This is a genomic window from Herbiconiux sp. 320_LB (assembly GCF_059691755.1).
In genome coordinates this window covers 335,903-392,019 of sequence record NZ_JCAWAD010000005.1, presented here as the reverse complement: position 1 = coordinate 392,019, position 56,117 = coordinate 335,903, and the positions used below count along the sequence as shown (strand labels likewise).

53 protein-coding genes and 1 tRNA gene (2 of these 54 running past the window's edge) are annotated in these 56,117 nt (G+C 71.5%); 36 read left to right on the top strand and 18 right to left on the bottom strand.

Going from position 1 to position 56,117, the window contains the following annotated elements:
* The 7 genes from AC59HU_RS15365 to AC59HU_RS15335 all read left to right on the top strand — a co-directional run.
* Window positions 1-981: the 3' portion of a substrate-binding domain-containing protein gene (locus AC59HU_RS15365; RefSeq protein ID WP_497224290.1), read on the top strand. It extends 69 nt beyond the left edge of the window; the window shows 981 of its 1,050 coding nt (coding positions 70-1,050); its start codon lies beyond the left edge, outside the window; it ends in the stop codon at window positions 979-981.
* A 174-nt stretch (window positions 982-1,155) separates the two neighbouring features.
* Window positions 1,156-2,295 (top strand): Gfo/Idh/MocA family protein, encoded by a 1,140-nt coding sequence (locus AC59HU_RS15360; protein WP_497224304.1) that lies wholly within the window; start codon window positions 1,156-1,158, stop codon window positions 2,293-2,295.
* Window positions 2,296-2,352: 57 nt separating this feature from the next.
* Window positions 2,353-3,354, top strand: coding sequence for a sugar phosphate isomerase/epimerase family protein (locus AC59HU_RS15355; RefSeq protein ID WP_497224289.1), 1,002 nt, complete (start codon window positions 2,353-2,355; stop codon window positions 3,352-3,354).
* A 7-nt stretch (window positions 3,355-3,361) separates the two neighbouring features.
* Window positions 3,362-4,573: an ROK family protein gene (locus AC59HU_RS15350; protein ID WP_497224288.1), complete on the top strand. Its 1,212-nt coding sequence runs from the start codon at window positions 3,362-3,364 to the stop codon at window positions 4,571-4,573.
* 98 nt (window positions 4,574-4,671) lie between these two features.
* The gene (locus AC59HU_RS15345) at window positions 4,672-5,907 is read left to right on the top strand and encodes an ROK family protein (protein ID WP_497224287.1); all 1,236 of its coding nucleotides are present in this window, start codon (window positions 4,672-4,674) and stop codon (window positions 5,905-5,907) included.
* Window positions 5,908-6,108: 201 nt separating this feature from the next.
* Complete coding sequence (locus AC59HU_RS15340) at window positions 6,109-12,423, top strand: ThuA domain-containing protein (protein ID WP_497224286.1); 6,315 nt, start codon at window positions 6,109-6,111, stop codon at window positions 12,421-12,423.
* 86 nt (window positions 12,424-12,509) lie between these two features.
* A complete protein-coding gene (locus AC59HU_RS15335; protein ID WP_497224285.1) occupies window positions 12,510-13,151 on the top strand; it encodes a hypothetical protein in 642 nt (213 codons plus the stop codon).
* Window positions 13,152-13,209: 58 nt separating this feature from the next.
* On the opposite strand, the gene AC59HU_RS15330 is transcribed toward AC59HU_RS15335, so the two are convergent.
* From AC59HU_RS15330 to AC59HU_RS15320, 3 genes are all read right to left on the bottom strand, one after another.
* The gene (locus AC59HU_RS15330) at window positions 13,210-13,662 is read right to left on the bottom strand and encodes a hypothetical protein (protein ID WP_497224284.1); all 453 of its coding nucleotides are present in this window, start codon (window positions 13,660-13,662) and stop codon (window positions 13,210-13,212) included.
* A gap of 96 nt (window positions 13,663-13,758) precedes the next feature.
* Window positions 13,759-14,799: an L-glyceraldehyde 3-phosphate reductase gene (mgrA, locus tag AC59HU_RS15325; protein WP_497224283.1), complete on the bottom strand. Its 1,041-nt coding sequence runs from the start codon at window positions 14,797-14,799 to the stop codon at window positions 13,759-13,761.
* A gap of 65 nt (window positions 14,800-14,864) precedes the next feature.
* The gene (locus AC59HU_RS15320) at window positions 14,865-15,269 is read right to left on the bottom strand and encodes a hypothetical protein (RefSeq protein ID WP_497224282.1); all 405 of its coding nucleotides are present in this window, start codon (window positions 15,267-15,269) and stop codon (window positions 14,865-14,867) included.
* A 181-nt stretch (window positions 15,270-15,450) separates the two neighbouring features.
* Between AC59HU_RS15320 and AC59HU_RS15315 the strand changes: the two genes are divergently transcribed.
* The gene (locus AC59HU_RS15315; protein WP_497224281.1) at window positions 15,451-15,609 is read left to right on the top strand and encodes a hypothetical protein; all 159 of its coding nucleotides are present in this window, start codon (window positions 15,451-15,453) and stop codon (window positions 15,607-15,609) included.
* 103 nt (window positions 15,610-15,712) lie between these two features.
* A complete protein-coding gene (locus tag AC59HU_RS15310) occupies window positions 15,713-16,003 on the top strand; it encodes a hypothetical protein (RefSeq protein WP_497224280.1) in 291 nt (96 codons plus the stop codon).
* Between the two features lie 7 nt (window positions 16,004-16,010).
* Here AC59HU_RS15310 and AC59HU_RS15305 read toward each other — a convergent pair whose 3' ends face one another.
* Window positions 16,011-16,346 (bottom strand): tryptophan synthase subunit alpha, encoded by a 336-nt coding sequence (locus AC59HU_RS15305; RefSeq protein ID WP_497224279.1) that lies wholly within the window; start codon window positions 16,344-16,346, stop codon window positions 16,011-16,013.
* A 145-nt stretch (window positions 16,347-16,491) separates the two neighbouring features.
* On the opposite strand from AC59HU_RS15305, the gene AC59HU_RS15300 reads away from it, so the two are divergent.
* The 5 genes from AC59HU_RS15300 (at window position 16,492) to AC59HU_RS15280 (ending at window position 22,129) form a co-directional block, all read left to right on the top strand.
* Entirely contained in the window at window positions 16,492-17,163 is a 672-nt protein-coding gene (locus AC59HU_RS15300; RefSeq protein WP_497224303.1) for a GntR family transcriptional regulator, read from the top strand.
* A gap of 134 nt (window positions 17,164-17,297) precedes the next feature.
* Window positions 17,298-18,806 carry an MmgE/PrpD family protein gene (locus tag AC59HU_RS15295; RefSeq protein ID WP_497224278.1) on the top strand — a complete coding sequence of 503 codons (1,509 nt, stop codon included), beginning with the start codon at window positions 17,298-17,300 and terminating at the stop codon, window positions 18,804-18,806.
* Window positions 18,806-19,711: a methylisocitrate lyase gene (gene prpB, locus AC59HU_RS15290; RefSeq protein WP_497224277.1), complete on the top strand. Its 906-nt coding sequence runs from the start codon at window positions 18,806-18,808 to the stop codon at window positions 19,709-19,711. Before AC59HU_RS15295 ends, prpB begins: the two co-directional genes overlap by 1 nt.
* Window positions 19,712-19,724: 13 nt before the next feature.
* Window positions 19,725-20,843: a bifunctional 2-methylcitrate synthase/citrate synthase gene (locus AC59HU_RS15285; RefSeq protein WP_497224276.1), complete on the top strand. Its 1,119-nt coding sequence runs from the start codon at window positions 19,725-19,727 to the stop codon at window positions 20,841-20,843.
* A 62-nt stretch (window positions 20,844-20,905) separates the two neighbouring features.
* A complete protein-coding gene (locus AC59HU_RS15280; RefSeq protein ID WP_497224275.1) occupies window positions 20,906-22,129 on the top strand; it encodes a cation:proton antiporter in 1,224 nt (407 codons plus the stop codon).
* A gap of 6 nt (window positions 22,130-22,135) precedes the next feature.
* Here AC59HU_RS15280 and AC59HU_RS15275 read toward each other — a convergent pair whose 3' ends face one another.
* Window positions 22,136-22,525, bottom strand: coding sequence for a RidA family protein (locus tag AC59HU_RS15275; protein ID WP_497224274.1), 390 nt, complete (start codon window positions 22,523-22,525; stop codon window positions 22,136-22,138).
* Window positions 22,526-22,668: 143 nt separating this feature from the next.
* On the opposite strand from AC59HU_RS15275, the gene AC59HU_RS15270 reads away from it, so the two are divergent.
* Window positions 22,669-23,169 (top strand): nucleoside deaminase, encoded by a 501-nt coding sequence (locus AC59HU_RS15270; RefSeq protein WP_497224273.1) that lies wholly within the window; start codon window positions 22,669-22,671, stop codon window positions 23,167-23,169.
* A gap of 16 nt (window positions 23,170-23,185) precedes the next feature.
* On the opposite strand, the gene AC59HU_RS15265 is transcribed toward AC59HU_RS15270, so the two are convergent.
* Entirely contained in the window at window positions 23,186-23,707 is a 522-nt protein-coding gene (locus AC59HU_RS15265) for an Lrp/AsnC family transcriptional regulator (RefSeq protein ID WP_497224272.1), read from the bottom strand.
* Window positions 23,708-23,855: 148 nt separating this feature from the next.
* Here AC59HU_RS15265 and ald point away from each other — a divergent pair, with 148 nt between their 5' ends.
* Window positions 23,856-24,989, top strand: a complete 1,134-nt coding sequence (gene ald, locus AC59HU_RS15260) for an alanine dehydrogenase (RefSeq protein WP_497224271.1) — start codon at window positions 23,856-23,858, stop codon at window positions 24,987-24,989.
* On the opposite strand, the gene AC59HU_RS15255 is transcribed toward ald, so the two are convergent.
* Window positions 24,982-28,197: an SNF2-related protein gene (locus AC59HU_RS15255; RefSeq protein ID WP_497224270.1), complete on the bottom strand. Its 3,216-nt coding sequence runs from the start codon at window positions 28,195-28,197 to the stop codon at window positions 24,982-24,984. The genes ald and AC59HU_RS15255 overlap by 8 nt on opposite strands.
* Before the next feature lie 98 nt (window positions 28,198-28,295).
* Between AC59HU_RS15255 and AC59HU_RS15250 the strand changes: the two genes are divergently transcribed.
* Window positions 28,296-28,369: transfer RNA gene (locus AC59HU_RS15250), tRNA-Arg, on the top strand.
* Between the two features lie 39 nt (window positions 28,370-28,408).
* On the opposite strand, the gene AC59HU_RS15245 is transcribed toward AC59HU_RS15250, so the two are convergent.
* Together AC59HU_RS15245 and AC59HU_RS15240 are read right to left on the bottom strand one after the other, a co-directional pair.
* Window positions 28,409-28,831: a VOC family protein gene (locus AC59HU_RS15245; protein WP_497224269.1), complete on the bottom strand. Its 423-nt coding sequence runs from the start codon at window positions 28,829-28,831 to the stop codon at window positions 28,409-28,411.
* Window positions 28,831-29,202: a hypothetical protein gene (locus tag AC59HU_RS15240; protein ID WP_497224268.1), complete on the bottom strand. Its 372-nt coding sequence runs from the start codon at window positions 29,200-29,202 to the stop codon at window positions 28,831-28,833. The genes AC59HU_RS15245 and AC59HU_RS15240 overlap by 1 nt, the downstream gene beginning before the upstream one ends.
* Window positions 29,203-29,473: 271 nt before the next feature.
* On the opposite strand from AC59HU_RS15240, the gene AC59HU_RS15235 reads away from it, so the two are divergent.
* The 4 genes from AC59HU_RS15235 (at window position 29,474) to AC59HU_RS15220 (ending at window position 32,662) form a co-directional block, all read left to right on the top strand.
* On the top strand, window positions 29,474-30,340 hold the full coding sequence (locus AC59HU_RS15235) for a DUF4397 domain-containing protein (protein WP_497224267.1): 867 nt from the start codon (window positions 29,474-29,476) through the stop codon (window positions 30,338-30,340).
* Window positions 30,341-30,384: 44 nt separating this feature from the next.
* Window positions 30,385-31,125, top strand: a complete 741-nt coding sequence (locus AC59HU_RS15230) for a class F sortase (protein WP_497224266.1) — start codon at window positions 30,385-30,387, stop codon at window positions 31,123-31,125.
* A gap of 120 nt (window positions 31,126-31,245) precedes the next feature.
* Complete coding sequence (locus AC59HU_RS15225) at window positions 31,246-31,785, top strand: RNA polymerase sigma factor (RefSeq protein WP_497224265.1); 540 nt, start codon at window positions 31,246-31,248, stop codon at window positions 31,783-31,785.
* Complete coding sequence (locus AC59HU_RS15220; RefSeq protein WP_497224264.1) at window positions 31,772-32,662, top strand: anti-sigma factor; 891 nt, start codon at window positions 31,772-31,774, stop codon at window positions 32,660-32,662. The genes AC59HU_RS15225 and AC59HU_RS15220 overlap by 14 nt, the downstream gene beginning before the upstream one ends.
* 59 nt (window positions 32,663-32,721) lie before the next feature.
* Here AC59HU_RS15220 and AC59HU_RS15215 read toward each other — a convergent pair whose 3' ends face one another.
* Window positions 32,722-33,075, bottom strand: a complete 354-nt coding sequence (locus AC59HU_RS15215; protein WP_497224263.1) for a hypothetical protein — start codon at window positions 33,073-33,075, stop codon at window positions 32,722-32,724.
* 57 nt (window positions 33,076-33,132) lie between these two features.
* Window positions 33,133-33,531, bottom strand: a complete 399-nt coding sequence (locus tag AC59HU_RS15210; protein ID WP_497224262.1) for a YchJ family protein — start codon at window positions 33,529-33,531, stop codon at window positions 33,133-33,135.
* A gap of 114 nt (window positions 33,532-33,645) precedes the next feature.
* Between AC59HU_RS15210 and AC59HU_RS15205 the strand changes: the two genes are divergently transcribed.
* Window positions 33,646-34,698, top strand: coding sequence for an alpha/beta fold hydrolase (locus AC59HU_RS15205; protein WP_497224302.1), 1,053 nt, complete (start codon window positions 33,646-33,648; stop codon window positions 34,696-34,698).
* 43 nt (window positions 34,699-34,741) lie between these two features.
* Here AC59HU_RS15205 and AC59HU_RS15200 read toward each other — a convergent pair whose 3' ends face one another.
* Window positions 34,742-35,539, bottom strand: coding sequence for a GntR family transcriptional regulator (locus tag AC59HU_RS15200; protein WP_497224261.1), 798 nt, complete (start codon window positions 35,537-35,539; stop codon window positions 34,742-34,744).
* Window positions 35,540-35,658: 119 nt separating this feature from the next.
* On the opposite strand from AC59HU_RS15200, the gene AC59HU_RS15195 reads away from it, so the two are divergent.
* Window positions 35,659-36,984 carry an MFS transporter gene (locus AC59HU_RS15195; RefSeq protein ID WP_497224260.1) on the top strand — a complete coding sequence of 442 codons (1,326 nt, stop codon included), beginning with the start codon at window positions 35,659-35,661 and terminating at the stop codon, window positions 36,982-36,984.
* Here the strand turns inward: AC59HU_RS15195 and AC59HU_RS15190 are convergent.
* The gene (locus tag AC59HU_RS15190) at window positions 36,947-37,570 is read right to left on the bottom strand and encodes a TMEM175 family protein (protein WP_497224259.1); all 624 of its coding nucleotides are present in this window, start codon (window positions 37,568-37,570) and stop codon (window positions 36,947-36,949) included. The genes AC59HU_RS15195 and AC59HU_RS15190 overlap by 38 nt on opposite strands.
* Window positions 37,571-37,722: 152 nt before the next feature.
* Between AC59HU_RS15190 and AC59HU_RS15185 the strand changes: the two genes are divergently transcribed.
* The 6 genes from AC59HU_RS15185 to AC59HU_RS15160 all read left to right on the top strand — a co-directional run bounded on the left by AC59HU_RS15185 (window position 37,723) and on the right by AC59HU_RS15160 (window position 42,309).
* Window positions 37,723-39,171: an MFS transporter gene (locus AC59HU_RS15185; RefSeq protein WP_497224258.1), complete on the top strand. Its 1,449-nt coding sequence runs from the start codon at window positions 37,723-37,725 to the stop codon at window positions 39,169-39,171.
* A 115-nt stretch (window positions 39,172-39,286) separates the two neighbouring features.
* On the top strand, window positions 39,287-39,676 hold the full coding sequence (locus tag AC59HU_RS15180; protein WP_497224257.1) for a DUF4190 domain-containing protein: 390 nt from the start codon (window positions 39,287-39,289) through the stop codon (window positions 39,674-39,676).
* 176 nt (window positions 39,677-39,852) lie between these two features.
* A complete protein-coding gene (gene cysK / locus AC59HU_RS15175; RefSeq protein WP_497224256.1) occupies window positions 39,853-40,791 on the top strand; it encodes a cysteine synthase A in 939 nt (312 codons plus the stop codon).
* A 13-nt stretch (window positions 40,792-40,804) separates the two neighbouring features.
* Window positions 40,805-41,401 (top strand): serine O-acetyltransferase EpsC, encoded by a 597-nt coding sequence (gene epsC / locus AC59HU_RS15170; protein WP_497224255.1) that lies wholly within the window; start codon window positions 40,805-40,807, stop codon window positions 41,399-41,401.
* Window positions 41,402-41,476: 75 nt separating this feature from the next.
* A complete protein-coding gene (locus tag AC59HU_RS15165) occupies window positions 41,477-41,824 on the top strand; it encodes a hypothetical protein (RefSeq protein WP_497224254.1) in 348 nt (115 codons plus the stop codon).
* 32 nt (window positions 41,825-41,856) lie between these two features.
* Window positions 41,857-42,309 (top strand): hypothetical protein, encoded by a 453-nt coding sequence (locus AC59HU_RS15160; protein WP_497224253.1) that lies wholly within the window; start codon window positions 41,857-41,859, stop codon window positions 42,307-42,309.
* Between the two features lie 30 nt (window positions 42,310-42,339).
* Here the strand turns inward: AC59HU_RS15160 and AC59HU_RS15155 are convergent, their stop codons facing one another.
* On the bottom strand, window positions 42,340-42,540 hold the full coding sequence (locus AC59HU_RS15155; protein ID WP_497224252.1) for a hypothetical protein: 201 nt from the start codon (window positions 42,538-42,540) through the stop codon (window positions 42,340-42,342).
* A 143-nt stretch (window positions 42,541-42,683) separates the two neighbouring features.
* On the opposite strand from AC59HU_RS15155, the gene AC59HU_RS15150 reads away from it, so the two are divergent.
* The 6 genes from AC59HU_RS15150 (at window position 42,684) to AC59HU_RS15125 (ending at window position 49,839) form a co-directional block, all read left to right on the top strand.
* Entirely contained in the window at window positions 42,684-44,291 is a 1,608-nt protein-coding gene (locus AC59HU_RS15150) for an FAD-dependent oxidoreductase (RefSeq protein ID WP_497224251.1), read from the top strand.
* A 34-nt stretch (window positions 44,292-44,325) separates the two neighbouring features.
* The gene (locus AC59HU_RS15145) at window positions 44,326-45,942 is read left to right on the top strand and encodes a carboxylesterase/lipase family protein (protein ID WP_497224250.1); all 1,617 of its coding nucleotides are present in this window, start codon (window positions 44,326-44,328) and stop codon (window positions 45,940-45,942) included.
* A 77-nt stretch (window positions 45,943-46,019) separates the two neighbouring features.
* On the top strand, window positions 46,020-46,709 hold the full coding sequence (locus tag AC59HU_RS15140) for a trimeric intracellular cation channel family protein (RefSeq protein WP_497224249.1): 690 nt from the start codon (window positions 46,020-46,022) through the stop codon (window positions 46,707-46,709).
* Between the two features lie 186 nt (window positions 46,710-46,895).
* A complete protein-coding gene (locus AC59HU_RS15135; protein ID WP_497224248.1) occupies window positions 46,896-47,399 on the top strand; it encodes a hypothetical protein in 504 nt (167 codons plus the stop codon).
* Window positions 47,396-48,346 (top strand): FAD:protein FMN transferase, encoded by a 951-nt coding sequence (locus AC59HU_RS15130; protein WP_497224247.1) that lies wholly within the window; start codon window positions 47,396-47,398, stop codon window positions 48,344-48,346. The genes AC59HU_RS15135 and AC59HU_RS15130 overlap by 4 nt, the downstream gene beginning before the upstream one ends.
* Window positions 48,343-49,839, top strand: coding sequence for a ferredoxin--NADP reductase (locus AC59HU_RS15125; protein ID WP_497224246.1), 1,497 nt, complete (start codon window positions 48,343-48,345; stop codon window positions 49,837-49,839). Before AC59HU_RS15130 ends, AC59HU_RS15125 begins: the two co-directional genes overlap by 4 nt.
* 50 nt (window positions 49,840-49,889) lie before the next feature.
* Here the strand turns inward: AC59HU_RS15125 and AC59HU_RS15120 are convergent, their stop codons facing one another.
* The 4 genes from AC59HU_RS15120 to AC59HU_RS15105 all read right to left on the bottom strand — a co-directional run bounded on the left by AC59HU_RS15120 (window position 49,890) and on the right by AC59HU_RS15105 (window position 54,670).
* Window positions 49,890-51,263 (bottom strand): cryptochrome/photolyase family protein, encoded by a 1,374-nt coding sequence (locus AC59HU_RS15120; RefSeq protein ID WP_497224245.1) that lies wholly within the window; start codon window positions 51,261-51,263, stop codon window positions 49,890-49,892.
* A gap of 30 nt (window positions 51,264-51,293) precedes the next feature.
* The gene (locus AC59HU_RS15115) at window positions 51,294-51,737 is read right to left on the bottom strand and encodes a MarR family winged helix-turn-helix transcriptional regulator (protein ID WP_497224244.1); all 444 of its coding nucleotides are present in this window, start codon (window positions 51,735-51,737) and stop codon (window positions 51,294-51,296) included.
* 110 nt (window positions 51,738-51,847) lie between these two features.
* Window positions 51,848-53,476 carry an amidohydrolase gene (locus AC59HU_RS15110; protein ID WP_497224243.1) on the bottom strand — a complete coding sequence of 543 codons (1,629 nt, stop codon included), beginning with the start codon at window positions 53,474-53,476 and terminating at the stop codon, window positions 51,848-51,850.
* Between the two features lie 465 nt (window positions 53,477-53,941).
* Window positions 53,942-54,670: a winged helix-turn-helix domain-containing protein gene (locus AC59HU_RS15105; protein WP_497224242.1), complete on the bottom strand. Its 729-nt coding sequence runs from the start codon at window positions 54,668-54,670 to the stop codon at window positions 53,942-53,944.
* Between the two features lie 387 nt (window positions 54,671-55,057).
* Here AC59HU_RS15105 and AC59HU_RS15100 point away from each other — a divergent pair, with 387 nt between their 5' ends.
* A protein-coding gene (locus tag AC59HU_RS15100; protein WP_497224241.1) for an MFS transporter crosses the window boundary here: on the top strand, window positions 55,058-56,117 show its 5' portion. Its footprint extends 548 nt past the window's final position; the window shows 1,060 of its 1,608 coding nt (coding positions 1-1,060); its start codon is at window positions 55,058-55,060; its stop codon lies beyond the right edge, outside the window.

Sequence of the window (56,117 nt, the reverse complement as noted above, 5' to 3'; positions counted from 1 at the left end):
CTGATGACCGGATGCACCTCGGGCGGTTCGGGATCGACCACCGCCGCCGTTCAGGAGAACACCGTCGAGGACAACGCCGCGACCGGCGAGACCATGACGATCGGCTTCTCCGGCCCCGCCGCCGACCACGGCTGGCTCGGCGCCATCAACTCCGCCGCCATCGCCGAGGCCGGCAAGTACCCCGACGTCAACCTCGTCGTGGCGGAGGGCACCAACGACGCCAACCTGCAGATCAGCCAGGTCGAGACCTTCATCAACGACAAGGTCGACGCGATCGTGCTGCTGCCGACCGACGGCGCCGCTCTCACCGACGTCGCCATCAAGGCGATGAACGCCGGAATCCCCGTGATCAATGTCGACCGCGAGTTCTCCAGCACCTTCGCCGCGCGCACCACGATCCTCGGCGACAACTACGGCATGGGCGTGAGCGCCGGTACCTACATCTGCGAGCAGCTGGACGGGAAGTCGAACCCGGTCGTCGCGGAGATCGCCGGCATCGACAGCCTGCCGCTCACCCAGGAGCGCAGCAAGGGCTTCGCGGATGCGCTGGACGACTGCGGCCTCAAGGTGAACAACCGCGTCGCCGCGGACTTCACGGTGCAGGGCGGTGAGGCGGCCGCATCGCAGCTGCTGGCCGCCGCGCCCAAGATCGACGCGATCTGGAACCACGACGACGACCAGGGCGTCGGCGTCCTCGCCGCCATCGGCGCCGCGGGCCGCGACGAGTTCTTCATGGTCGGCGGCGCCGGCTCGGCGAACGTCATGCGCGACATCCAGGCCGACAACACCGTGCTGAAGGCGACGGTCATCTACCCGTCGACGCAGGCCGCGGACGGCATCAGCCTGGCTCGCCTGATCGTGCAGAACAAGGGCATGAGCGACCTCGTCGAGGGCGCCGTCCCGCGCAAGATCCAGCTCTACGCTCCGGTCGTGACGAAGGACAACGTCGACCTGTACCTGCCGAGCGCGTTCGAGTCCTAGGAACCGCTCCCGCCGGGCCCGTGGGCAGAGCGCTCACGGGCCCGGCTCCGTCACCACCGCTCACCGCGGCCGACCACCGACCATCGCGGCCGACTACCGCTCACAGCAGCCGACCGCCGCTACCTCCGGAAGGACCTTCAGACAGTGACCGAGAACAGACCGCTCCGGGTGGCGATGATCGGCATCGGCTTCATGGGCGCCGCCCACTCGCAGGGCTGGCGCGTCGCGCCCCGCTTCTTCGATCTGCCCCGCCGGCCCGAGATGGCCGTCGTGGTGGGGCGCGACCTCGCACGGACGGAGGAGGCGGCGGCCCGGTGGGGCTGGGCCGAGGCCTCCGCCGACTGGCGCGAGGTCGTCGCCCGGCCCGACATCGACGTGATCGACATCGTCACCCCCGGCGACAGCCACGCGGAGATCGCGATCGAGGCGCTCGCAGCCGGGAAGCACGTGCTCTGCGAGAAGCCCCTCGCCAACACGGTGGAGGAGGCCGAGGAGATGGCGGCCGTGGCCGAGGCCGCCGCCGCGCGCGGGGTGTTCGCCATGGTCGGCTTCACCTACCGGCGGGTGCCGGCGGTCACCTTCGCGCGCGACCTCGTCGCCGCCGGCCGGATCGGGACCGTGCGCCAGGTGCGCGCGGCCTACCTGCAGGACTGGTTGGCCGACGAGGAGGCGCCGATGACCTGGCGACTCGACAAGGAGAAGGCCGGTTCGGGGGCGCTCGGTGACATCGGCGCCCACGCCATCGACCTCGCGCAGTTCATCACCGGGCGATCCATCGCCGGGGTCTCCGGGATCGTTGAGACGCTGGTGGGCGAGCGGCCGCTGCTGGCGGACTCCGTCGGGCTCTCGGGCACCGCCTCCACCGAGCGCGGAACCGTCACGGTGGACGACCTCGCCCTGTTCACCGCCCGCTTCGACGACGGCGTGCTCGGTTCGTTCGAGGCCAGCCGGTTCAGCACGGGGCGGAAGAACGCGCTCCGGATCGAGGTCTCGGGCTCGGCCGGCGCGATCGCGTTCGACCTCGAAGACCTGAACGCCCTCGAGTTCTACGACGCGACGGCCGACCCGGCCACCCGCGGGTTCACGAAGATCCTGGTGACCGAGCCCGAGCATCCGTATGTCGGCGCCTGGTGGCCGGCCGGTCACATGCTCGGCTACGAGCACGGCTTCTCGCACCAGACCAAGGACTTCGTCGAGGCGATCGCCTCGGGGGTGCAGCCCACCCCCTCGTTCGCGGACGGCCTCGGGGTGCAGCGGGTGCTCGCCGCCGTCGAGGCGAGTTCGGACGCCGGCAGCGCCTGGACGACCGTCTGACCCGGGCCACCTCGGCATCCCCATCCACCGGCATCCCCATATATAAGGAGTACGACGATGTCTCGACCGATCACCCTCTTCACCGGCCAGTGGGCCGACCTGCCCCTCGAGGAGGTCGCGCGGCTCGCCGCCGGCTGGGGCTACGAGGGTCTGGAGATCGCCTGCTGGGGCGACCACCTCGATCCCTGGCGCTGGGACGACGAGGAGTACGTGCAGGGAAAGCTCGACCTGCTCGAGCGGCACGGCCTCAAGGTCTGGGCGATCTCGAACCATCTCAAGGGCCAGGCGGTCTGCGACGACCCGATCGACCAGCGGCACCGCGACATCCTGCCCGACGTGGTCTGGGGCGACGGCGATCCCGAGGGCGTGCGCCAACGGGCCGCCGAGGAGATGAAGAACACCGCCCGCCTCGCCGCCAAGCTCGGCGTGAAGACGGTCGTGGGCTTCACCGGTTCGAGCATCTGGAAGTACGTCGCGATGTTCCCGCCCGTCTCGCAAGAGCTGATCGACGCCGGCTACCAGGACTTCGCCGACCGCTGGAACCCGATCCTCGACGTCTTCGACGAGGTCGGTGTGCGGTACGCCCACGAGGTGCACCCGAGCGAGATCGCCTACGACTACTGGACGACCGTGCGCACGCTGGACGCCATCGGGCACCGGAAGGCCTTCGGCCTGAACTGGGACCCGAGCCACTTCGTCTGGCAGGAGCTCGACCCGGTCGGCTTCATCCTCGAGTTCGCGGACCTGATCTACCACGTGGACTGCAAGGACGTGAAGATGAACACCGGCAACGGCCGCAACGGCCGGCTCGGCTCGCACCTGGCCTGGGCCGATCTTCGGCGCGGCTGGGACTTCGTCTCGACCGGCCACGGCGACGTGCCCTGGGAGAAGAGCTTCCGCGCCCTGAACGCGATCGGCTACGACGGCCCGATCTCGGTCGAGTGGGAGGACGCCGGGATGGACCGGCTCGTCGGGGCGCCCGAAGCGCTCGAGTTCGTGAAGAAGCTCGCCTTCGACGCGCCCGCTGCGGCGTTCGACGCGGCCTTCAGCGCTCGCTGAGCAGCCCATGTCACTGACCGAACCGCCCGTCTTCGGGGCGGCGAGTTCTGCGACGAGCAACGACCAGACCCGGCGGACGAACCTCTCGCTGGTGCTCTCGCTCGTGCATCACCGCGGAAGCCTCACGCGCGCGGAGCTCGCCAGGGTCACCGGGTTGAACCGGTCGACCGTGGCGAACCTCACGAGCCAGCTCAGTGATCTCGCACTGCTCTACGAGACCTCGCCGACCGCGAGCACCAACGTCGGCCGGCCCAGCCCCGAGGTGCACGCGAACGCGTCGACCGCCGCGCTCGCCATCAACCCGGAGATCGACGCGATCACCATCGGGCTCGTTGGACTGGGCGGCCGGGTCATCCGCCGCATCCGCTACGAGACCGACCGGGTACCCACGGCGGGGGAGGTCGCTCGCGTGTCGGCGGCGGTCATCGACGGGATGCGCGCCGAGCTCGAGCACTCCTACCGGATCGTGGGCATCGGGATGGCGGTGCCCGGCCTGGTGAGGGCCGAGGACGGCGAGGTGAAGTACGCGCCGCACCTCGGCTGGGTCGACGAGCCGATCGCGCAGATGGTGGCGCTGGCGACCGGCTATCCGACCTGGGCGGCCAACGACGCCTCGCTGGGCGCAGGCTCGGAGATCATCTTCGGAGCCGGTCAGGGCTCGCTCGACCTGCTGTACCTGAACGGCGGCTCGAGCGGGATCGGCGGGGGAGTGGTCGCGGGCGGGACGCTGCTCACCGGCACCGACGGGTACGCCGGCGAGCTCGGGCACACCCTCGTCAACTCCGACGGGGAGCGCTGTCACTGCGGGGCGATCGGCTGCCTCGAGGTCGAGGTCGCGAAGAAGCGGCTGCTCGCCGTGGTCGGGCTCGAGAGCGCCGACAACGACGAACTCGGCGAGGCGCTCGCCGCCTCGCCGGATCCGGCGGCGATGGCGGAGGTGCGACGGCAGCTCGACTTCCTGGCCGTCGCCCTCCGCAACGCGGTGAACGTGCTGAACCCGGAGCGGATCGTGCTCGGCGGGTTCCTCGCCACGGTCTACGCGCTCGATCCCGAGCGACTGAACGACCGGGTGAGCGGGGAATCGCTCGACGGATCGGCCCAGGTGGCGCAGATCATCACCGCCCGGCTGGGAGCCGATCTGCTGCTGATCGGCGCGGCGGAACTCGCCTTCTCGGGGGTGCTCGCCGACCCGGCCGGCGTCATCCTCGGCCGTGGATAATTTGTTGCACGGACCCTGCTAATATCGAGTCCTTGTTCAATGAGGCGACGAGGGACCTCGATCTTCGCCGCCCCCCGGCGGAGAGGATGGCGGGTCAGATGGCGCACGACACGACGGCGATCTCCGCCAAGGCAGGGCCCCGGGGCAACAACCTCGACGACGTGCGGCGGAACAACCTCTCCACGGTGCTGAAGCTGGTGAACGCGGCCGGATCGCTGACCCGCGCCGAGCTCACCCGGGCCACGGGCCTGAACCGCAGCACGATCGGCGCCCTCGTCGCCGAGCTGGTCAGCCTCGGCCTCGTGACCGAGTCCGAGCCGGACACCAAGCGCCAGGTCGGGCGCCCCAGCCTCGTGATCGCCCCCGGGCGCCACACGGTCGCGCTGGCGGTCAACCCGGAGCTGGACGCGGTGTCGATCGCGCTCGTCGCCCTCGGCGGCCAGGTGGTCAAGCGCATCCGCTACTCCACGGTGCGGATCCCCGAGGTCGACGAGGTGGTCAACATCGTCTCGGCCGTCGTCGCGGGCATGCGCGGCGAGCTCGATTCGGCGTACTCCACCGTCGGCGTGGGACTCGCGGTGCCCGGTCTCGTGCGCGCCGGCGACGGCCTGGTGAACCTCGCCCCCCACCTCGGCTGGCACGACGAGCCGCTGTCGCAGAAGCTCTCCGCCGCACTCGGCCTCCCCGTCTACGCCGCCAACGACGCCGCGGTCGGCGCCCTCGGCGAGAGCATGTTCGGTGCGGGCCGGGGCGTGCGCAACCTGGTCTACCTCAACGGCGGGGCCAGCGGCATCGGCGGGGGAGTGGTGAGCAACGGCTCGCTGCTCACCGGCCAGAACGGCTATGCCGGCGAGCTCGGCCACACCCTCGTGAACAGCAACGGCATCCTCTGCCACTGCGGTGCGCGCGGCTGCCTCGAGACCGAGGTGACCCGGGCGGCGCTGCTGGATGCACTGGGCCTGCCCGGCGACCGCGCGGTCGAGCTCGACGAGGTGCTGCGACAGCGCTTCGCGGACCCTGACGGGGTGGACCCGGCGCTCGCCGAACTGGTGAGCCGGCAGGCGGAGTACCTCTCCGTGACCATGCGGAACATCGTGAACCTCTTCAACCCGGAGCTGATCGTGCTGGGCGGGTTCCTCGGGTCGCTGTTCGAGGTCGCACCGGAGCAGATCACGGACGCCGTGCAACGCTCGGCGATGATGGGCTCGCGCGAATCGGTGCGGATCACGCGCTCCTCGCTCGGCCCGGATCTGCTGGCCATCGGCGCGGCCCAGTTGGCCTTCGCGCCCGTGCTGGCCGACCCGGCGGGAGCCACCCTCTCGATCGGTGCTTGACAAACCAGTTAATCTGGCCTATCAACAAACCGCCTTTTTGCGACCCTGCTGCTGCGCTCTGCGTCGCTCTTTGACGCCTTTGCGCGCACAATCGCCGTATTCTCTCTATTTGGCTTGACGGACAACAAAAGCCTCCGTACCATCGGCACCAGTGTCGAGCGCGCATCGCAGCGCGCACGTGAACCGAGGGGTGGATCCACGTTGAACAGAGTCGTCCAACACAAGCCGTCGTGGCGTTCGAGGCTGGTCGCCTCGTTCGCCGCCTTCGCCATGGTCGCCGGTGGCGCCCTGGCCGCCGGAGGGGCCGCGAACGCGAGCACGGTCGCCGCTCCCGGCGATCCCGTGCTCGCCGCCGAACCGGGCTTCAAGGTCCTGGTCTTCTCCAAGACCGCGGGCTTCCGCCACGGCTCGATCCCGGCGGGTATCGCCGCGATCCAGAAACTGGGCACGGAGAACGACTTCCAGGTCGACACCACCGAGGACGGCGCCTCCTTCACCGAGGCCAACCTCGCGCAGTACGACGCGGTGATCTGGCTCTCCACGACCGGTGACGTGCTCGACGCGACGCAGCAGACGGCCTTCGAGGAGTACATCGAGGCCGGCGGCGGGTACGCGGGCGTGCACGCCGCATCCGACACCGAGTACGACTGGCCCTGGTACGGCAAGCTCGTCGGCGCCTACTTCGCCGGCCACCCCGCCGAGCAGAACGCCACGGTCGAGATCGAGGACCACGCGCATCCCTCGACCGCCGGTCTCGGCGACACCTGGGACCGCTTCGACGAGTGGTACAACTTCCGCTCGAACCCGCGTGACACGGTGCACGTGCTGGCCTCGCTCGACGAGAGCTCGTACACCGGCGGCACGATGGGCATCGACCACCCGACCACCTGGTGCCAGAACTACGACGGCGGTCGCAGCTGGTACACCGGCGGCGGCCACACCGACGCCTCGTTCGCCGACCCGGCCTTCCTCGGACACCTGCTCGGCGGCATCAAGACCGCCGCGGGCGTGCAGTCGGCCGACTGCAGCGCGAGCCAGACGGGCAGCTACGAGCTGGTGCCGCTGGACACCGAGACCGGCAACCCGATGGCGCTGGACGTGGCCTCGGATTCCACCGTGTTCTACGCCGAGCGCAACGGCCGCGTGCAGCGGATCGACCCCGTCTCGCGCGAGACCAGCACGGCGCTGGCGCTCCCGGTGACCCAGGCGAACGAGGACGGGCTGCTCGGCATCGTGCTCGACCCCGACTTCTCGACCAACAACTGGGTCTACGTCTACTGGGCGCCAGCAGACGTCGGAAGCGACGGGCCGCACAACCGCATCTCGCGCTACACCTACAACCCGGCCTCGAAGACCTTCGACCCGGCCTCCGAGAAGGCGCTGCTCAAGGTCACCACGCAGCGGAACACCTGCTGCCACGCCGGCGGCGACATGCTGTTCGACAACGACGGCAACCTGGTGCTCGCGGTCGGTGACAACACCAACCCGTTCGAGTCCGACGGCTACGCGCCCATCGACGAGCGCGGCGGACGCCAGGACTACGACGCCCAGCGCAGCGCGGGCAACACCAACGACCTCCGCGGCAAGATCCTCCGGATCACGCCGACGGACGCCGGCGGCTACACCGTCCCCGAGGGCAACCTCTTCGCCGAGGCGAGCGACTCGACCGGCAAGACCCGCCCCGAGATCTACGCCATGGGCTTCCGGAACCCGTTCCGCATCGGGCTCGACCCGTACACGAACAACCTGATGGTGGCCGACTACGGCCCCGACGCCGGCTCCGCCAGCACGGCCCGCGGGCCCGGTGGCACCGTCGAGTGGAACATCGTGAAGCAGCCCGGCAACTACGGCTGGCCCTTCTGCGTCGGCGTGAAGTGCTACAAGGACTACAACTTCAGCACCGGCACCTCCGGCGCAGAATTCAACCCGGCCGCCATCGTCAACAACAGCCCGAACAACACGGGGCTGACGAACCTGCCCCCGGTGATCGTGCCGGAGTGGTGGACCGAGAACGGCCAGACGGCCATCTACCAGGAGATCGGCAACAGCGGCGCCCCGATGGGCGGCCCGGTGTACCGGTACGACGCCGACAACCCCTCCGAGACCAAATGGCCGGAGTACTGGGACGGCAAGGCGATGTTCGCCGAGTGGAACCAGGGCAAGATGTACTCCTTCCAGCTCAACGAGGACACCGACACCGCAGCGCGTCACACGCAGATCCAGGACATCAACCGGATGCTGCCGGGCATCTTCGACCCGTCGAAGGGCTTCAACAAGCCGATGGACTTCGAGTTCGGTCCCGACGGTGCGCTCTACGTGATCGACTGGGGTTCGGAGTTCGGTGGCAACAACGCCAACTCCGGCGTCTACCGGGTCGACTACGTGCAGGCCAACCCCTCGCCGATCGCCCGCGCCTCCGCGGACGTGACCAACGGACCCGGTCCGTCGCTCGCGGTGCAGTTCTCCTCGGAGGGCACGCGGCATCCGATCTCGAAGCCCTTCACTCTCGAGTGGGACTTCGGAGACGGCTCGGCGACGACCACCGAGGCCGACCCGGCGCACACCTACACGACGAACGGCGACTACACCGCGCGTCTCACGGTGACGGATGAGGACGGCAAGACCGCGATCGCCAACGTGCGCATCGTGGTCGGCAACGCCACGCCCCAGGTCTCGATCGAGTTCCCCGAGAACGGCGGCTTCTTCACTTGGGGTGACGACATCGCATACAAGGTGACGGTCAACGACCCGGATGCGAGTGGTCCCGTCGACTGCGAGAAGGTGACGCTGATCCCGGCCCTGGGCCACGATTCGCACAACCACGACTTCGGTGAGATCCACGGCTGCGAAGGGAGCTTCCCGACCGCCCGCGACGCCGGCCACGGCCTCGAGGCGAACCTGTTCTGGGTCGTCAACGTCAACTACACCGACGACGGCGGAGCGGTCGGTGTGCCGCAGACCGGCTACGCCACCCACGTGCTCAACTCCACCCACATGGAGGCCGAGTACTTCGACCAGACCGGCCGGGTCAACGGAACCGGCGGGCCCGACGACGGAGTGAAGGTCGAGACCACCGGCGACAGCGCCGGCGGCGGCAAGAGCCTCGGCTTCGTCGAGGAGGGCGACTGGTGGTCGTACTCCCCGATCAATCTGAAGGGGATGGACAGCGTCACGATGCGTCTGGCCAAGGGCTTCGACGGCCCCGGCACGATCCAGGTGCGCTGGAACGACCCGGTGAACGGGCAGCTGCTCGCCACCCTGCCGTTCACTCCGACCCTGAAGGCGGGTGTCGCCGACTGGCAGACGTACTCCGACTTCACCGCGAACTTCGACGGCGGACTGCCGGCGGAGACCGGGACGGTGTACTTCGTGCTCACGCAGGGCGGCGTCAACGTCAACTACCTGAATTGGGGCGGTGACGGCGTCGACTCGAACTCGCCGCCGGTCGTGACCCTCGCGGCGACGCCGACGAGCGGCAACGCCCCGCTGGTGGTGGACGCGACGGTGACCGCGACGGATCCCGAGGGGACCGCTGTCAGCTACCGCTGGGACGACGGACTCGGCGGCGGCTTCGTCGCCGGCGAGGCGACCCGACAGGTGCTGTACACCGAGCCGGGGACCTACGAGCTGCGGGTGCGCGTCTACGACGAGCAGAACGGCTACACCGAGAAGAGCCAGACGATCACCGTCTCGGTGCCGGGCGACACCCTGTGCCTGACCGGTCGTTCGGACGGCTTCGACGGAACCACGCTGGACACCTCCCGGTGGACCAGCATCATCCGGCCCACGCAGGACATGCGGGTGGAGGACGGCGCGCTGGTGATCCCGGCGTCGAAGACCGACATCTACGGTGCCGGTGCCGGAACCGTGCCGAACATCACGCTGCAGGATCTGCCCTCGGGCGCCTGGCAGGCCACCACCAAGGTGACCTTCGAGGCCCGTTCGCAGTACCAGCAGGCCGGTCTCATCGTCTACGGCGATGACGACAACTACGCGAAGTTCGTGATGCAGAGCCGCGGCACCACCGGTGATGCCGCACAGCGGGTCTTCCAGTACATCAGGGAGGAGAACGGAACCCCGAACGAGGTGGCGGCCTCGAACTCGGCCAACCTCGGTGCGGCGTTCCCCGACACCTTCTTCGTGCGGATGACCAGTGACGGCACCAACCTGAACGCCTCGTACTCGGCTGACGGGACCACCTGGATCGCCATGGCGGAGACGAAGTCCCTCGCGGGCATCGTGAACCCGAAGATCGGCCTCGCGTCGTTCGCCAACTCGGGATCGACCCCCGCGGTCATCAATGCCGAGTTCGACTGGTTCAGCATCACGCCCGATGACACCGCTGTGGCCGAGACCCCGGACGACGAGTTCGACGGTTCGACGCTGAACGCCTGCCGCTGGACCGTCGTGAACGAGCAGCCGGCCGGCTACCGCGTCTCCGATGGAGCGCTGCGGATCGACACCACGCCGAACGACATCTACGGCGGCGACGCCGGAGTGCCGAACTTCGTGCTGCAGCCCCAGCCGGCCGGCGACGAGTGGACGGTGGAGACCAAGGTCGACGCCGCCGACCTCGACCGCCGCTACCAGCAGGGTGGTCTGATCCTCCACGGTGACGACGACAACTACGTCAAGATCGACATCGTCGCGACGAACGAGGGGGGATCGGCGATCACCCGGAACCTCGAGATGCGCAGCGAGATCGGCGGAGTCGTGCAGAACCCGCAGCCGAACGCCCCGGCGCCGGCGAACGGGACCGTGTGGCTGCGGCTGTCGAAGGCGGCCGACGTCTACACCGGCTGGTACAGCTCGGACGGGGTGACCTGGACGCAGATCGCGGACACGCTCACCAACCCCGGACTGGGCGGGGCCCGCGTCGGGCTCTTCGCACTCGGCAACTCCGCGCAGGGCCAGGTCTCGAACACGGCCGCGTTCGACTACTTCCACGTGGTCGGGGCGGACGTGCCGGAGGAACCGGTGACGGTCTCCGCGACGGTGACCCCGGCGGCGCCGAACGGCCTGAACGACTGGTACACCCAGGCGGTCACGGTCGCGGTGCAGACCGAGGGCGGCGGGACCAGCACGGTCTACCGTGAGTACAACGTCGACGGGGCCGGCTGGCTGGAGTACACCACTCCCGCCATCGTCACCACCGACGGGACCCACACGGTGCAGTACCGCGCCTCGGCCCCCGGGCACACGACGGTGACCGGATCGGTCAGCTTCAAGGTCGACAAGACGGCACCGGATGCGGCGGCCCAGCTCGTCGTGGACGGCACCGCCCGCACCGTCTCGATCACCGCGACGGATGCGACCAGCGGCATCGACAGCATCCAGTACCGGATCGGGGAGGGTGCTTGGCTCACCTACTCCGCGCCGGTCGCGGTCGACGGCACCGCCCAGACGGTGACCTATCGTGCGACGGACAAGGCGGGCAACGCCGGAGCGGAGGGGACCCTCGAGGTCCCGGCCGTGCCGGTCGACCCCGAGGAGCCGGTCGTCACGGTCGGTGCGGTCGTCTCGCCGGAGAACCCGACGGGCCTCGCCGGCTGGTACACCGGAGCCGTGACCGTCACGGCCACCGGCACCAGCACCGACGAGGCCGCCGAGGTCGTCGTCGAGTACTCCACGGACGGCACGGCCTACACGGCCCTGACCGGACCGCTGGTGCTCGACGCCCAGGGTGAGACCACCCTGCGGCTCCGTGCGACGGACGGCGACGGTCACTACTCGCCCATCGCCACCCGGGTGCTGCGGATCGACACCGTGGTGCCGACCGCGACGGGAACGGCCGACGGCCGGACTGTCACCCTCTCGGCCGAGGACGCCACCAGTGGCGTCGACCGGATCGAGTACCGGCTGAGCGGCGACACCGAGGGCGCCTGGCGCACCTACTCGGCGGCCATCGCGGTCGCCGGCACGGCGGCGGAGACGGTCTCGTACCGGGCGGTCGACCTGGCCGGCAACGTGGGGACCACCGGCTCGGTGCAGGTGGCGGCGGGCGAGCAGCCCCAGCCGGTTCCGACGGTCGTGCTGGATGACAGCTCGGTGCGTCAGGGCGAGCTCGTCACGGTGACCGGTACCGGGTTCGCGCCCGGGGCGTCGCTGCAGGTGTGGCTCTACTCCGAGCCGATCCAGGTCGGGGCGGTGACCGCGAACGCGCAGGGTGGCTTCACCTTCACCTTCGCCGTCCCGGCCGGGTTCGAGACCGGTGAGCACCACGTGGTGATCCGCAGCGGCGAGACCGTGCTGGCCACCAGCCAGGCGCTCACCGTGACGGCGGCGGCCGTCGACCCGGGTCAGGGCAACGGCCAGAACCCGGGCACGCCCGGCAACCCGCTGACGCCGGCCAAGCCGGGTGTCGCGGGCCAGCCCGGATCCTCGGTGGGCAGCGGTCTCGCCAACACGGGTGCGGATGGCTGGGTGACCATGCTGCCGCTGGCGCTCATCCTGCTCATCGGCGGGCTCGGCGGGCTGCTGCTCGTCGACATCCGCCGCAAGCGGATGAGCGAGTGACCGGCCGATCAGGGCACGGCGGCGCCGGGACTTCGGTCCCGGCGCCTGCCGGCGTCCGGAACCGTCTCCGCCCTGTGGGCGCCGCCGTGGCGGGGTTCGTCGCCGCGATGGTGCTCCTGGTGCTCTCGCTGGTCTCCGCCGCACCCGCGTCGGCGCACGGCGGGCCGTTCGAGCTCTCGATCGCCCCGGACGGGGCGGGCGGGCTGAGCGTGACGGCCACCTATCTGGAGGACGGGCACGCGGTCTCGGGCATCATCGATCCCGTGGCCACCGCGGTCGCGCCCGACGGCACGACGGCCGGGCCGGTGGCGCTGATCTCCTCGCCCGAGGGCGAAGGGGTCTGGGTCACGCCCGAGCCGTTCCTCGCCGAAGGGCAGTGGGCGGTCTCGGTGAGCACGACGACGCCGGAGTCGGTGACCTCGACGCTGGACGTGACGGTGGCGCCGCTGGCGCCGCCGATCCAGCCGGGGGAGTCGATCGTCTCGGAGGACGGGGATGGGGACGGGGCGTCCACTGCCGAGGACGCGTCCGCGGCCACGTCGGCCGAGGCCGGCGCCGACGCCGAGGCGGGATCCGGGGAGCCCGCGTCATCCGGTGCGGAGGGCTCGTCGACCGGAGGGGTCTCGGGCCTCGCGGTCGCATTGTGGGCCGGGGTGGGCGTCGTGGTGATCGCCGCCCTGGTCGTCGGTGCGTTGCTCTGGCGGAGAAGGGCCGCCGCAGGCCGCTGAGGGGGATCGCAGCCGGTCGGGACGCCAGTGGGTGGGTGTCCCGGCCGGCTGCGGCGCGTCAGCCGATGTCGAAGCGCACGGGCGGGGCCGTGTGCTCGCCGCCGCACTCCGGGGTTCCGCCCACCTGCTTCCAGGTGAGGGCCACCGTCTTCTCCATCAGGACGTGCCCGACGGAGTCGTAGGCGCGGACGGTGACCGTGTCGGGGGTGTCGGTCTTCGTCGTGATCCGCCAGTCGTGGTCGTCGATCCGCGTGGCCGTGTAGGGCGTCTTCGAGGCGTCGGCACCGGGCGAGGGCGTCGGTGTGCCGGTGCCGGCGTCGTAGGCCGAGCAGGAGTCGCCGGCGCACAGCTCGACGTGGTCGACCGAGGTCACGTCGCCGTCGAGGGTCACCGAGGCCTGGTTCGACCAGGTGGTCTCGGGGCAGTCGGCCGAGGTCATGCATCCGGACAGCGTGAGGATCGACCCGAGCGCGATCGCGCCGAGGAGGGCGCCCGCGCCGTGCCTGTTCACCGTTCCATCATGCCCGGCTGAGGCGGTCTGCCCAACCTCGGGCGGTCTGGGCCGGCCGCTGGGGGTCTGCCCGACCTCAGGTGGTCTGGGCCGGCCTCAGGCGGTCTCGGCCGGAACCGCGCTGGAGGGCGCCCAGAGGTTCAGGTCGCGGTCGCCCGCGAACTCGTCGATGCGGGCGAGCTCGTCGTCGGTGAAGTCGAGATGCTCGACCGCCGCGAGGTTGTCGTCGAGCTGCGAGACCGAGGAGGCGCCGATCAGCACCGAGGTCACCCGCTCGTCGCGCAAGGCCCAGGAGAGGGCGAGCTGGGCGAGGGTCTGTCCGCGGCTCCCGGCGATCTCGTTCAGGCTCCGCACCCGCTGGAGCGTCTCGTCCGAGATCATCGAGGTCGACATCGACCCGCCCTTGGCGGCCCGCGAGTCCTCGGGCACACCGTCGAGGTAGCGGCTGGTCAGCAGGCCCTGGGCCAGCGGCGAGAAGGCGATGCAGCCGACGCCGAGCTCGCCCAGGGTGTCGAGCAGGCCGTCCTCGATCCAGCGGTTGAACATCGAGTAGGAGGGCTGGTGGATGAGCAGGGGCGTGCCGAGGTCGGCCAGGATCTCGGCGGCCCGGCGGGTGCGCTCCGGGGAGTAGCTCGAGATGCCGGCGTAGAGGGCTCGACCCGACTGCACGGCGGTGTGCAGCGCGCCCATCGTCTCCTCGAGCGGGGTGTCTGGGTCGGCGCGGTGGGAGTAGAAGATGTCGACGTAGTCCAGGCCCATCCGCTCGAGCGACTGGTCGAGCGAGGAGAGGAGGTACTTACGCGAACCGAAGTTGCCGTAGGGGCCGGGCCACATGTCGTAGCCGGCCTTGGTCGAGATGACGAGCTCGTCGCGGTACGGCCGGAAGTCCTCCGCGAAGACGCGGCCGAAGTTGGTCTCGGCGCTGCCGTAGGGCGGGCCGTAGTTGTTGGCGAGGTCGAAGTGGGTGACGCCGCGGTCGAAGGCGCGGCGGAGGATCGCGCGCTGGGTGTCGAGCGGCGTGACGTCGCCGAAGTTCTGCCAGAGGCCGAGGGAGACGGCCGGCAGGAGGAGGCCGCTCTTGCCGGTGCGGCGGTAGGGGAGGGATTCGTAACGGGTGTCGGCGGCGAGATACGTCATGACCCGAGTCTTCCGCATCCGCGGCTCGGTCGCACGGTCGCGCTCGCACGGCCTCGCTGTCGCGGTCAGCGGGTGAGGGCGATGGTGACCAGCAGGGCCGTGCCCGCGAGCAGGCAGGCGGCCGCGAGGATGCGGAGGATCGCGAGGGCGGGGACGCGCGCGCGGCGGGGGGTGCGGCGGGGCGCGCGCGGCGGGCGGGCGTCGGCGACGGGCGGGGCGGTGTCGGGTGGGGCGGAGACGGGCGGGGCAGCGACGGGAGGCGCGGAGACGGGAGACGAGGGGGCAGGAGGAGTGGCGACGGGAGGGGCCGTATCGGGCGGTGTCGCGACGGTCCAGGAGCGGGTGGAGGGGGAGGCGGTGCGGAGACGGGGATCGGGGCGGTCGGGGTTGGCTCGGGTGACGTCGAGTTCCCAGAGGAACTGCTCGAAGGTCTCGTCGTCGGCGGGGCCGACGGCACCGGATCGGGTCATCGTTGCGCGTCCTTCCGTCCCAGAGGGGAGCCCCCTTCGCGATGAGGAGTTCCCGTGGATATCGAGGCTAGGCGGCGGGGCCGGGGCGGGCGATGGGGAGAAGTCCCCATGGTCGCCGAGGGAACGGTGGGTGCTCGGCGTGGGCGCTTCCAATGTCGGAGGTGCGGCGGACAATGGCCGCATGAACGAATACGACACCTGCGACCGCTGCGACGGGTCCGGCGCCGACCCGGTCCAGTCCTTCGAGATCGACGAGGTCACCCTCTGCACCGAGTGCCGGGGCGACGGGCTCGTGGTCTCTTTCGACATCCGTCGTGACGAGCTTCGACTGACGGCGTAACCCGGGCCCGACCAGGGCCTTGAATGAAACGAACAGGTAACGAAACGCCCTCGGTGCTGCAAATCGAGCCTGTTCAGGGGACGATTCTCCCAGGGAGGAAGCGATGGCGTTCAGACAGTACCGTCGATCGTCTCCTCAGAGCGCCTCTCTGCAGACCGCGGATCCGTCGGATCCCTATACGGCGTACCTCGGCTGGATCGCGAGCGGGCGACCGTCCCTCGCCCCCGAGGCGCCGTTCCGCAGCGAATCCGGTGCGCTGATCGTCGAACCCGTGTTGGTAGATGCGATCCGGGTCGAGCAGCACGTCCAGGTGCAGGAGCGCGGCGGCGAGGCGGATGCGGTGGGTCGGCCGTCGGCCTGGCGCCGCCTGACCGAGGTCTTCCGCCGAGGCTGATCGACCGTCAGGCCGTTCGACGGGAGTCGGCCGAGTGCGCGTCGAGCTCGCCGATCAGGCGCCAGACCGAACGGGTCAGCCCCGGGTGGTCGAGCGCGATCTGTCGCAGCACCCGGTAGTCGCGGGCCGAGGTGGGCCGGGCGCCGCCGTTCTCGGTGATGGAATCCGCGCGCAGCAGATAGACCACGAGCTCGTCGACGGTGGGCAGTTCTTCCATGAACTCCCATGGGTCCTCGCCCGCCAGCAGTCGTTCGTGCACGATCGTCTCGAGCTCGTCGGCGGCCTCGGCACGCAGCACCTCGAGGCTCGCCCGCCCCCGCGGGGGATGCTCGAAGTCGTTCACGTCTCGAGCCTAGGCGTCTGATCTGTGAAGCTCGAACCGGAGGAACTCTCAGGCTCTGTGTATACAGCGCACTGCAAAATCCGCTTGAGGTGGGTCCGAGGCGGGAGTATCCTGACCTCACTGTATACATGAGGATCGGAGCGTGATGGCGCGGGCAAGTGAGACGGCCTACTCGGTGCTGCGATCCGAGATCCTGGCGTGGGATCTCGCGCCGGGCACGATCCTCGCCGAGGTCGAGCTCTCCAGCCGCCTCGGCATCTCGCGCACCCCGGTCAGGGAGGCGCTCGCCCGGCTCGTCGCCGACGGCCTCGCCGAGCCCCAGGGCGGCCGCGGTCTGATCGTCTCGCCGGTCTCCGCCGAGAACGTCACTGAGCTCTTCGAGCTCCGCCAGGCGCTCGAGGCCCAGGCCGCCGCTCTCGCGGCCCGGCGGCGCGAGCTGCCGCCGTTCCTCGAGCTGCAGGACCAGCTGCGCGAGGTGCCGGCGCTCCTGGCCGACCCCGATCCCGGGCGGCACGCCTACTACGACCTCGTCGCGCGCTTCGACGGAGCGGTCGACGTCGCCGTGCAGAACCCCTTCCTGGTGCAGGCGCTCGCCGGGGTGCGGACGCACCTCGTGCGCATCCGGCGGCTGTCTCGTGACAACCCGGCCCGACTGCTCGAGGCGGCCCGGGAGCACCTGCTGATCATCGACGCTATCGTCGACGGCGACGCGGCGCTCGCGGTCGACGCGACGCGGGTGCACCTGCACCGGAGCCTCAGATCGACGCTCGGCTCGCTCGTGCAGCTGCCGGCGACGCCGATGAGCCCGACCCGATGAGCCGCACCGGGCCCGATGAGCCGCTCGCCGAACCGGACTGCCCGACCCCGACCCACTGAGCCCGCCCCCTGACCTGCACCACCGACCACCGCCCCACCCGACGACCGGCCCCGCCGATGAAGGAGACCACCCCGATGGAACAGCACGAGGTGCGGGTTCACCGCAGCGATGAGAACCTGGCCCGCGAGGACCAGCTGGCCTGGAAGATCGCGGAGGTCGCGACCGACCCCGTGGCCGTGCCCGACGACGTGACCGAGATGGTGATCAACCGGATGATCGACAACGCGGCCGTCGCGACCGCCTCGATCACCCGGGCCCCCGGTATCGCCGCGCGGGCCCAGGCCCTCGATCACCCCTACACCCCGGGGTCGACCGTCTTCGGGGTCGGCGGGCGGTACAGCCCCGAATGGGCCGCCTGGGCCAACGGCGTGGCGGTGCGCGAGCTCGACTACCACGACACCTTCCTGGCCGCCGAGTACTCGCACCCGGGCGACAACATCCCGCCGATCCTCGCGGTCGCCCAGCACCGGGGCTCGGCCGGCGCCGACCTGGTGCGCGGCATCGCGACCGGCTACGAGATCCAGGTCGACCTGGTGCGCGGGATCAGCCTGCACAAGCACAAGATCGACCACGTCGCCCACCTCGGCCCCTCGGCCGCGGCCGGGATCGGCACGCTTCTCGGGCTCGACACGACCACGATCTTCCAGGCCATCGGCCAGGCGCTGCACACCACGACCGCCACCCGCCAGTCGCGCAAGGGCGAGATCTCCACCTGGAAGGCGCACGCCCCCGCCTTCGCCGGCAAGATGGCGGTCGAGGCCGTCGACCGGGCGATGCGCGGCCAGACCAGCCCCACCCCGATCTACGAGGGCGAGGACGGCGTGATCGCCTGGCTGCTCGACGGCCCCGAGGCGCGGTACTCCGTTCCGCTGCCGGCGCGCGGCGAGGCCAAGCGCGGCATCCTCGACACCTACACGAAGGAGCACTCGGCCGAGTACCAGGCACAGGCCTGGATCGACCTGGCCCGGAAGCTGCACCACGAGCATCCGGAGCTCGTCGACCCGGCCAACGTCGGCAGTGTCACGATCCACACCAGCCACCACACCCACTACGTGATCGGCTCGGGGGCGAACGACCCGCAGAAGTACGACCCGACGGCCTCGCGCGAGACGCTGGACCACTCGATCCCCTACATCTTCACGGTCGCGCTGCAGGACGGCGCCTGGCACCACGTCGATTCCTACGCGCCCGAGCGGGCGGGCCGACCCGACACGGTCGAGCTCTGGAACCGGGTGCGCACCCTGGAGGACCCGGAGTGGACCCGGCGCTACCACTCGGTCGACCCGGCCGAGAAGGCCTTCGGCGGTCGGGTGGAGATCATCCTGCACGACGGCAGCACGATCACCGACGAGATCGCGGTCGCCGACGCGCATCCGCTCGGTGCTCGGCCGTTCGCCCGAGCCGACTACGTCACGAAGTTCCAGACCCTCGCCGAGGGTGTGGTCGAGGATGCCGAGATCGACCGCTTCCTGACGCTGGTGCAGCGTCTGCCCGAGCTCGGCCCCGACGAGCTCGCCGGGCTCACGGTTGCGGCCCGGCCCGGCCTCCTCGAGCAGTACCCGACCCCGAAGGGCCTCTTCTGATGTTGTACTCCACCGTTCCCGCCGCCGAGAAGCGCGCCGCGTTCCGCGCGGCGCTCTCCTCCGGCCGCCTGCTCCGGATGCCCGGGGCCTTCAACCCGCTGTCGGCCCGCCTGATCCAGGAGAAGGGCTTCGAGGGGGTCTACATCTCCGGCGCCGTGATCGCGGCCGACCTCGGCCTGCCCGACATCGGGCTCACCACGCTCACCGAGGTCGCCGGCCGCGGTGCCCAGATCGCCCGGATGACCGACCTGCCGGCCCTGATCGACGCCGACACCGGTTTCGGCGAGCCGATGAACGTCGCCCGCACAGTGCAGACCCTCGAGGACGCCGGGCTCGCCGGCCTGCACATCGAGGACCAGGTGAACCCCAAGCGATGCGGCCACCTCGACGGGAAGGCCGTGGTCGACTCGGAGACGGCGGTCAAGCGCATCCGGGCGGCGGCGGATGCGCGGCGCGACCCGAACCTGCTCATCATGGCGCGCACCGACATCCGCGGGGTCGACGGGCTCGGAGCCGCGATCGACCGGGCCAAGCAGCTCGTCGACGCCGGAGCGGACGCCCTCTTCCCCGAGGCGATGGCCGACCTCGCCGAATTCGAGGCCGTGCGTGCGGCGGTGGACGTGCCGATCCTGGCGAACATGACCGAGTTCGGCAAGAGCGAGCTGTTCTCCGTGCAGCAGCTCGAGAGCGTCGGCGTCAACCTCGTGATCTACCCGGTGTCGCTGCTGAGGATCGCGATGGGCGCCGCCGAGCGCGGGCTCGACGCACTCGTCGCCGAAGGTTCACTCGCGAGAGAGGTGCCCGGCATGCAGACGCGTGCGAGGCTGTACGAGTTGCTCGACTACGAGTCGTACAACGCCTTCGACACCTCCGTCTTCAATTTCGACGTCCCGACCGCTCGCTGAGGAGTGACCTGACATGACCGACACGCAGGAGATCAAGAAAGGGCTCGCTGGAGTCGTCGTCGACTACACCGCGATCTCGAAGGTGAACCCCGAGACCAACTCGCTGCTGTACCGGGGGTACCCCGTGCAGGAGCTGGCGGCCTCGCGCAGCTTCGAGCAGGTCGCGTACCTGCTCTGGAACGGCGAGCTGCCGACGGATGCGGAACTCGCCGCCTTCGAGGAGACCGAGCGCTCGCAGCGGGCGCTCGACCCCGCCGTCAAGCGGGTGATCGACGAGCTGCCGCTCACCGCGCATCCGATGGACGTCGTGCGCACGGCGGTCTCGGTCATCGGAGCACTCGACCCGGAGTGGGAGGACGCGTCGCCGGCGGGCAACCTGCGGAAGTCGGTCGCCCTGCTCGCGAAGATCCCCGCGATCGTCGCCTACGACCAGCGACGCCGACGCGGCCAGGAGCTCGTGGAGCCGGACGACTCGCTCGGCTACTCGGCCAACTTCCTCAAGATGACCTTCGGCGAGGTACCGTCGGAGGTCGTGGTCAAGGCCTTCGACGTGTCGATGATCCTCTACGCCGAACACTCCTTCAACGCCTCGACCTTCACCGCCCGCGTGGTCACGTCGACCCTGTCGGACCTGTACTCGGCGGTCGTCGCGGGGATCGGCGCGCTCAAGGGCCCCCTCCACGGCGGCGCGAACGAGGCCGTCATGCACGTCTTCGACGAGATCGGCTCGGCGGACCGGGCCGAGGCCTGGCTCGAGGACGCGCTGGCGTCGAAGAAGAAGATCATGGGCTTCGGGCACCGGGTCTACAAGAACGGCGACTCGCGCGTGCCGACGATGAAGGCCTCGCTCGACACCCTCGTCGCAGAGTACGACCGCCCCGACCTGCTCGAGCTCTACGTCGCCCTGGACGAGGCGATGCAGTCGCGGAAGTCGATCAAGCCCAACCTCGACTACCCCTCGGGCCCGGCGTACCACCTGATCGGGTACGACACCGAGATGTTCACGCCCCTGTTCGTCGCCTCCCGGGTGACGGGGTGGACCGCGCACATCATGGAGCAGCTCGCCTCGAACGCGCTCATCCGGCCGCTGTCGGAGTACAACGGGGTCGACGAGCGGCACCTGGAGGACTAGTCCGCCGGTAGTCTGCCTGTCAGCGGCGACGCCCGGGGGGCGGGGCCGCGGGAGGGGGTCTCGTGGACGCATCCGATCCGATCGCGGTCGTCGTGGTCGCCGGGCTCGCGGTGGTGGCCCCCATCCTCGCCGGACTCATCGGCCGGGTGGCCAAGGTGCCGCTCGTGGTCTTCGAGATCCTGCTCGGGGTGCTGGTCGGCCCGAGCGTGCTGGGCTGGGTTCCGGCGGGCCCGTTCCTCGACGCGCTCGCGAACCTCGGTCTCGCGATGCTGTTCTTCATGGCCGGCAACGAGATCGACTTCGTGGCCATCAAGGGCCGGCCGCTCGGGCGGGCCGGCCTCGGCTGGCTGATCTCGCTGGTCGGCGGGGTCGTGATCGGGGTGCTGCTGGCCCCCACCGTCGAGGCCGGGGTCTTCATCGGCATCGCGCTGACCTCGACGGCCCTCGGCACGATCATGCCGGTGCTCCGGGATGCGGGCGAGCTGACGACCCCGTTCGGCCGGGCCGTGACCGCGATCGGCGCGGCGGGCGAGTTCGGGCCGCTGCTGGCGATCTCGATCTTCCTGAGCGGGCGCGATCCGGGGGCCGCCACGATCGTGCTGATCGGCTTCGCCGTGATCGCGGGGCTCGGCATCTTCCTGGCCTCGCGCGGCCCGCACCGGCGCCTGCACGCGCTCGTCGCCGCCACCCTGCACACGAGCGGGCAGTTCGCGGTGCGGCTCGTGCTGCTGATCGTGGCCGCGCTGGTCTGCCTCAGCATCGCGCTGGGGCTCGACATGCTGCTCGGGGCGTTCGCGGCCGGCATCCTGTTCCGGGTGCTCATCTCGGGCGCCGACCGGAGCGACCACGAGGTGATCGAGACCAAGCTCGAGGCGGTGGCCTTCGGCTTCCTCGTGCCGATCTTCTTCCTCTACACCGGCATCACCTTCGATCTGGACTCGCTGCTGACGGAACCGAGCGCCCTGCTGCTGCTCCCCGTGTTCCTCGTGCTGCTGCTGGTCGTGCGGGGCCTTCCCGGGCTGCTGGCGGCACCGCCGGGATCGACCGGGAACGACCGGGTGGCGATCGGGCTCTTCAGCGCGACCGGGCTGCCGATCATCGTCGCGGTGACCGCGATCGGGCTCGACGAGCGCATCCTGCAGCCCGGCACGGCCGCCGCGCTGGTCGGGGCGGGGATGCTCTCGGTGCTGCTGTTCCCGCTGATCGCGCTGTGGCGGCGGAAGGCGAGTCTCGGTGGGCGGTTGCGGCCGCCGGATGCGGGCGTGCTCGTCCCCGAGGAGGGGTAGCGCCGGTCAGGCCGGCGGGAGGGCCGCGATCGCCTCGATCTCGATCAGCGCCTCGGGTCGGCCGAGACCGGCGACGCGGAGCATCGAGACCGCGGTCGGGACCTCGCCCCACACCTCGCGCGACGCGCCGAACGCGGCCATCAGGTCGGCCGACTCGACGATCATGATGGTCATCTTGGCCACATCCGTCTTCTCGCCGCCGGCCGCCTCGAGCACGGCGATCAGGTTGCGCAGGGCCGTGCGGGTCTGCTCGGCGATGTCGCCGGTGATCGCGCCGTCCGGGCCGACGCCGTTCTGGCCGCCGATGTAGAGCGTGCGACCGGCCTCGGCGACCACGCCCTGCGAGTAGGCGGGGTGGCCGGGGATGCCGGGCGGGTTGATGTGGGTGAGGGGCATGATCGCGGTCCTTCCGTCGGCGGTGCGCCGGATGACGCAGTCGCGTCGCGCGGGCGGGGTTCCGTCGCCCGTGCCCGGCGTGCATCCAGTGTCGCGCCGGCACCCGCGGGAGGGGAAGGGGTGGGGTGTGCCAGGGTGGGGGCATGGAGAACTCAGCCCTCGCCCCGCAGGATCTCGAGCCCACCGACCTCGCCCACCTCGAGCGGGCCATCGCGCTCGCCCAGGCGGCGCGCGCTCGCGGCGACCACCCGTTCGGCGCCGTGCTGGTGACGGCCGAGGGCGTGGTCGTCGAGGCCATGAATACCGTGAACACCGGGCACAACCCGATCGGGCACGCCGAGACCAACCTCGTCTACGACTCCGGGCAGCGGCTCGAGGTCGCCGAGCTCGCCGGCAGCACGCTGTTCACCAGCACCGAGCCGTGCGCGATGTGCACCGGGGCGATCTACTGGGCCGGGATCCCGCGGGTGGTGTTCGCGCTCTCGGAGGCCGACCTGGGGGCCATGGTCACCGAGCAGTCGGGGGTGCCGACGCTCGCGCTGCCGAGCCGCGAGGTGCTGGCGCACGGCGGGCGGCCGGTCGAGGTCGTCGGGCCGGTCGCGCTGCCGGCCGCGACCGAGGTGCACCTGGAGTTCTGGGACTAGACGGTCCGGTCGGGGGTCACGCCCTGCGCGCTGCGCGGGGGTCGGTCACGCCGTCGCGCACCTGGGTCCACGAGCCGCCCTCGGCCATGTGGTCGACGCCGATCAGGTGGTCGAAGACGATGTTCGTCTGCGTCGAGGCCACCGAGTTGTCCATGCTGAGCTCGCTCGCCACGAAGTCGCGCAGCTGCCCGGTCGAGGTGCAGGCGACGTGGATGAGGAAGTCGTCCGCCCCGCCGAGGAAGAAGACGTTCAGCACGTTCGGCAGCGTGATCACCCGCTGCGCGTAGGTCTTGATCTCGGCCCGGGCCTGCGCCTTCAGGCGCACCGCGACGATCGCCTCGATCGGCAGCCCCAGCGAAGCCCAGTCGGGCTGGGCGTGGAAGGCGCGCAGCACACCCTTCTCGAGCAGAGCACGAACCCGCACCAGGCAGGTCGACGGCGCGATGCCGACGCGCTCCGCGAGCTCCTTGTTCGGCAGCCTCGCCTCGCGGCACAGCTCCCAGACGATCCGCTCGTCGACCTCGTCGATTCCTTCCACGGTGCTCTCCATCCTCCGGTGCCGAATTCTCAGGCAAATCTGCGCATCTCTACCGAATGATATTCGGGATCAGTGACAGACCTACGAATCCGATCGATAATCGTTCCCGACGCGGCGAACGGGCCTAAACGACGAAGGAGACGTACACGTGATCATCGGTGTTCCGAAGGAGATCAAGAACAACGAGTTCCGGGTGGCGATGACGCCGTCCGGGGTGTTCGAGCTGGTCAGGCACGGGCACACCGTGCTGGTCGAGGCGGGCGCGGGCGCGGGAGCCGCCGTCACCGACGCGGAGTACGCCGCCGCCGGCGCATCCGTCACCGACGTCGACGCCGTCTGGGCCGCCGAGATGATCGTCAAGGTCAAGGAGCCGATCGCGCCCGAGTACGGCCGGATGCGCGAGGGCCAGCTGATCTTCACCTACCTGCATCTCGCCGCCGCCGAACCGCTGGTGCAGGCACTGCTGGACTCGCGCGCCACCGCGATCGCCTACGAGACCGTGCAGCTGCCCGACTGCACGCTGCCCCTGCTCGCCCCGATGTCCGAGGTGGCCGGCCGGCTCTCGGTCATGGTCGGCGGCTACCACCTGATGGGCTCCCAGGGCGGCCGCGGGGTGCTGCTCGGCGGGGTGCCCGGGGTCAGGCCCGCCAAGGTCACGGTCATCGGCGGCGGGATGGCGGGCGAGAACGCGGTGCAGCAGGCCGTCGCCGCCGGGGCCGACGTCACCGTGCTCGACCTCAGCATCCCTCGGCTGCGGCACATCGACGAGGTGTTCGCGGGCCGGGTGAAGACCGTCGTCTCGAACGCCTTCGAGGTCGAGCGCTCGGTGCTCGAGGCCGACCTCGTGATCGGCGCGGTGCTCGTGCCGGGAGCCGCCGCCCCCAAGCTTGTGTCGCACGACCTCGTGCTGCGGATGAAGCCGGGCTCGGTGCTCGTGGACATCGCGATCGACCAGGGCGGCTGCTTCGAGGACTCGCGGCCCACCACGCACGACGACCCGACCTACCGGGTGGGCGACGCGATCTTCTACTGCGTCGCGAACATGCCGGGCGCGGTCTCGTCGACCTCGACGGCGGCGCTCACGAACGCGACGCTGCCCTACGTGGTGAGGCTCGCCGACCTGGGGTGGCGCGCGGCGGTGGCGCGCGACGAGGCGCTGGCCCTGGGGGTCTCGACCGTCGACGGGCGGCTGACGCACCGGGGCACGGCCGGGGCGTTCCCGCACTTCGGGTACACGCCGCTGGAGGAGATCATGGCGGCGGGCACCGTCGAGGTCAGCTGAGCAGGCTCCGCAGGTCGTCGGCGGTGAGCTGCTGCGAGAAGAGCTCGTCGTCGTCGAAGACCGCGTCGAACAGCTTCGCCTTCTGCTCCTTGAGCGCCATCACCTTCTCCTCGATCGTCTCGGTGGCCACGAGGCGGTAGACCGTGACCGGGCGCACCTGGCCGATGCGGTGCGTGCGGTCGATGGCCTGGGCCTCGCTGGCCGGGTTCCACCACGGGTCGAGCAGGTAGACGTAGTCGGCCTCGGTGAGGGTGAGGCCGAAGCCGCCGGCCTTGAGGCTGATCAGGAACACCGGCGCCTCGCCGGCCCGGAAGCGGTCGATCACGGCCGGGCGGTCGCGCGTCGATCCGTCGAGGTACTCGAACGCGATCCCCTCGGCCTCCAGGCGCTCGGCGACCTTCGCCAGGTAGGTCGTGAACTGGCTGAAGACCAGGCAGCGGTGGCCCTCGGCGATCACCTCGGTCAGCTGCTCGACGAGGGCGTCGAGCTTGGACGAGGGAATGCCGGCGTGGGCTTCGTCGATCAGCGACGCATCCAGACTCAGCATTCTGAGCAGGGTGAGCGAGCGGAAGACGATGAAGCGGTTGCGGTCGAGATCGTCGATCAGACCGAACAGCTTCTGCCGCTCGCGTTGCAGCACGGTGTCGTAGAGACGTCGGTGGGCCGGGGCGAGCTCGACCGGGAGCACCTGCTCCTGCTTCTCGGGCAGCTCGGGCGCGACCGACTCCTTCGTGCGGCGCAGCAGGAACGGGCGGATGCGGCGCCGCAGTCGCGGGAGCAGGCGCGGGTCGATGCCGCGCTCGATCGGGCGCTGGTACAGCTCGGCGAAACGCCGGGCCGAGGGGAGCAGACCCGGGGCCGCGATGTCGAACAGCGCCCACAGCTCGATCAGGCTGTTCTCGAGCGGGGTGCCGGTGATCGCGAGGGTGAAGTCGACGTCGAGGTCGCGGGCGGCGCGGTGGAGCTGCGAGGTGCGGTTCTTGACGAACTGCGCCTCGTCGAGGATCAGCCCTGACCAGGGGATGGCCCGATAGGCGTCTTGGTCGAGGCGGAAGAGGGCGTAGCTCGTCACGACCACGTCGGCCCCGTCGGCTCGCGCCGCCAGGTCGGTCGCGGTGCTGCCGACCGTGCGGATCACGAGCCCGGGGGTGAAGCGGGCGGCCTCGGAGGCCCAGGTGCCGACGACGGAGGTGGGGGCGACGACGAGGAAGGGGGGTGGGGGCGGGGTGGGTGCCGCGGGCGCTGCGGGAGCTGCGGGAGCCGTTCGTGCTGCGGGGGTCGCCGAGGTGGAGAGGCGCGCCGGGGTGGAGGGGCGTGCTGCGATTGCGGGGTCTGCATCCGGATGCTGTCGGGCGTGGGCGAGGAGGGCCAGAGTCTGCATGGTCTTGCCGAGGCCCATGTCGTCGGCGAGCACGCCGCCGAGCCGGTGGCGCCAGAGGAAGGCGAGCCAGTCGAAGCCGGCCTTCTGGTAGGGGCGGAGCACCGCATCCAGCCCCGCCGGCAGCGCGGTCGGGGGCACGGTGTCGGTGCCGTCGAGCGCCTCGGCGGCCGCGCGCCAGGCACGGGCCTCGGGGGTCTCATCGGCCGGACCCTCGGAGTACTCGGCAGCCAGGTCGTCGAGGTCGGCCCAGAGGCTCACCTGGTGTCGGCTGAGGCGGAGCCCGGTCTCCCACTCGTCGAGGGTGCCGGCCTCCTCGAGCAGGTCGCGCAGCCGGTCGAACGCGGGGTGCGCGAGCGACAGGTAGGTCTTGTCGACCATGAGCAGGCGGCGTTCGCCCTTCGCGAGGGCCTTGAACAGCGGGCCGAAGGGGATGCGGTAGCCGTTCATGTTCACGACGATCCCGAGGTCGAACCAGTCGCGCTTGAGGGTCTCGACGGTGGTGATCGAGATGTCCGGATGCCCGGTGAGTTCGCGGTAGGCCGGTCGCGGCCCGATCACCTCGACGCGCACGTCATCCCGCTCGCCGAGCATCGGCAGCGCCTTCTCGGCGAACGCGGCGGTCGTCACCCCGCGGAGCACGAGCGTCGGCGCCAGCAGGTCGATGTTCGCGGGGAAGCGGGTGAGCACGGCGTCGAGCTCGATCGCGACCTCGGCCAGGATGCGGCGTTCGGCCTCGGGGTCGCGGTGGCCCACCCAGTCCCAGTCGAGCTGCAGCACGTCGTCGGCGTGGAAGCGGGCGGTGAGGGAGAGCACGGGCGGGGGCACCTCGGGGAAGGCGACCGACGCATCCGGACTCGTCAGCTCGACGCCCTGGCGGAGCGTCGGGAAGTACTCCTCGAAGAACTGCGCGGTCTCGGCCGCGGGCACGAGCACCGGGCCGGTGCCGAGCAGGTTCTGCTGCTCTGTCGTGAGCGGGGCCGCGGTGGGGGCGAGGAGGATGCCGGCGTGCGGGGGCGGGGACTTCGAGGTGGCGCTGCTCTTCGTCTTCGCGCCGCCGCCGCGGGTGGGGCCGAGCGTGTAGGTGTAGAGGCCGTGGTCGCCGACCGGGCCCGCATCGAGGCCGGGGTGCTCGGTCGGGTCGTGCGCAGCCACGTCGGCGGTCGAGAGGCGGACGACGGGGGTCAGCAGGATGCCGGTGCCGCTGCCCGTTCTGTTGTCGGTGCCGGGCGATGTCGCGCGCGTGGCCTGGAGCTCGAGGGAGGCGGAGCGGGCCACGGTGACCGAGCCGGTGCGGCCCGAGGGGACGAGCTCGATCCCGAGCCGCTGCGCCTCGGCCAGCAGCTGCCAGAGCAGGGGGCTGGTGAAGTCGTCGAGCGAGATCCAGTCGGTCTCGGGTGCGGTCAGGCCCGGCCGGCCGGCGCGGTGCAGGGCGGCGAACTGGGCGAACCAGCGGTGGTGGGCCGGGTCGAGGTTGAGCCGGTTGACCTGATGGGTGAAGGAACCCCAGGTGACGTCGGCCTTGACGAAGGCTCCGGATGCGCTGCGGATGACGGGGCGTACGGCCAGCCGGCGGGGGCCGCGGGCGGCGGCGGCATCGGGGTCGCTGGTGCCGGTGCCGGGGGTGCCGGTGCTGGTGCCGGCGTCGGGTCGGGCGGTGGCGGAGGTCGGCCCGCGCCAGCGGTCGTGCGTGCGGGGTGTGAGCTCGCGGATCTCGAACTGCAGGCCCATCGGTGTGGTCGGCTCGGAGCCGCTGGGTGCCGGGGCGGAGAGCCCGCCGACCACGGCCTGCCAGCTCCGCGGGCGCGGGGCGGGCGGGCTGGACGGCATGCCTCCATCGTCTCATCGGCCCCCGACACCGGGGCTGGTTTTGACAGCCCCGAACCGCATGCTAGGCTCTGTTGTTCGTGCGGTGTTCCACTGCACTTGCGCCCTTAGCTCAGCTGGATAGAGCGTCTGACTACGGATCAGAAGGCCAGGGGTTCGAATCCCTTAGGGCGCACATCAGAAAGCGACTCGCGAAAGCGGGTCGCTTTCGTCGTTAAGCGGTCGAGTCCGATCCGGGGCGGAGGTGGGCCGCGACGTTCACGACGAGGCCGGTGGGGTCCTCGACGAAGAAACGGCGGATACCCCAGGGTTCGTCGCGCAGGCCCCGCACGATCGGCAGGCCGCGGTCTGAGGCCTGGGCGAAGACGAGATCGGCGTTGGGGACCTCGATCGAGATGTCGACCTGGAGCAGCTCGGGGTCGAGGGCCGTCGGGCTCGGCCAGGTGACGATGACCTGCGTCGTCGGCGTGGTGCGGGAGGCGAACATCAGCATGCCGTCCTGGTCCATCGCGACCCGCATCCCGAGCAGGCCCTCGTAGAACGCTCTCGCCGCGACCGGGTCGTCGCCGTGGACCACCGGGATGGCTCGACGGATGTCGAGGCCGACGCTCTCGTCCGGGTCGCCCGGGGAGGACATCAGTCGTCGATGTCGGGGTTCGGGTTGTCGGGGTGCTCGTCGGCGCCGGGCGCCGGGTCGGAGTTCTCGTAGGCGGTGTCGGCCGGATCGGGATCGGCGGCCGCGGACTCGGTCGACTGGTCGGCCGCAGGCACGTCGGGGTCGTCGGGGGCGAGATCGGCGTCGGGGTCGCTCACCGCCCGGTCGGCGCCGGGCGCGCCAGAGCCGGAGCCGGAGGCGTCGTGGCCGTTCGAGGCCCCGGCCGGGCCGACGCCACCGAGGGCCGTGCCGGCGGCCGCGTCCACGCCGGGCGCGCTCGCGTCGCCGCGGGGCTGGCCGTCGGCACCCGAGGCCGAGTCGGTCTCGGGAAAGGAGTAGTCGTATTCGTCCATGTTGGGGTCCATTTCGCGTTCGCCGGACATCTGGGCTCCACTCTGCTCCGCCGCGACCGGCCTCGCCGGCGGCGCGGCTCCGGTGCCTGAGCCCATGGTGCGCTCACGAGGGGCATCCGCACAGGGTTCGGGCCGAAATCGACCCGGCGGGGCGGCCGGGAAAAAAAGATCGAAAAAATCCGGGGGCAGTGCATCCGCAGAGCCCGATGCGCCGGAAGTGGGGGTGTAAGTCGTTTTCCCGCTGCTCCTCGGAGCTGATCAGGAGGTACTCATGCGCAAGACCCTCATCGCCGGCATCGCCGCCGGCGCCCTCATCGCGGTCGCCACCGCCCTGCCCGCGTCCGCCGCCGACGGCGACGCGAAGCTCTCCGTCCTCCACGCCGTGCCCGGCCTCACCGTCGACGTCTACGTGAACAACGCCCTGACGCTCGACGACTTCACCCCGGGCACCCTCGCCGGCCCCCTCGACCTGCCGGCCGGCACCTACTCGGTCGCCATCACCGCGGCGGACGCGGCCGACGCGAGCGCCCCGCTGATCGGGCCCATCGACCTGCCGCTGACGGCCGGTGGCAACTACACCGCCGTGGCCCACCTCGACTCGGCCGGCAAGCCGACCGCGACGCTCTACACGAACGACACCTCGACGCTGGCCGCCGGTCAGGGCCGACTCACGGTGCGTCACGACGCGGCCGCTCCGGCCGTCGACGTGCTCGCCGGTGGCTCCGCCGTGATCACGAACCTCTCGAACCCGGGTGAGCAGTCGCTGACGCTCCCGGCCGGTACCGTCTCGGCCTCGGTCGCGGCGACCGGAACCACGGCACCCGTCATCGGCCCGGCCGACGTCACGGTCGCCGAGGGCACGAACACGATCGTCTACGCCTGGGGCAGCCTGGCGGACGGCAACCTCGCGCTCGCCACGCAGACCATCGACGGCCTGCACTCCAACCCGGGCGGGGTGCCCGCCGGCAACGCGGGCCTCGTGGCCACCAACCGCCCCGCCGACGCGGGCCTCGTGGCCACCAACCGCCCCGCCGACGCGACCCCGCTGTGGGCCGGTGCCGCGATCATCCTGCTGATCGGCGCCGCTGTCGGCGGTGTGCGACTGCGCCGCCTCGCGTCGGCCAAGGCGGACCGCTGAACCTGATCCGCTCCCTCCGCTCCATCCGTCCCCGGCCGGGATCCATGACCCGGAGATCCCGGCCGGGGACTCCCGAGCGCACGGCCGGGGCCCCTGCAGCCCCGGCCGTGTCCGGCGTCGCCCTCGCGGCGGCGACCCTGCTCCTCCTCGCCGGCTGCGCCGGTGGGGCGGATGCGGGTGCCGGCGACCCGGGGACCGGTGCGACGGGCGCGTCGCCGACCGTCACCGCGACGGCCACCCCCACGCCGAGCCCGACCCCCGCATCCGCAGCAGCGCCGGCGGTGCCCCAGGTGCCGCGCACCGACGCCTCGCTCGGCGCCGCGGCACCCGCAGCGACGGTCGTGCCCGCGCGGGTGGAGGTGCCGGACCTCGGCATCGACGTCTCCGTCGCCCCCGAGGGGACGGATGCGGATGGAGCGCTCGCGCTGCCGTCCGACCCGGGCATCGCCTCCTGGTACCGCTTCGGACCCTCGCCGTGGAGCGCCGCGGGCAGCAGCGTGATCGCGTCGCACGTCGACTCGCTCGAGTACGGGATAGGCCAGTTCGCGCGCCTGGCGAGCATCACGCCCGGCACCGAGGTGCTCGTGACGGCTGAGGACGGACGGGTGCAGCGGCTCCTCGTGCAGACCGTCGACGTCGAGGCCAAGACGGGCATCGACTGGGACACGGTGTTCGACCGCACCGGCCCGCCACGGCTCGCCCTGATCACCTGCGGCGGCGAGTTCGACTACTCGACCGGCCACTACCTCAGCAACGTCATCGTGACGGCCGTCCCGGCTCCGTGAGAGGAACGCCCCGCTATGCTCGACCCAGCGGTCGATCCCCGCACCCGACGCGCCACCAGGCCGGCGCTGCGCGGTGGTGGGCCGGGCAGGAGGCGGCACGCTGACGTGGACGACGAGCTGATGGACGAGACAGCGATCGCCGACGCCTTCGCCGCCGGGGACGAGTCCGCTCTCGCGGCGGCCTACGAACGCTGGTCGTCGCTCGTGCACACCCTCGCCGTGCGCTCGCTCGGCGATCACGGGGAGGCCGAGGACGTGACGCAGAAGGTGTTCGTCGCGGCCTGGCGCAGCCGGGAGCGGTACGACCCGGCACGCTCGCGGCTCGGGGCGTGGCTGGTCGGGATCACCCGGCACTGCATCGCCGACGCCCATGAGGCGCGGAGCCGGGTGCGCCGCGCCGAGGAGGCGGCGGCCGCCGAGCGCCCGGTCGCTGTGATCGACCACTCGGACGACCTGATCGAGCGGCTCACGATGGCCGAGGAGCTCGATCGGCTCGAACCCGTGCCGCGCGACGTCATGCGACTCGCGTTCTACTCCGACCTGACGCACACCGAGATCGCGGATGATCTGGGGTTGCCGCTCGGTACGGTGAAAAGTCACATCCGTCGAAGTCTGAGTCGGCTCCGAACACGTCTGGAGGTGAACGATGAGGCATATTGACGACGAAGCGCTCGCGCTGATCGCTTTAGGCGACCTGGCGCCTGACGCCGACGAGCGCGCTCACCTGTCCTCCTGCGCCCTCTGCGCCGAGGAGCTGGCGGCGCTGACCCGCACGGTCGGAGTCGGTCGCGCGGCCGAGGGGATCGAATTCGTGGCGCCGCCGGCCGAGGTCTGGGCGCGCATCCGGGCGGAGCTGGAGCTGGGGCCGGAGGGTGCGGCGGACGGGGTGGGTGAGGCAGTGCCCGATTCGGTGCGCGGCCCGGTGCCCGCTCCGGTGTCTGGCCCGGTGACTGGGCCGGAGTCCGATCCGGCGCGTGGTCTGGCGCCGGGCTCGGCGTCCGATCTGGTGCGCGGCCCGGTGCCCGCTCCGGCACCCGTCGTCGACCTCGCGGCCGAGCGCCCGCGCCGCCGGCGGCTGCGGCCGCGCTTCGTCGTGCTGGTCGCCGCCTCCGCCCTGCTGTTCGGGCTGATCGCGGGCGCCGGCATCGGCGTCTGGCTGCAGGTGGGGCGGCCCGCCGACACCGGGGTCGTGCTCGCGGGTGCCGACCTCTCCCCGTTCCCCGACTGGCCGGATGCGCGCGGCAGCGCCGTGATCGAGGAGAACACCGACGGCAGCAGGCAACTGGTGGTCGACGTGGATCCGGCCACCAGTGCCGGGCCCGCCGCCGACGACCTGCGCGAGGTCTGGCTGATCCGGAGCGACGGGACCGCACTGGTCAGCGTCGGCTACCTCGACGGCTCGGAGGGCCGCTTCGACGTGCCCGAGGGGATCGACCTGACGCAGTACTCCCTCGTCGACATCTCGGCCGAGACCGACGACGGCAACCCGGGCCACTCGGGCAACTCGGTCATCCGCGGCGAACTGCACCCGATCTGAGCCGGGCCGGTGGGCGCCGCCAGGTCTGGTGTGGCCCGGCGCGGCCCGGTGCGGCCCGGTCAGCGGGCGAGAGGCCGCAGCGTCTCGGTGGTGACCGGGAAGGCCACCGAGTAGTAGATCTGCGTGGCCGTCATGTCGCCCCAGTCATCCTTCTTGACCCGGATCGTGGTGGGCGTCGCCTCGGCGATCCGCACCCTGAGCCAGGATCCGTCCTCGAGACGCAGTTCGTAGGGCTCGGCGAGGTAGCCGAGGCCGAGCGCGTCGAGTGTCTCCTCGGCGGTCAGCCAGTCGACCGGATCGGTGCGCCGCCGGCCGAGGAGGTCGATCGCGACGAACCCGTCACCATCGGGCTCCATCCATCCCACCCGTTCGCCGTCGTCGGAGCGCCGGTGCTCGATCCAATCCGTTCGCATGCGGCCAGGGTACCGGCGAGCCGGTGAGGGCGACGGAGCGTGGCGGGCCGGACGGCGTCAGACGGCGTCGACGTAGAACCAGCGGCCGTCGGCGCGGACGAAGCGGCTGAGCTCGTGCTGCTCGCCCGCCGGACCACCGGGCGACTTGTAGCGCGCGGTGAACTCGACCGTGCCCTCGCGCTCGCCGAGGCCGCCGCCGGTGCGGGAGAGGATGTCGAGGCGATACCAGCGGATGCCGTCGTCGAGGTCGAGCGAGGCCGGCCGGGTCGACGGATGCCAGGTGTGCAGCAGGTAGTCGGCGTCGCCGATCGCGAACGCCGAGTACCGCGACCGCATCAGACGCTCGGCGGTGGGGGCCTCGGCCGTGCCGCGGTGGAACGGGCCGCAGCAGGATCCGTAGGTCTCGCCGCTGAGGCAGGGGCAGCGGGCCGAGTCGTCGGGGGCGGCCGTGGTCATGGGTCCATTATCGATGGGCTGATCACCGGTTCCGCCGCTGGGACAGGCTCGGCCGGGGGTGCTTCGCCGTCACAGGCCGGCGGCCGCTCGACGTAGGGTTCTCGGGTGGATGGGATGCGGGCGGACGGGGTGCGGGTGGACGGGAAGCCGGTCGCTGGGATGCAGGCCGGCGGGATGCGGGTGGACGGGATGCGGGCCGGCGGGATTCGGGCGGACGGGATGCGGGCGGTGCTCGTCGGGGGCGTGCGGGTGGCGTACGAGACCGCGGGCGACCCCGCGCATCCGGCCGTCATGCTGGTGCACGGCTTCGCCTCGGACCGGTCGGCGAACTGGGTGCGCGCACGGTGGACCGGGCCGCTGACCGACGCCGGGTTCTTCGTGATCGCGCCGGATCTGCGGGGTCACGGCGAGAGTGACCGGCCGCGCCGGCTTCGCGACTACGCTCCGGCGCGGTTCCGTGACGACCTGCTCGCGGTGCTCGACGACCTCGGGGTGGCCGCGGCGCACCTGGTCGGTTACTCGCTCGGCGCGCGACTGGTCTGGGATCTGGCGCTGCGGCATCCCGACCGCGTGCGATCGCTCGTGCTCGGGGCGCCGGCGGTGACCGGATCGTTCGCGGGCTTCGACCTCGAGGCCGCCCGAGCGGCCCTCGCCGCTGCCGAGTCCGAACCCGGGGCCGATGCGAGAGCTGGCGCGAGTGCCCGTGCCGGTGCAGGTGCCCAGTCCGGGGCCGGCGCCGAGGCCGGTGCTGATGCGAGTGCCGAGGTGCGTGCTGGTGCCGCACGTGCCGGTGGCGGTGTCGATGCACTCGCCGGTGGCGGTGCAGGGGCGAGTGCCGGCGCCGGGCGCAGCGAGGGCGAGGTGGATGCGGTGACCGGGCGCTACGTCGCCATGATGGGCGGGCTCGCCGGGAACGATCCGCGCGCCCTGACGCGGCTGGCCGAGGCGCAACGGCGAGCGGGCTTCCGGCCGCGGGCGCAGACGCCCCGGCAGCCGATGCTGTTCGTGGCCGGCACGGAGGATCCGCTCGAGCCCGCCGTGGCCGAGCTGGCGGCCGAGATCCCGCACGCCTCGTTCCTCGCGCTGCCCGGACGCACCCACGTCACCGCGGTGACCTCGCGCGAGTTCAAGGCCGCCGTCGTCGATTTCCTGACGGCGCTCGACTAGAGCCGCCGCCTCGCAGCCGCGCGACCGGCGCGCATCCGGTCGATCAGGCGGGCGCGGTCTCGACCGCCAGGCCGCTGGCCCGGAAGCGGGTGCGCTCGGTGGTGAGGAAGGCGATCAGGCGGGCGTCGGTCTCCCGGATGTGCCGCTCGATCAGGGTGGCGGCCCCGTCGGCATCGCCGGCCAGGAGGGCGTCGAGCACCATGCGGTGCTCGGCCCAGGCGCGGGCGCTCGACTCCGGGGTGCGCGCCTCGAGGTAACGGGTGCGGGCGAGCCGGGTCATCGCGCCCTGGATGGCCTCGGTCATCGGGTGGTTGCCCGAGAGCGCCGCCAGCTCGACGTGGAATCGGCTGCCCGCCGCCAGGGCGGCGGGGGCGGTCGCCTCGGATGCAGAAGATTCTTGCTCCGCCTCGCGGGAGATCTTGCCCGGCCGCACCTCGCCGGGCCGCGCGTCGCCCGGCCGCACCCCGTCGAGCTGCTCGGAGAGCGCGGCCAGTGCCGTCGCCGTCGGGACCTGCCCCTCCCGCAGTCGCGCCCCGGCGAGCCGGAGCGCCGCCGGTTCGAGCGCGGCGCGCAGCTCGGCGAGCGCGTGCACCTCGGCGATGTCGATCGGCGACACCCGCCACCCGCGCCCCTCGCGCCGCACCAGACCCTCGCCCTCGAGCCGGGCGAGCGCCGCCCTGACCGGGGTGCGGGAGGCCCCGAACTCCGCCTCGACACCGCGCTCGGTCAGTCGCTCGCCCGGCAGCAGCTCGAGCGTGAGCACCGCCGTGCGCAGTCGTTCGAACACCTGAGCGGCTCCGGACGAGGTGGCGACCTCGGAGGATGCGGCGATCTCATTCATGCGCTTTCCGATCTTGGTATCCCAAAGTGGTGTACCGTCACTCTAGCGCCTCGACCGGACGCCCACCCCGCCGCGCTCGACGACAGCCAGACGAAAGCCAGACGAAGGAAGGAGCCGCGATGCCCGCCCGATCCCGCGTAGCACGCGCGCCCGTCCCGAAGGCGGCGCGCGCCCCCATTCCGCAGGCCGCCCGCGCCTGGACCGTGCTCGCCCTCGGACTCGGCGCCCAGATCTCGGGAACGGTCTTCGTCAGCACGCCGGCCTTCCTCATCCCGCTCCTGCACTCCGAGCGGGGCCTCAGCCTCGCCGAGGCGGGGCTGCTCTCCTCCGCCCCCTCGGTCGGACTCGTGCTGACCTTGATCGCCTGGGGCGCCCTGGCCGACCGCATCGGCGAACGCTGGGTGATCGCCGGGGGGATGGCGCTGACGGCGCTCGCCGCGGCCGGCGCGATGCTGGCGGGCGGCTACGTGGGGCTCGGCCTCTTCCTCCTGCTCGGCGGCGCCGCCTCGGCCAGCACGAACGCGGCGAGCGGCCGGGTGGTCGTGGGCTGGTTCCCAAAGGATCGCCGGGGGCTGGCGATGGGCATCCGCCAGATGGCCCAGCCGCTCGGCGTCACGATCGCCGCCCTCGTCGTCCCCGGGGTCGCCGCGACCGCGGGCATCGGCGCGGCCCTCCTGGTTCCGCTGGTGCTCACCGCGGTCTTCGCCGTGGCCTGCGCCGTGGGCATCAGGAACCCGCCCCGCCCGGCACCGGCCGCCGCGACCGCGACGCACACGCAGTTGCCGACCACGTCGACCGAGACGCGCACGCACACGCAGCCGCCAGCCAAGGGGCCGACCCCACCGCCACCCGCCAACCCCTACCGCGCGAGCGGTTTCCTCTGGCGCATCCACGCCGTCTCGGTGCTACTCGTCGTGCCGCAGTTCACCCTCTCGACCTTCGGCCTGGTCTGGCTCATCACCTCGGTCGGACTCGATCCGCTGCTCGCCGGCGTGATCGTCGGCGTCGCGCAGTTCGTCGGGGCGATCGGCCGCATCGTCGTGGGGGTGTGGAGCGACCGGATGGGCAGCCGGGTGCGCCCGCTGGCCATCGTGGCCGTGCTCGCCGCGGCGGTGATGCTGCTGCTGGCCGCGACCGGCGTGCTCCCCGAACCCGGCTTCGCGGTCGCGGCGGCGGTGGTCTTCATCCTCGCCACGACGGTGTCGGTCGCCGACAACGGGCTCGCGTTCACGGCGGTGGCCGAGACCGCCGGCTCGGCCTGGGCGGGCAGGGCGCTCGGCGCCCAGAACACCGCCCAGTTCCTCGCCGCGGCGATCGTGGGCCCGGGCGTCGGCGCGCTGATCGGCCTCGTCGGCTACCCGGCGGCGTTCGCGGTGGTCGCGCTGTTCCCGGTCGCCGCGACCCCGCTCATCCCGCGGCCGTCGGCCGAGCTCGATCGTCTCTGAGCCGGAGCAGCCACGAGATCGGACCCGTCAGGGCGACCGCGAACAGGGCGAACAGCCCGACCGAGGGGACCACCAGGGCGATCAGCAGCGCCAGCACCATCAGGGAGAGGGCGATCAGCGTCGGCCGCATCCGGATCGTGCCCCTGACCTCCTCGCGCTGCAGTCTCGGGTTGCGCACGACGATCCACTGGAGCCACGAGGCGGTGACGGTCGTGAGCACCATCGTGCCGATGTAGAGCAGCACGGTCGTGACGGAGGAGCCCCCGTCGGTGGCGATGAGCTCGGTGGGGAAGGGCAGGAAGACGATCGTCAGGAGCCAGGCGAGGTTCACCCACATGAGCCCCGGCGTGTAGTCCTGCAGGTTCTCGAAGATGTGGTGATGGGTGAGCCAGAACCGCCCGATCACCGCGAAGCTGATCACGAAGACGAGCAGCTTGGACGCGTCGCGCTGCAGCAGCTCGATCACCGAGATCTGCGTGAGCTCGGTGGCCGTGTCGACCAGCGGCAGGATCAGCAGCGTGATCGCGATCGCGACCACCGCGTCGCTGAAGTTGACGAGCCGATCGAAGCCCCGCTCGGTGTGCATGGTTCATTATCCCGACGGATGCGCCACCGCCGGGAATACCCGCCGGACCCGGCGGGTTGGAGAAGCGTAAACTTATTTCACAGGGGGTAACTATCATCAGCGCCAACGACACCTGGCTGAGCGAAGCCGAACGCGCACGACTGCGGAAGCCCGTGAACCAGCGGGCCGTGGTGTTCGCCCTGGCCTTCACCGGTCTGGTGGCCGCGTTCATGATGACGCTGCTCACCCCGCTCGTGCCCGAGCTGCCGGAGATCCTCGGCGTCTCGCCGGAGGACTCGCAGTGGGCCGTCACCGTGACGCTGCTCGCCGCGGCCGTGGCCACGCCGATCACCGGGCGACTGGGCGACCTCTACGGCAAGCGCCGGATGGTGCTGGTCGTGCTCGCCCTCGTCGTCGTCGGTTCGGTGGTCGCCTTCTTCGCGACCTCGCTCATCCCGCTGATCATCGGGCGGGGCCTCCAGGGCGCCGGCATCGGCGTCATCCCGCTGGGCATCAGCATCCTGCGCGACGTGCTGCACCGCGACAAGCTCGGCGGCGGAGTCGCCCTGGTCAGCGCCACGCTCGGCGTCGGCGGCGCGGTCGGCCTTCCGGTCGCCGCCCTGATCTCGCAGTACCTCGACTGGCACTTCCTCTTCGTGCTCTCCGGAGTGCTCGCGCTGGTCGGCCTGCTGCTGGTCTGGCGCCTGATCCCGGTGAGCACCCTGCGGAGCGAGGGCAGCTTCGACTTCCTCGGCGCCATCGGTCTCGGAGTCGGGCTCACCGCCATCCTGCTCGCCGTCTCGAAGGGCAACAGCTGGGGCTGGGGCAGCCCGGTCACGCTCGGGTCGCTCGCGGCCGGTCTCGTCGTGCTCGTGCTCTGGGGGGTGTTCGAGCTGCGAGTGGCGAGTCCGCTGATCGACCTGCGCGTCGCCGCCCGCCGCACCGTGCTGCTGACGAACCTCGCCTCGGTCACGGTCGGCTTCGCCTTCTTCGCCAGCACCGTCGTGCTGCCGCAGCTGCTCGAGGCGCCCACCGGCACCGGAGTCGGGCTGGGTCAGCCGATGCTGATCGCGAGCCTCTGCCTCGTGCCGAGCGGCCTGGTGATGTGGGCGATGTCCCCGGTCGCCTCGCGGCTGACCCGCGCCCGTGGCGCCCGGACGAGCCTGCTCCTCGGTATCGCGATCATCGCCGTCGGCTACGTCGTCGCCCTGTTCCTGATGAGCGAGGTCTGGCACACGGTGGTGATCGCCACCGCGATCGGTTTCGGGGTCGGTTTCGCCTACGCGGCCATGCCGACGCTGATCATGGCCGCCGTTCCGGCGTCGGAGACCGCCGCCTCCAACGGGCTCAACTCGGTCATGCGCACCCTGGGTTCGACTGTGGCGAGCGCCGTGCTCGGCGTGGTGCTCTCGGCCAACCTGGTCACCGCGAACGGGGTCACGACGCCGAGCGCGTCGGGGTTCCAGATCGCGTTCCTGATCTCGGCGATCGCCGCGGTGGTCGGCGTCGTCTTCGCCGTGTTCCTGCCGCGTCATCACAGCCGTTACGACCGCGCGAGCATCCCGGATGCCGACGACCTCGTCGCGTCCACGCCCGCGGAGACGGTCTCGCCGAGGGCCTGAGCCCGGTCGGTCCGCCGCCCCGATCGCGGCCCTCCGCCCCAATTCCGGGCCATCGGGCCGGCTTCGCGGTACTCTTCGAAGCGCCTTTGGTGCATCCAACGAGAGGGGACGTCCGATGACAGACCAGAACCAGCCGCCCGTGAGCGGCGAACCCACGCCCGCCGCACCCCAGTACCAGGCGGCACCGCCCGCTTCGGGTTACGGGGCTCCCGCCGCCGTGCCCGGCAAGACGCTCGGCATCGTCGGCCTGATCCTGGCGTTCCTCGCGCCGGTGATCGGCCTCATCCTGAGCATCGTCGCGAAGGTGCAGTCGCGGAAGGCCGGGGTCCCGAACGGGATCGCGACCGCCGGCATCATCATCGGTGCCATCCTGACGGTGCTCGGCATCATCATCGTGATCGTCTCGATCGTCGCCGCCGCCGCGGTCGTCGGCCAGTGCGCCGACCTCGGCCCCGGCGAGCACATCGTGAACGGCGTCACGTACACCTGCACCAGCAGCTACTGATCACTCGCCCGTCCGTCGTGTGGTGACCACCACGCGCCGGGCGGCGATCGAGAGCCCCGTCCGCCCCTCAGGGGCAGGCGGGGCTTTCGTCATCCGGAGGCGCGGCACAGCGGCGCCGAACTAGAGTTGGACAGACGCTCCACCCGAATCGCCCGCTCGCAGAAAGCCGCCATCGCATGTCAGCTCGCATCTACAACGACGTCACCGAACTCGTCGGGCGCACCCCGCTCGTGCGGATCAACAAGCTCGCCGACGGCATCGACGCCACCGTGCTCGGCAAGCTCGAGTTCTACAACCCCGCCAACAGCGTCAAAGACCGGATCGGCGTCGCCATCGTCGATGCCGCCGAGAAGGCCGGCGCCCTGCAGCCCGGCGGCACCATCGTCGAGGGAACCAGCGGCAACACCGGCATCGCGCTCGCGATGGTGGGTGCGGCCCGCGGCTACCGCGTCGTGATCACGATGCCCGAGACGGCCTCGACCGAGCGCCGCGTCGTCATGCGGGCGTACGGCGCCGAGATCGTGCTCACCCCCGGATCCGAGGGCATCCGCGGTGCGCTCGCGAAGGCGACCGAGATCGTCGACGAGACCCCGAACTCGATCCTGGCCCGCCAGTTCGAGAACGAGGCGAACCCCGCGGTGCACCGCGCGACCACGGCCGAGGAGATCTGGGAGGACACCGACGGCGCCGTCGACATCTTCGTCGCCGGCATCGGTACCGGCGGCACGATCACGGGTGTCGGGCAGGTGCTGAAGGAGCGCAAGCCCGGCGTGCAGATCGTCGGGGTCGAGCCGCTGGACTCCCCGCTGCTCACCCAGGGCACGGCGGGCCCGCACAAGATCCAGGGCATCGGCGCGAACATCGTGCCCCCGATCCTCGACCGCACCGTCTACGACGAGATCGTCGACGTGAGCCTGGACGACGCGCTCCGGGTGGGCCGCGAGCTGGCAAGCGAGGAGGGCATCATGGCCGGAATCTCCTCGGGCGCCATCATGTACGCGGCTCTCGAGGTCGCGAAGCGCCCCGAGAACGCGGGCAAGACGGTCGTCGCCGTGGTCTGCGACCTCGGTGAGCGCTACATCTCGACCCCGCTCTGGGCCGGCTACGGCGACTGAGCGGGCATCCGGAGTGGCACCGGCCGGCAGCCTGCTGTCGCGGCTGCGCGAAGACGTGCGCGCCGCGCGGCTCCGCGACCCCGCCGCGCGGAGCTCGCTCGAGATCGTGCTGGCCTACCCCGGGGTGCACGCGGTGTGGTTCTACCGCGTCGCTCACCGGTGGTGGCGGGCGCCGGGGCTGAAACTCCCGGCCCGGCTGCTGTCGCAGTGGGCGCGGTTCCTCACCGGCGTCGAGATCCACCCGGGTGCCCGCATCGGCCGGCGGCTGTTCATCGACCACGGGATGGGCGTGGTGATCGGTGAGACGGCCGTGATCGGCGACGACGTCATGCTCTACCACGGGGTCACGCTGGGCGGGAAGAGCGTGCGCAGGGAGAAGCGGCACCCGACGCTCGGCGACCGGGTGACGGTGGGCGCGAACGCCACCGTCCTCGGCCCGGTGACGGTGGGGTCGGACAGCAGTGTCGGGGCGGGCGCGGTGGTGGTGCGGGATGCGCCGGCCGGTTCGGTGCTCGTCGGCATCCCGGCGCGGGACCTGGCGCACCGGCCCGAGGGGATCGAGTCGCTGACCGATCCCGCGTTCTACCTCGATCCGGCCATCTACATCTGAGCGGATCCCGGGTGGACCCGGCGTGATCGCCCCGGCCCCCGTGCGGGTGCGCGACGGTCGTGTCAGGGTGTACGGATGCGCTGCATCACCTATGCCGGAGGAACCCTGATCACCACCGACGACGTCGCCGAGCGACTGATCGACCTGACCGCCGCCCTCGCAGACCGCGGCAAGGCCCAGGCCGTCGAGATCCCGATCGTTCAGGCCGGGGGAGGCGGGCCGCACACCGCCGAGCTCGTGATCGGCGTCGGCAACGACGTGCTCTCCGTGCCCGAGGAATGGGACGAGGAGGAGCCTGACTTCTCCGAGGCCGCCGACGGGCTCGAGCGCCTGCTGCGCCGCCAGACCCCCGTGGCCTCGGCGGTCGTCATCCCGGACGACGACTCGGGCGAGCTCTACACCGAGGACTACCCGGTCCAGTAGCGGGCCGGTCGACGAGCAGGGAGGATCCCGCGATGGAGAACGCGTCACGGCAGCAGGGTCCGGATCCGGACCACACTCGACCCGACGGTGTCGACGACGCGACCGTCGCGGCTCTCGGCAAGCTCTCCGAGGCGCTCGAGGTGGTGGAGCAGGCTCGCGGCTTCCTCTACGGCTTCCATCGATTGACGGGGAAGGCTGACCTGGCGCTGGGCGAAGCCGTCGACGCCCTGCGGGAAGCCGGTCACACCGAACGGGCCGACGAGATCGAGCAGCGCCTGATCGGGCGGAACGTGATCGAAGGGCGCTGGACGTTCCAGCTCGTCGAGGAGTTCGACGACGGCTACTACGCCGCATTCAGGGCCCAGGAGGAGGCGACGCGGAACGACCTCGCCGAGGGCAAGCGGCACCTGTTCGAGGCCGAGATGAAAGAGGATCGGCGGACACGAGGCCGGAGGCACCACGAGGCGGTGCCCCCGACGTCGTGAGAGCCGGCCACCGGTAGAACCGGCGGCGGGCTACTCCTCGTAGCCGAAGTTGTCGTGCAGGACCTCGTCGTCGTCGTCGAAGACCGGGTCGATCGCGACCTCGTCGGTCGCCTCGGGGTCGGCGTCGATGTCCTCGGTGTCGTCCAGATCGACGTCCTCGAGCTCCTGGTCGGAGAGCGAGAACTCCTTGGTCTCGTCGGGCTCGTTGATGCGCTCGTTCAGGTCGGCCATTGCTGCTCCTCCGGGTGGTGGGGACGCCGCGACAGGCGGCGTCCGACTGGTGTGAGTCAACCGTAGGCACGAATCGGGCGCGCTGTCGACAGACCGCTGTCGAAGCCCCTACCGGGAAGCAGCGCGCGGGGGTCAACTGGACCATGACCTCCTTGTGGCGAGCAGGCCGGGCGCCGATCCCGGGCACACCCTTCGAACCGGGACGGGCCTACGACGACGTGGTCGTCGGGGCCGGCCTCACCGGTCTCACGACGGCGCTGCTCCTGGCGGAGGCCGGGCGGAAGGTCGTCGTGCTCGAAGCCCAGGACGTCGGGGCCCTCGCCTCGGGCAACACGACCGGCAAGCTCTCGCTGCTGCAGGGGAGCCGGCTGTCGACCATCCGGAAGCACCACTCCCGTCGCGTCCTCCGCGCCTACGTCGACATGAACCGCGACGGTCAGGACTGGCTGCTGGAGTTCTGCGACCGGGCCGGGGTTCCGGTCGAGCGGCGCACCGCGTACAGCTACGCCCAGCATCCGGATGCCGCCGGCACCGTCGACGCCGAGCACCGCGCGGCGCGCGAGGCGGGGCTGCCCGTCGCCCTGATCGACGGGGACGCGGTCGACGTGCCCTTCCCCTTCGCCTTCGGGGTCGCGCTTCCCGAGCAGGCGCAGTTCGACGCGATGGACGTGCTGGACGCCCTCGCCGCGCGGTTCGTCGCCGCCGGCGGCGTGCTCCACCTGGGCGCCCGCGTCGTCGGCGTGCGGGCCTCGGATCCCGCGGTCGTGCGGGTGGAGGGCCGGTCGGGCGGATCGGCGCAGGGCGGATCGGTGCCCGGCGGCGTGGTGACCGGCCGCTCGGTCGTGCTGGCGACCGGCACGCCCATCCTCGACCGCGGTCTCTACTTCGCCAAGCTGCACGGGATGCGCAGCTACGCGACGTCGTTCGTCGTGCCCGGCGACGCGTCGAGCCCCCTCCCGGACGGCATGTTCCTCTCGATCGGGGACCCCGACTCGGGCGGCCCCGCCGCCTCCCGGTCGATCAGGTCGGCCCCGCACGAGGAGGGCGGCACGCAGCTCGTCGTCGGGGGCAACGGCCACGAGGTGGGGCGCGCCGGGCGGATGAGCGAGGAGGAGCGGGTCGAGGATCTCGTGGCCTGGACCGCGCGCTTCTGGCCGGGAGCGCGGCTCACCCATTCCTGGTCGGCGCAGGACTACGAGTCGCACAACCTCATCCCGTTCGTCGGCGCCCTGCCGCGCGGCCGGGGCCGCGTCTTCCTCGCCACCGGGTACGCGAAGTGGGGGCTCACGAACGGGGTGGCCGCGGCCCTCCGCCTGCGGTCAGAGATCCTGGGCGAACCGCGCTCGGAACGCGCCGGCTGGCACCAGGTGCTGGGCACCCGGCTCACGAAGCCGGCCGACCTCGGTCGGGGCGCGGGCGCGGGCGCCGCGGTCGGGCTGGAGGCGGCCAAGGGCTGGCTGGGCGCCGAGCGCCGCTCGGTGCCGGTGCCGCGGCCGGCCGAGGGCGAGGGCGTCGTGGCGAACACGAAGGGCCGGCCGGTCGGCATCTCGACGGTCGACGGCGTGACCTGCGCGGTCGGAGCGGTCTGCCCGCACCTCGGCGGCGTGCTCGAGTGGAACGATGCCGAGCGATCCTGGGACTGCCCGCTGCACGCCTCCCGGTTCGCGGCCGACGGCACGAGGCTGGAGGGGCCCGCGGTCGAGGATCTGCCCGTGCTGCCCCGGGTCGGGGCGCGTCGCGGCGCCCGCTGAGGGAGAGTCCAGCGGGGGCCGCTAGCATTCGGGCATGACGCTCGTGGGGCCGGAGTCGCTGATCCGTCAGACGCGCGCGGGCGCGGTCCGCGGATCGCGCGAGGACGGCGTGCTCAGCTGGAAGGGCGTGCCGTTCGCCGCCCCGCCCGTGGGCGAGCGCCGGTTCCGGCGCCCGGCACCGCCCGAACCCTGGCCCGAGCTGCGGGACGCGACCCGCTTCGGCCCGATGGCCCCGCAGCGGGTGCTCCGCTCGATGGAGGTCGTGCCGGGGGTCGGCATCGACGAGGACTGCCTCACCGTCAACGTCTGGGCCCCGCCTGCCGACGGGCCGAAGCCGGTGATGGTCTGGATCCACGGGGGCGGCTACTTCCAGGGATCGACCGCCCAGCGCTACTACGACGGTCGGAACCTCGCCCTGAACGGCGACGTGGTCGTCGTGAGCGTCAACTACCGGCTGGGCGTGCTCGGCTTCGTCGACTTCAGCAGCCTGGACGACGCCGACGACGCCGACGACGCTGACGGAGGCGACGGCGCCGGTGAGGGCAGCACCGGCGGCGCGAGCTCGTTCTCGCACGGCTTCGACTCGAACCTCGGCCTCCGCGACCAGATCGCGGCCCTGGAGTGGGTGCGCGAGAACATCGCGGCCTTCGGCGGCGACCCCGACGACGTCACCCTGTTCGGCGAATCCGCCGGTGGCGCCTGCGTGATCGCGCTGATGGCCTCGCCGCTCGCCGCGGGCCTGTTCCACCGGGCCATTGCCCAGAGCGCACCGGTCACCAGCATCTACGGGCGCCATCGCGCGCGGGCGGTCGCCCGGCGCTTCCTCGAGATCGTCGGCATCGACCCCGCGGAGGCCCACCGGCTGCGCGACCTCGACGCCTTCGACCTCGTCGACGCGGGGGCCGAACTCATCCACGAGGTCTCCTCCGGCACACCGGGCACGCTCGCGATGGCCCCGATGCAGGGCGACGACGTGCTGCCGGAGTACCCGCTCACGGTGTTCCGCGAGGGGCGCGCCCCGCGCATCCCGCTGATCATCGGCACGAACCGCGACGAGTCGTCGTTCTTCAAGCTGATGCGCTCGCCGCTGCTGCCGATCACGGGGGAGTCGGTCGAGCAGATGTTCGCCGAGATCGCGGCCGACCGGCCCGAGTTCGAGGGGGCCGGGCGCCGCATCACCGACGCCTACCCGGCCTATCCGCGCCGCCGCACCCCGGCCGAGGTCTCCCGCGACGCCGGGTTCCGGATGCCGTCGATCTGGCTCGCCGAGGCCCACAGCCGCTTCGCCCCGGCCTGGATGTACCGCTTCGACCACGCGACCCCGCTGCTGCGGGTCACCGGCATCGGCGCGACGCACGCCGCCGAGCTGGCCTACGTCTTCGGCTCCTTCGCCCCCCGGGGCAAGGACATCGTGTTCGGGCTGGGCGGTCGCCCCGAGGCCCAGCGGGTCTCCGAGCGGATGCAGGCGCGCTGGCTGGCCTTCGCGCGCGGCGGCGACCCCGACACGACGGTTCAGGATGCTCCGGGTTGGCCCCGCTACGACGAGACGCTCCGCAGCACGCTGATCATCGAGCGCGACGACACGGTCGTGGACGACCCGGACGCGGAGATCAGGGAGGCCTGGGGCACGGAGGTGCTTTCCTTCCGCTGAGCGCGGCTGCCCGCTCCGCCGTCTCCGCCGACTCCGCCGGCCCCGCCGGCCCCGCCGCACCGTGATAGGAATTGACCATGGTCGCCGAGCAGTTCGTCACGCCGTTCTGGATCGACCTCGCCGCGACCGGGCTCGGCAGTGTGCAGGGCGCGATGTTCGCGGCGCAGTTCAAGGACAAGCGGCTCGACCTGCTGGGTGTCGGCGTGATCGGGGTCGTCGCCGGCTTCGGCGGCGGTGTCATCCGCGACCTGCTGCTCAACCAGGTGCCCATCGCGCTCGAGACCAACTGGTTCATCCCGGTCGCGATCGTGGCGGCCCTGCTCGGCATGCTGCTCGAGCGGCTCTTCACCCGGCTCAACGTCGTCATCACGATCCTCGACGCCCTGAGCCTCGGCCTCTTCGCCGCGATCGGCACGAGCAAGGCGCTGTCGGTCGGGCTCCCGGTGGTTCCGGCGATCTTCGTGGGGCTGGTCGCCGCGGTCGGCGGCGGCATGCTGCGCGACATCCTGCTCGGGATGCCCATCGGCGTGATGCACGTCGGCTCGCTCTACGCGGTCGCCGCGGGCGCCGGGTCGACCGTGCTCGTGCTGATGGTGGCGCTCGGCGGCGGGGTGACGATCGCGGGGATCGGCTGCGTCATCGTGACCACCGCCATCCGCCTGCTGGCCGTGCGCTACGGCTGGAGCCTGCCGGAGCAGCGGACGATCAGCACCCTCCGCCGGCTGCGCCGTCAGCGCACTGCGCGAATCCGTGACGACGGGTTTTGAACGTTTCCCGGCACGCTCCCGTTGACCCCAGATGAGGCCGACGGGCGTCCTCGAGCCGCCGCTCGCCTCACACGGGGCACATCGACGACTCAAGGGAATCCGCCAGGCCCGATCCATACATTCGACATCAACTGACCGTCTCCACGGTCTCGTGTCCACGAGATCCGCCCCAGACAGGGAGTCCACATGAACACTCGTCAGAAGAAGTTCGCCCTCGCCACGATGACCGGAGTCTCGCTCTCCGTCGCGCTCGCCGGATGCGCGACCGGCACCACCACCGCCGACGCCGAGGCCGGCGCCGCGGCCCCGACCGCCGCGGCCACCCCGACCGCCGGAGCCCCGACCGGCTCGACCGGCTCCGACTCCGCGGCCGGCTCCTCGTCCGGGACGAGCACCTACGCCGACGGCACCTACGACGCCAAGGGCGGCTACACCTCTCCGAACGGCAAGGAGGAGATCGACGTGTCGATCACCCTCGCCGACGACGTCATCACCGCCGTCACCGTCACGCCGGAGGCGACCAACCCCAACTCGGTCAACTACCAGACCCAGTTCGCCGACGGCATCTCGTCGGTCGTCGTGGGCAAGGACATCGACGAGATCGACGTCTCCCGTGTCGCGGGCTCCAGCCTCACCAGCGGCGGCTTCAACGCGGCCGTCGAGACCATCAAGGGCGACGCCGCCGCGTGACGGCGGGCAGCGCGATGACCGTGCAGCAGCCCGCCCCGGCACCCGCGACCGAGCCCGCGCCCGCGGTGCTCGAGTTCGAGGCCATCGGCACCCGCTGGCAGATCGAGACGCCCGAGCCCCTCGCCCCCGAGGTGCGCCGCGCCGTCTCGGCCCGCATCGCCGACTTCGATCGGACCTACTCGCGCTTCCGTGACGACTCGGTCGTCGCCGAGGCCGCCCGCGGCGCGGGTCGCCACGAGTTCCCGGCCGACGCCGTGCCGCTCTTCGCGCTCTACGACCGGCTCTCCGCGGCGACGGGAGGAGCGGTCGACCCGCTCGTCGGGCGCGAGCTCGAGCTGCTCGGGTACGACCGCGACTACAGTCTGGTGCCGGTGCCCGCAGCCGGGCGAGCCGATGAGGATGCGCTGCCCCGGCCGTCCTGGCCCGTCGACGTCGAGCGCGACGGGCCCGTCGTCACCACCCGGCGCCCGCTCGTGATCGACGTCGGGGCGGCAGGCAAGGGCTACCTGGTCGATCTGGTCGCCGCACTGCTCCGCGAGCACGGCGTCACCGGGTTCGTCGTGGATGCCTCCGGCGACCTCGTGCACTCCGGCCCGGCGGGCGGCGACCCGCTCCGGATCGGCCTCGAGCATCCGTCGCAGCCCGGCACCGCGATCGGCGTCGCCCTGCTGCAGAACGCCTCGCTCTGCGCCTCGGCCGTCAATCGGCGGGCCTGGGGCGAGGGCCTGCACCACGTGCTCGACGCGCGCACGGGTCGGCCGGCCCGCCAGGTCGTGGCGACCTGGGTGGTCGCCGGCACGACAGCCCTCGCCGACGGGCTCGCGACCGCGCTGTTCTTCACCGGCGCGCACGAGCTCGCGAAATCCTTCCACTTCAGCTGTGTCCGCATGTACGCCGACGGGCGAGCCGAGATCTCGCGCGACTTCCCAGGAGAACTCTTCAGATGAGATCACGCATCGACACCCTGATCGGGCGCGTCACGATGTACAACCTGCTGATCATCGTGCTCGCGGTGATCGCGGCCGTCGCGCTCGTCGCGAGCCTCGCCGACCAGCTGTTCTACACGCCGACCGCCCTGCTGCTGAGCCTCGCCACCGCCCTCGTGGCGACGGTGGCCTCGAGCTGGCTCGCCGCGCGGCTGTTCCGCACCCGCGCCCACCTGCCCTCTGCGGTGATCTCCGGGCTGCTGATCTTCTTCGTCTTCCTGCCGAGCGGCACGTTCCCGGGCCTGGGCTTCATCGCCCTGGCCGGGGTCATCGCCTCGGCGTCGAAGTACCTCCTCGCCATCCGCGGCCGGCACGTGCTGAACCCCGTGGCGGTGGCGGCGGTCGTGCTCTCGGTGACCGCCCTGTACCCCTCCGGCTGGTGGGTCGCGACGCCGGTGCTGCTGCCCTTCGTGGCCGTCGGCGCCCTGCTCGTGCTCTACCGCACCCGCAAGCTCGGGATGGGGGCGGTGTTCGTGCTCGTCGCCGCCGTGGTGATCGTGGTGCGGGTCACCGCGGGCGGGCTCGAGCTCGGCGAATCGGTGCAGCTGGCGTTCGCCTCGTTCCCGATCGTGTTCCTGGCCGGGTTCATGCTGAGCGAGCCGCTCACGCTGCCGCCGCGGCGCTGGCAGCAGCTCGTGGTCGCGGCGCTGGTGGCGGTGCTGTTCGCGATCCCGTTCCAGCTCGGGCCCATCTACTCCAGCCCCGAGATCGCGCTGGTGATCGGCAACATCGTGGCCTTCGCCTTCGGACAGCGCCGCAGCATCCGCCTGCGCTACCTCGGCGTGCGCGATCTCACCCCGACGGCCGTGGCCTTCGACTTCGCGCCGGCCTCCCCGGTGCGGTTCCGGCCCGGGCAGTACCTCGAGCTCGGCCTGCCGCACCGCGGTACCGACTCGCGGGGTACCCGCCGTGCCTTCAGCATCGCCTCGGCCCCCGGCGCCGAGGTGCTCAGCCTCGGCGTGAAGCTCTCGCAGCCGTCGAGCTCGTTCAAGAAGGCCCTCGTGGCGCTCGAGCCGGGCACGACCGTGCGGTCGACCTGGGTCGGCGGCGACTTCCTGCTGCCGGCCGATCCGAGCACGCCGGTCGTGCTGGCCGCCGGCGGCATCGGCATCACGCCGTTCATCAGCCAGCTGCTCGACGGCGGGCGGATGCGGGACGCCGTGCTGATCTACTCCGTCTCCTCCGCCGACGAGCTGGCCTACCTGCCCGAGCTCGTCGCGGCGGGCGTGCGGGTGCTCGTCAGCGCTCCGCAGCCGCCCGCCGAGCTGCCGCCGGGCTGGCAGTACCTCGGCGCCGGCCGGCTGAGCCCGGACGTGCTGGCGGGCGCGGTGCCCGACATCTCGTCGCGGCGCGGCTACGTCTCCGGCCCTCCCGGGTACGTCGACCACGTCTCGACGGTGCTGCGTCGCGCGGGTGCGCACAGCATCCGCACCGATCAGTTCGCCGGGTACTGACGGGCGGCCGCGGAGCGGCGCGGACGGCGTGAGCCGCGGGTCGGCCGACGTCAGCGGATCGTGGCGTAGGCGTCGAGCGCCTGGCGCCGGGACTCCTTGAGGTCAACCATCGGCTCCGGGTAGGCGTCGGTGCCGAACTCGGGCACGTAGCGGCGGATGTACTCGCTGTGCGGGTCGAACTTCGACGCCTGCAGCTCCGGGTTGAAGACACGGAAGTACGGCGCCGCGTCCGGCCCCGAGCCGGCCACCCACTGCCAGTTCAGCGCGTTCGAGGCCGGGTCGGCGTCGACCAGCGTGTCCCAGAACCAGGCCTCGCCGACCCGCCAGTCGACGCGCAGGTTCTTGATCAGGAACGACGCCACGACCATCCGCACCCGGTTGTGCATCACTCCGGTCTGCCAGAGCTCGCGCATCCCGGCGTCGACCAGCGGGATGCCGGTGCGGCCCTGCTGCCACCGCTCGAGCTCGTCGTCGCTCGGCGTGTGCCAGGGGAAGGCGTCGAACTCGGAGCGCATGTTCTCGGTCGTGATCGAGGGCAGGTGGAAGAGCAGGTGGTACGCGAACTCGCGCCAGATCAGCTGACGGATGTAGGCGCTCGCCCCCGCGGCGTCGCCCGGCACCTTCGCCCGGTGCTCGTCGACCGCGTGCCAGAGCTCGAAGGGGCTGAGCTCGCCGAAACGCAGGTAGGGGGAGAGGTTCGAGGTGCCGTCCTCTGCCGGCAGATCCTGCTCGTCGGGGTAGGCGCCGATGCCGTCGTCGAGGAAGGCGTCGAGGCGGCGGTGCGCCGCGGCCGATCCGGGCTCCCAGCGCTCCCGCATCCCGCCCGCCCAGTCGGGGTGGGTCGGCAGCAGGCCCCACGACGAGAGGTCGTCGCTCTCGGCCCGGCGGTGGTGGAGCCCCGCCTCGGCCGCGGGGGCGGGCAGCGGATGCCGTGGCTCGGGCCGCGAGGTGACCGCGCGCCAGAACGGGGTGAAGACCTTGTACCAGCCGCCCTGGCCGGTGAGCACGGTCCACGGCTCGGCGAGGAGGGCGGCCTGGAAGCTCTCGACCGTTCGGCCCTCGTCGCGGAGCGCCGACTTGAGCGCCGTGTCGATCCGGCGCTCGGCCTCGCCGTACCGGCGGTTCCAGAACACGGCCGTCGCCTCCACCTCGTCGACCACCGCGCGCACGACGGTCTCGGCCGGGCCGCGGCGCAGGGTCAGGGTGAGCCCGATCGACCGGAGCTCGTCACCCAGGGCCTCAAGGCTGCCGTGCAGCCACCAGCGCGAGGCGGCGCCGAGCGGGCGGATGCCTTCGCTCTCGTCGTCGAGGACGTACAGGCAGACGATCGGGTCTCCGCGACGGGCGGCCTCGTGCAGGGCGGGGTTGTCGTGGATGCGCAGGTCGTCGCGGAACCAGACGAGGGTCGTGGGAGTGCCGGTCACCTTGTCAGTCAACCACGGTGCCGCCCGGCGTCACCGGCCGGAGATGCCCGCCCGCAGTTTGTCGCAGAGCCGGGCGAGATCGTCGAGCTCGTCGGGCGAGAGGTGCCCGGACATGTGAGCGGTGATCGAGGCCGCGTGCAGCACGGCGGCCTCGCGGTAGACCGCGACGCCGTGGTCGGTGAGCCGCACCAGTGTGCCCCGGCCGTCGCTCGGGTCGTCGGCCTTCTCGATGATGCCGCGGCCGACGAGCCGGTCGACCAGGCGGCTGATGCTCGGCTGCGTGAGCAGCACCTTCTCGCCGAGGTCGCGGATGCGCAGCACCTTCCCGGGCTGCACGAAGAGGTTGAACATCACGTCGTACTCGTTGAAGGAGACGATGTCGGTCGGGAACTCGGCGGCGAGCTCGCGCATCACGCTGACCTGCGCGCGGAAGAGGGATTCCCACGCGGCGACGGGTGAGACCTCCGGGGCCATGCTGCTCCTGACTGGGAACGGAAAAGGTGAAGATCATCATGGCACGATCCGGCGACACCGCCGTCGGGCCGCCACACCAGCGACCGTCCGCTGCGCCGGCCCGCCGGCTCTCAGGCCGGGAACACCCTCTCGCCCGCGAGGTAGGTCGCCTCGACCCGCAGCGACGGCAGCGCCTCGGGCTCCACGGTCGCCGGGTCGGCCGAGAGCACCACGAGGTCGGCGAGCTTGCCCACCTCGAGGCTGCCCACCTCGTGGTCGCTGAACAGCTGCCACGCGGCGTCGAGGGTCTGTGCGCGGAGGGCCTCCTCGAGAGTCACCCCCTCGGCACCCGGCAGCCGCCGGCCGCCGCGGGTCGTGCGGGTCATCGCGACGGCCATGTTGCGGAGCGGCTCGGCCGGGGTGACGGTGCCGTCGTTGTGCAGCGAGATCCGCAGCCCCGCATCCAGAGCCGCCCGCGCGTTCGCCCACGGGCCCCCGTGCTCGGGCCCGAACAGGTCGTCGACCAGCACCTCGCCCCAGTAGTAGACGTGGTCGATCAGCAGGCTCACCGTGACGCCGAGGCGCTCGGCACGGGCGAACTGCTCCGGCGACATCGCGCCGACGTGCTCCATCCGCAGCCGGTGATCGGCGCGCGGATGCCGTTCGAGCAGCGCCTCCCAGGCGTCGAGCACGCGGTCGACCGCGAGGTCGCCGTGCACGTGGCAGGCGAGCTGCCAGCCGGCGGGGAAGTACTCCTCGACCACCGCATCCAGCTGGTGGCGGCTGTAGTTCGCCGAGCCGTGCGATCCCGGCTCCACCCCGATCGAGCGCGTGCCCGCGGTGTCGAGGTAGGGGAAGGAGATCAGGATGTTGCCGACCCACGGCGACCCGTCGGCCCAGGTCTTGATGCCCACCTGCCGCACCAGCTCGTCGCCGTTGTCGACCGGCACGCTCGCGGGCCTGCCGGTGCCGGACATCTCGTAGAGGCGCAGGCGCGCGGTGAGCCCGCCACCCGCGCGGGCGGCGTCGACGGCCGGCCGCTTGGCCGCATCCCAGCTCATATCGCTCACGGTGGTGATGCCGACGGCGTTGAGGCTGCGGAGGTAGTCGCCGAGCAGAGCCGGCAGCTCGGCGGTCGCGGGCCCGAGCGTCGGCCCGAGCATCGTGAAGACCGTGCCCACCTCGAAGCCCTTGCCGGTGAGGGCGCCCGTCGCATCCTTCTCCCAGTGCGAGCCGAGCGGATCCGCCGTGCTCGCGTCGACGCCGGCCCGCGCGGCCGCGGCGGAGTTGAAGTACACGACGTGACCGGAGTTGTGCAGGATGACGACCGGCGTCGCTCCGCCGATCTCGTCGAGCTGCTGGATCGTGGGGTCGTCGAGGCCCTTCTGCAGCAGGCCGTCCCACCCGTTGAACGCGATGCCCTCGGGATGCGCGGCGACGCCCGCGTGGATCGCCGCCATCACCTCGTCGGCCGTCGCGAGGGTCACCGGCCGGGTGTCGATCATGAAGTGACTCAGCACCACCGCGCTGTCGCTCGGGTGCCCGTGCGCCTCGACGAAGCCCGGCAGCAGGGCGCGCTCGCCCAGCCGCACCTCCTCGACCGTGCCGGCGGCGCGCGCCTCGGCGCTCACGGCCGAGCGCACGGTCTCCTCGCTGCCCACGGCGGCGATCCGCCCGTCCCGCACCAGCAGGGCCTCGGCGCGCGGCGCCCCGGCGTCGACGGTGATGATCGTCCCCAGGAAAAGAGTCTCGCTGCCCACGCCCTCACCGTAGCGGCGGAGCCGCCGCCGGCGCGCGGGGATTGCAGCCGTTAAATGATTGAGGGCCCGTCGTAGAGGCTAACGACGGGCCCTCTCCCTTGCACCAAGAGTGTCCTGCAATCACATTCCGCGGAACCTGCCACAGCAAACAACTTCCGCTCTTCGAATATATAACGGTCAGGTAACGGCGCGCTAGTTACCGAATCGTTATTTTCCTGGGAAATAGCTGTGGACCCCGAACGGGGGGCATCGGGAAAGGTGCGGCGAAGGGAGCGGTGGCTCAGCCCAGGCCGCAGCTGGCGCTCACGGCCTCGCCGCACATGACGCCGAGCGCGGCCCACCCCCGGCGGTAGACGGTGAGGTGGAGGAACACGCAGGCCAGAGCGAGCACCCAGAGCGGGCCGGTGATCGTCGCGAAGAGCCCGAGGGTTCCGCCGGCCCCGTCGAGCGCGGCCAGGGTCGGGCTCAGAACAGGTCGGGCGACGGCGTGCTGGTGTGGCGCACCGCGACGTCCGCGTGCCGGTCGAAGCGGTAGCCGACGCCGCGCACGGTGCGCACGATGTCCTCGTAGTCGCCGAGCTTCGAGCGCAGCCGGCGCACGTGCACGTCGATCGTGCGCTCGTTCGGCACCTCGTCGTCGCCCGCGCTCCAGAGCGACGAGATCAGCTCGGCGCGCTCGATCGTGCGGCCCTCGCGGAGCACGAGGTACTGCAGCAGCTCGAACTCCTTGTAGGTGAGGTTCGCAGCGATGTTGTCCAGCAGCACGCGCTTGCGGGAGAGGTCGACGACGACGCCGTCGCGGGCGCGGTCGGCCGCATCCGGAACCTGGCGGTGCTTGGCGAGGGCTGCCGGATCCTGCAGCGCGAGCCGCACGACCTCGACGTCGCTGCCGCCGACACCGCGCGGGGCGAGGGCGACGGCCGCGTAGGTCTCGGAGGAGGGGGCGAGCTCGGCGGCGAGGGCCTTCAGGGCCTCGACGATCCGGCCGAGGTCGGTGCCGTCGGCCGCGGCCTTGATCTCGTCGATGCCGACGTAGAGCACGAAGCCGCGGGCCTCGGTGCCCTCGGGCACGGCGCGGATGCGGGAGGTGGCGACCGGCGCGGGAGCCGGGGCCGGGGCGACAGCGGTGGCCTGTCCGGCGGCGCTGATTCGGGTGACGCGGGTGGGGCGGGTCTGGAGAGGGGCGATCGACATGGGAGGAGTTGTCCTTGCGGAAGCGGCTCGTGTTCGACGAGCCGGGATGTGCGTGCTGTTCTCGGGATCCGGGTGCGGATCCGCAGGGAAGGCATCCGGATGATCTCCGGATACGGGAGCACCGCGCTCTTCGTAGCTGTGGGCGGATGGCTTTCAGCGGCTACGGGCGCAGGTGCTCGGCGAGTGAATTCTCGTCAGGCACACATTCGACAACACATGACGACGCTGCCGGTCATCATCATGCCGGCATCCCCAGGGGCCTCAAAGGAGGTCAGGGTGTGCACGTTGTCAGTCATGAAGCAAAGCTAACCGGATGCGCGGCGGATTTGTCAAGGTCTGCGACTCCCGTCCGAAGCCGTCGTCGCAGGCCGGGGGTAGCGTGTGGGCATGTCTCAGGATTCCGCAACGCCGACCGTGACGGGCCGCGCCCGGTGGCAGGCCTTCGCCGTCTGCGTGGGGGTGGCGGCCCTCACCATCCTCGACCTCTCGAAGGTCAACGTCGGCCTCCCCTCGATCGAGAAGTCGCTCGGCGCCGACTCGACCGCGCTGCAGATCATCGTCGCCGGGTACGCCCTCGCCTTCGGTCTGGCCCTGGTGCCCTCGGGCCGGCTCGGCGACCTCTACTCGCGGCGGGTGATGTTCATCGTGGGCCTCAGCGCCTTCACCGCCGCCAGCGCGCTCTGCGCCCTCGCGCCGACGATCGAGACGCTGCTGATCGCGCGCATCCTGCAGGGCATCGCGGCCGGCGTGCAGATGCCCCAGGTGCTGGGTCTGGTGCAACAGCTGTTCCAGGGCGAGGAGCGAGGCCGCGCCTTCGGCCTCTTCGGAGCCACCATCGGTGTGGCCACGGCCTTCGGGCCCACGCTGGGCGGTCTGCTGATCGCGATCGGCGGCCCGACCGACGGCTGGCGCCTGCTGTTCTGGATGAACGTGCCGCTCGGCATCATCGCCCTCCTGTTCGCGTTGCGGCTGCTCCCGAAGAAACAGCCGCACCAACCCGGCCCGCGCAATCTCGACCTGGTGGGCATCCTGCTGCTCGGCATCAGCGTGTTCACCTTCATGCTGCCCTTCGTGCTGACCACGGGTGGGCCGGACGACAATCCGTTCCGCTGGTTCTGGCTGGCGGCCACCGTCGTCGCGGTGTTCGCGTTCATCCGGTGGGAGCGCCGGTACGAGGCCGCGGGCAAGTCACCCGCCATCCACTTCGCCCTGTTCCGGTTGAGCTCGTACCGCAACGGTCTGCTGCTGGCGACCGCCTACTTCGCGGCGATCCCTTCGGTGTTCCTCCTGACGACCCTGTTCCTGCAGCAGGGGCTGAAGTTCGAGCCGGTGTTCGCGGGCATGGTGAGCATCCCGTTCGCCCTCACCTCGGCCATCGCCTCGCTGATCGGCGGTCGGCTGGTGACGAAGTACGGCCGATCGCTCGTGGTGCTGGGCCTCGTGATCG

Coding starts and splice junctions, on each gene's coding strand:
- AC59HU_RS15310 (WP_497224280.1), top strand. CDS start 15,713: ATGGCGTTCAGACAGTACCGTCGATCGTCTCCTCAGAGCGCCTCTCTG.
- AC59HU_RS15345 (WP_497224287.1), top strand. CDS start 4,672: ATGGCGCACGACACGACGGCGATCTCCGCCAAGGCAGGGCCCCGGGGC.
- AC59HU_RS15205 (WP_497224302.1), top strand. CDS start 33,646: ATGCGGGCGGACGGGGTGCGGGTGGACGGGAAGCCGGTCGCTGGGATG.
- AC59HU_RS15155 (WP_497224252.1), bottom strand. CDS start 42,540: ATGGCCGACCTGAACGAGCGCATCAACGAGCCCGACGAGACCAAGGAG.
- cysK (WP_497224256.1), top strand. CDS start 39,853: ATGTCAGCTCGCATCTACAACGACGTCACCGAACTCGTCGGGCGCACC.
- AC59HU_RS15230 (WP_497224266.1), top strand. CDS start 30,385: ATGACCCGGAGATCCCGGCCGGGGACTCCCGAGCGCACGGCCGGGGCC.
- AC59HU_RS15315 (WP_497224281.1), top strand. CDS start 15,451: ATGAACGAATACGACACCTGCGACCGCTGCGACGGGTCCGGCGCCGAC.
- AC59HU_RS15245 (WP_497224269.1), bottom strand. CDS start 28,831: ATGTCCTCCCCGGGCGACCCGGACGAGAGCGTCGGCCTCGACATCCGT.
- AC59HU_RS15320 (WP_497224282.1), bottom strand. CDS start 15,269: ATGACCCGATCCGGTGCCGTCGGCCCCGCCGACGACGAGACCTTCGAG.
- AC59HU_RS15295 (WP_497224278.1), top strand. CDS start 17,298: ATGGAACAGCACGAGGTGCGGGTTCACCGCAGCGATGAGAACCTGGCC.
- AC59HU_RS15300 (WP_497224303.1), top strand. CDS start 16,492: ATGGCGCGGGCAAGTGAGACGGCCTACTCGGTGCTGCGATCCGAGATC.
- AC59HU_RS15210 (WP_497224262.1), bottom strand. CDS start 33,531: ATGACCACGGCCGCCCCCGACGACTCGGCCCGCTGCCCCTGCCTCAGC.
- AC59HU_RS15145 (WP_497224250.1), top strand. CDS start 44,326: ATGACGCTCGTGGGGCCGGAGTCGCTGATCCGTCAGACGCGCGCGGGC.
- AC59HU_RS15360 (WP_497224304.1), top strand. CDS start 1,156: ATGATCGGCATCGGCTTCATGGGCGCCGCCCACTCGCAGGGCTGGCGC.
- AC59HU_RS15140 (WP_497224249.1), top strand. CDS start 46,020: ATGGTCGCCGAGCAGTTCGTCACGCCGTTCTGGATCGACCTCGCCGCG.
- AC59HU_RS15150 (WP_497224251.1), top strand. CDS start 42,684: ATGACCTCCTTGTGGCGAGCAGGCCGGGCGCCGATCCCGGGCACACCC.
- AC59HU_RS15180 (WP_497224257.1), top strand. CDS start 39,287: ATGACAGACCAGAACCAGCCGCCCGTGAGCGGCGAACCCACGCCCGCC.
- AC59HU_RS15220 (WP_497224264.1), top strand. CDS start 31,772: ATGAGGCATATTGACGACGAAGCGCTCGCGCTGATCGCTTTAGGCGAC.
- AC59HU_RS15125 (WP_497224246.1), top strand. CDS start 48,343: ATGAGATCACGCATCGACACCCTGATCGGGCGCGTCACGATGTACAAC.
- AC59HU_RS15200 (WP_497224261.1), bottom strand. CDS start 35,539: ATGAATGAGATCGCCGCATCCTCCGAGGTCGCCACCTCGTCCGGAGCC.
- AC59HU_RS15350 (WP_497224288.1), top strand. CDS start 3,362: ATGTCACTGACCGAACCGCCCGTCTTCGGGGCGGCGAGTTCTGCGACG.
- AC59HU_RS15235 (WP_497224267.1), top strand. CDS start 29,474: ATGCGCAAGACCCTCATCGCCGGCATCGCCGCCGGCGCCCTCATCGCG.
- AC59HU_RS15115 (WP_497224244.1), bottom strand. CDS start 51,737: ATGGCCCCGGAGGTCTCACCCGTCGCCGCGTGGGAATCCCTCTTCCGC.
- AC59HU_RS15355 (WP_497224289.1), top strand. CDS start 2,353: ATGTCTCGACCGATCACCCTCTTCACCGGCCAGTGGGCCGACCTGCCC.
- AC59HU_RS15270 (WP_497224273.1), top strand. CDS start 22,669: ATGGAGAACTCAGCCCTCGCCCCGCAGGATCTCGAGCCCACCGACCTC.
- AC59HU_RS15215 (WP_497224263.1), bottom strand. CDS start 33,075: ATGCGAACGGATTGGATCGAGCACCGGCGCTCCGACGACGGCGAACGG.
- AC59HU_RS15285 (WP_497224276.1), top strand. CDS start 19,725: ATGACCGACACGCAGGAGATCAAGAAAGGGCTCGCTGGAGTCGTCGTC.
- AC59HU_RS15105 (WP_497224242.1), bottom strand. CDS start 54,670: ATGTCGATCGCCCCTCTCCAGACCCGCCCCACCCGCGTCACCCGAATC.
- AC59HU_RS15225 (WP_497224265.1), top strand. CDS start 31,246: ATGGACGAGACAGCGATCGCCGACGCCTTCGCCGCCGGGGACGAGTCC.
- mgrA (WP_497224283.1), bottom strand. CDS start 14,799: ATGACGTATCTCGCCGCCGACACCCGTTACGAATCCCTCCCCTACCGC.
- AC59HU_RS15135 (WP_497224248.1), top strand. CDS start 46,896: ATGAACACTCGTCAGAAGAAGTTCGCCCTCGCCACGATGACCGGAGTC.
- AC59HU_RS15275 (WP_497224274.1), bottom strand. CDS start 22,525: ATGCCCCTCACCCACATCAACCCGCCCGGCATCCCCGGCCACCCCGCC.
- prpB (WP_497224277.1), top strand. CDS start 18,806: ATGTTGTACTCCACCGTTCCCGCCGCCGAGAAGCGCGCCGCGTTCCGC.
- AC59HU_RS15255 (WP_497224270.1), bottom strand. CDS start 28,197: ATGCCGTCCAGCCCGCCCGCCCCGCGCCCGCGGAGCTGGCAGGCCGTG.
- AC59HU_RS15165 (WP_497224254.1), top strand. CDS start 41,477: ATGCGCTGCATCACCTATGCCGGAGGAACCCTGATCACCACCGACGAC.
- AC59HU_RS15240 (WP_497224268.1), bottom strand. CDS start 29,202: ATGGACGAATACGACTACTCCTTTCCCGAGACCGACTCGGCCTCGGGT.
- AC59HU_RS15190 (WP_497224259.1), bottom strand. CDS start 37,570: ATGCACACCGAGCGGGGCTTCGATCGGCTCGTCAACTTCAGCGACGCG.
- AC59HU_RS15160 (WP_497224253.1), top strand. CDS start 41,857: ATGGAGAACGCGTCACGGCAGCAGGGTCCGGATCCGGACCACACTCGA.
- AC59HU_RS15195 (WP_497224260.1), top strand. CDS start 35,659: ATGCCCGCCCGATCCCGCGTAGCACGCGCGCCCGTCCCGAAGGCGGCG.